Here is a 57,671-nt window from a genome sequence, read left to right as displayed (position 1 = left end):
TTCATAATCTTCCAGGCGAAATTATCGCTTCACAGCTTGAATCAGTATTAACAGACGTTCGCATTGATAGTGTGAAAATTGGTATGTTATCAAATACTACAAATATATGCATAGTAGCGGCCGCATTACAAAAATATTCATTATCTTTTACTGTACTTGATACCGTTATGCTAGCAAAAAGTGGGGCACCATTATTAAATCCTGATGCGATCGATAGTCTTATAAATGTTTTGTTACCTAAAGTGTCTCTTATCACGCCGAATTTGCCGGAGGCTGCTGTACTTCTTAACTGCACTGTGGCTAAAAGTGAACAAGAGATGATATCTCAGGGAAGAAAACTATTATCATTTGGTTGCCCGGCTGTGCTTATGAAAGGTGGACATCTTAATAATAAAGAAAGCCCAGATTGGCTTATTACGCATAGTGGTGAATGGCGATATTCATTACCTAAAGTAAAAACACAACATACTCATGGTACCGGTTGTACATTATCTGCCGCATTAGCTGCACAGCGGCCTTATTTTAATAATTGGCATGATACTATTGTTGCAGCTAAAAATTATGTGCAAAATACTTTGAAACATGCCAATAGATTAAATGTTGGGAAAGGTACTGGGCCTGTGCACCATTTTTACACCTGGTGGTAATTTATCTTATAGTAAAAAGATAGTTAGTAATACTATAACTGTGAAAATAGGATGTTTATTTATTTAATAATATCCATTATTAATTATCTAATGTTTCTAAAATGAAAATTATTAATTGAAGTAATAATTGTTTAATTTTCAAACTAATTTTTATTTTCTATAGTATTTAATAATATAAGTCATTTATTCAGTAAAATTGATTAGAAGTTTAAAGTCCTAAATAGATTTCTAATAGGACTTTTGAATAGAGATTATAAGTTTAAAATATTATTTATTGAAAATGCGTTTATCTGTTTGATGCATAAATTGGCTAGTAATTGTTCCCGCAACCATTGAGCCATTAACATTTAATGCTGTTCTTCCCATATCGATCAATGGTTCAATTGAGATAAGTAACGCGACTAAAGTAATGGGTAATCCCATTGCTGGTAAAACCATTAATGCAGCGAAAGTTGCACCTCCACCTACGCCGGCAACTCCTGCAGAACTAATAGTTACAATACCAACCAGAGAAGCGATCCATATAGGATCCAGCGGATTGATCCCAACCGTTGGGGCGACCATTACAGCCAGCATGGCAGGGTAAATGCCTGCACAGCCATTTTGACCAATTGTTGTACCGAAGGATGCTGAAAAATTAGCGATTGATTCAGGAATACCTAATTGTTGAGTTTGTGTTTCAACGTTTAATGCAATACTGCCAGCACTAGAACGACTGGTAAATGCGAAAATTAATACTGGAATAACTTTTTTAAAAAATTTTATTGGATTAATGCCAGTGAAAGAAAGAAGTATACCATGGATAATAAACATTAAAGATAATGCTAAATAGGAAGCAATAACAAAACTACCCAGTTTAATAATATCTTGCAGGTTTGAATTAGCTACGACTTTAATCATTAACGCCATTACTCCATATGGTGTAAGCCGTATAACTAACCGAACTAGCTTCATGATCCAGGATTGAAAAATATCAATCGCGGATAAAATTTTTTCACCTTTTTCTGGATTACTTTTGGCTAATTGAAGCGCTGCTATACCTAAAAAGGTAGAAAATATAACGACGCTAATAATAGATGTTGGATTAGCACCTGTCAGATCAGCAAAAGGGTTTTTAGGAATAAATGATAATATTAACTCAGGTATTGTTAAATCAGAAACCTTTTTAATATAGTTATTTTCTATAATCTCAAGTTGAAGCGTTTCATGACTTGTTTGTACTAGGCCTTCTGCAGTTAAGCCAAACCAGGATGTAACAGCAATCCCAATCAGAGCGGCAATAGCTGTAGTAAAAAGAAGGATCCCAATCGTAAAAAAACTGATTTTCCCTAATGAAGATGTTTGATTTAAGCGTGCTATAGCATTAAGTATCGAAGCAAATACCAACGGCATGATAACCATTTGAAGTAATTTGATATAACCATTGCCTATAATGTTGAACCATGATAATGAATCATGCACTATTTGATTATTTGTACCATATACTAAATGTAAAATAACACCAAAAATGGTACCGATAATAAGACCAACAAAGACTTTTTTTGATAGACTCCATCCATTTGCACTTACTTTGGCCAAAAAAAGCAATAATATAGTAAAGATAAGTAGATTTAGAATTACGGGGAAATTCATACCTTCTCTCCAGCTCCGATTTATTGTTATAGGTATAAGATTTTTTGTCATTGGTGAAGTAAGATGATAAAAAACTCCCAATGAAAATCATTTTCCCTTATATACTATCAGTAATAAAAATTATTTTGTTATAACTAAATGCAATTTCTTATTCATAATGTTTCAAGGCGAATGTAATGAAATTAAATCGTTTAGTTCATTAACTACATATGTAATAACGTTTTTTTTCGTTTCTTGCAATATAGGTTGTAGTGGTAATTGATAATTTGATGGAATTAATATCGCACAAATAGCTAATAAGATGGCGATAGAATGCTCCGCTCTTTGATTAGAATTATTACCTAAGATGGGAAAACAGAAAGGAATTTTTAATGGCCATAAGAAAGGTATCCCTTTTACTGTTAACATATCTCCAACTAAGTGACTAAAATAACCTAATAAAAACGCTTGAACTAGCGCATCAGAAAGCCAGTAACTATTGGGAAGTTGAGTGGACAATAACATAATGAGCAACCATGCGAGTAAACTATGGGTAAAACCACGGTGGCCACATAAACGACAAATTGGAACAGAAATAAAACGAAATAAACGCCCAAGATGAGATGATGGATGATCTATATCGGGTAGCAGAGCGCCAAGTAATGCACCGGCTAATAAATGAAGCCAATCACCATATGCAAACTCGGGTGTAATTGCTAGTTTATGCACAAGTATTAATGATGATACTGAAAAAAGCAGATGCCCGGTGGCAGTCATAGCATATAATATCCAACTGTTTATTTATACAGTTTGCAAAGTATAATAGTTTTGGCTTGGTTTGAGTAGTGTAATCGAAAAAAATATCTTATTTATTAAATAATAAGAGTAATTTTTTGTAAGAAAAATGATAATGCATAGGTTTGGCAGTATACTGATGCATCAAATTACTGCCAATCATTAAAATTTAAACGATATGCTTAATTGCTAATTCAGTCAGGTTGGTGAGCTTGAAGTCTGCTAATGTCCACCGTGGATCAGTAAAGTAATCTTTTGGTGGTACAACGATACTACGCATACGTGCAGCTTTAACAGCAATCATGCCATGGAAAGAGTCTTCAAACGCAACACAATAAGTTGGTTCAATATCTAGCAGTTTCGCTGCTTGTAAGTAAACTTCTGGGTGGGGTTTACTGTAGGGTAATGGCGTTGCTGATACTACGGCTGAAAAGTAATCGCGAATATTAAACATAGTGAGTACTTTTTCTAGCATGTGCTTTGGTGAAGCTGACGCTAAACCAATTTTTAAATTATGATCTTGGCATAGTTGAAGTGCATGTTTAACACCTGGTAATAAAGGTCGTTGTTCTTCTATAAGTTCAATAACACGTTTAACAATTTTTTGTTCGACCTCTTCTAATGAGGTTCCTTGCCAAGGAGCAGCTGAGTACCATAGTTGTACAACTTGATCGATACGTAATCCTAGTGTATCTGGAAGTTGATTGGCAATTGAGGTATTAACGCCAAGTTTACTAAGAATTTCTTTTTCTGCTTGGCTCCAAAGGGGTTCAGAATTAATCAATAACCCATCCATATCAAAAATAGCAGCTTTGATAGACAGCTTATGAGACATTAAAAGCACTCCTATATTCATGATTTGTTGATTAATTCTATCAACTTAAAATAAAGAAATCTTTTAATATAGATAGGTGAAAGCTAATTTTGATTAATGATAAAATAACTTTTAAATATTTTTGATAACATTTTGTCATTTAGTATAAACGTAATATAAAAAATATGAGGAGTTTGAATGAGTTATCAAACAGCATTTTATATCGCTATTGGAAAGCGTGTTTTAGGGTGGATAATTTTTTCATTAGCACTGGTGTCTACAGTAGTTTCTTTAGTCTTACTAGCAGAAAAGCAAGGTTTGCAGGGAGATGGCTTAAATGCTGTAGCCAATGATTTTATTAAAATTATGTCTCATATCATACGACAAAATACAGCCTTTTTAGATTTTTTTTGGCATAACTCACCAATTCCCAGTACTCATATGGGGTTTTCGACAGCTAATTTTGCTTTTATTTTGTTATTTTTCTTAATGTTTGTTGGACAAGCTTTGAGTGCTTCAGGTAACAGAATGAATCGTCAATTGAAATTTATTAAAGAAAGTATTGAAGATCACCTAATTTTCGAAAGAGCAAAAGGTGTGGAAGTATCAAAAGAAGATATAGAAGCCAAAATTACTATTCCTCGTCATACTATTTTCCAGCAGTTTTTTATTCTGTATATGTTACCGCTTATAATAGGAGGAATACTTTACTTTATGATGAATATCTTAGGTTGGTAGTTTTCTTATATTATAATCAATTGGAAAATAATTTTATTGAACAGTAGCAAGAAGATTATCAATAATGGCTTAACTAGTAATAAAACTATTATTACGGATATTTATTATAGCAAATTTAACAAATGATAGCGTTGATATATCAATTGGCGCTTATCACAGCCTACAGGGAAAGGTAAACTACTTTACTAACCAGGTTTGAGATAATGCCATTTAATTAATTTTTTAATATCAATTAATTACAATATTTAGTTCGTTATGATTAATGGATATATAGCTTTTTTAATTTAGCTTTAGTAAAGAATTTTTTGATGGAAAATATTAATTTGAATAATGAATTATTACCTATTTTTGTTCTAGTTATTCACGATTAATTTAAATTTTTAAACTCCTTCTATGATGGTTTGTAGTAAATAAATAATCTTTGTAAGAAAATTCAGGGTTATCATCTGTAATAGATAAATAATCCTAACTTTACTAATTATTTTTTACTTAAGAGCGAATTGAAATTTTATTGCAAGCAGAACGTTTTTTTATTTTACTAATATAGTTGTAGATTAATGCAGCTATAAAATAAATTGCTTGAGTTAATACAATACAAGGCCCAGTTGCTGCATCAATATGAAAACTCAAAATAGTGCCTATTAAAGAGGATGTAGTCGAAGCAATAACCGCAATAATTAGCATTCGATTGAAATTTTGGCATAGTGTAAAAGCAATAATACCAGGAGAAATAAGCATGGCAATGACTAAAATAATTCCTACCGCTTGTAAAGATGCAACAATAGTGAGGGCCAATAAAGAGAGTAATCCATAATGTAAAAGTTTAACGGGTAAACCAATAACTTTTGCCTGGTTGGGATCAAAACAATAGAGCATAAAGTCTTTGCGCTTTAATAGGATAATCGCGATAGTAAAACCTGAAATCCAAAGTGTTTGTTTAAATTCTGCCGCAGTAATGCCAAGAATATTACCAAAAAGAATATGAGTAAGATGTTGGTCTGTGTCGATACGTGCAAATAGTACTAATCCAAAGGCAAACATACCGGAAAAAACAATTCCCATAACAGTATCTTCTTTTACACGGCTATTTTCTTTTAGATATCCAGTTGCAAATGCACAAAAAATTCCTGACGCAAAAGCACCAATTGATAAAGGAATACCAACAACAAAGGCGATAACAATACCGGGTAATACTGCATGAGAAATAGCATCACCCATTAAAGACCAACCTTTAAGTATTAAAAAACAGGACAAAATAGCGCACACAGTTCCGGTTACAAGGGCAGTAATGATGGCCTTTTGCATAAATGGAAAAATAAAAGGTGTTATTAATAATTCTATGAAATCATTCATTGTTGCTCACCTCTTGTTCTACCTGTTTGAGGTGTAGAATTTCTTGACGTGCTTTTTGGCGGGAAGCAAATAGACCATATTTAGGTGCAAAAAAGAAGGCAAAAAGAAAAATTAGCGTTTGTAAGGTAACAATTATTCCACCTGTCGCACCATTAATAAAATAACTGATATAAGCACCAAGCGCACTGGAGGTAAATCCGATTAGTACGGCAATAATAAGTAACCGTTTGAATTGATCCGTAAGTAAATAAGCCGTTGCGCCAGGTGTAATAACCATTGCGATGACAAGTATAGCTCCCACTGTCTGTAAAGCAGCCACCGTACATGCACTTAATAGGGTAAAAAAGATAATTTTTAGTTTTAGCGGATTTAGTCCAATAGAGCGGGCATGATTTTCATCGAAGAATACGACAAGTAAATCTTTCCATATAAACATAAGTATAATAAAAGAAATAGCAATAATAATTTCAACTTGCAGTACATCTTCATCTGCAATACCTAAAATATTGCCAAAGATAATGGTTTGTACATTAACTGAAGTCGGATTTAGAGAAAGGATTAACAACCCGCTGGCGAAGAATGTGGAAAAAATAAAACCAATTATTGCGTCTTCTTTCAGGCTTGAAATATGGCGTACTAAGGTCATAGAGAGTGCGGCCAGAATACCGGTAAAAAAAGCCCCTACAGAGTAGGGAAATCCAAGTGCATATGCGCCTGCCACACCAGGAACAACTGAATGGGAAAGAGCATCGCCCATTAACGACCATCCCTTTAACATTAGATAAGCAGAGAGAAAAGCGCAGACTGCTCCAACGATAGCACTGACCCAGATTGCTTTGAACATATAGTTATATTCAAAGGGTTGAAGTAATAGATCAAACATGATTTATTTCTCCGGTTGCTTTTTAATGACGGATGTTTGTTCATGGTGGCCATAAAAAACAGCGGCTCTTTCATCATCAGTAATAACAGTTAATGAACGAGGATCATCATCATCGTGAAGTTCTGCACCAGAGAGATTAATATGCCGTAGTACACCGCCAAAGGCGAGTTGAAGATTCTTTTGGGTAAACGTTGTTTCAATTGGTCCACTAGCAAGTATAGTTCGGTTTACTAAAATAACTTGATCACAAAATTCAGGTACGCTTCCCAAGTTATGAGTAGAAACCAAAATTAAATAGCCATTGCTACGTAATGAGCGTAACAGCTCAATAATCGCATTTTCTGTTTTTACATCGACGCCGGTAAAAGGTTCATCAAGAAGTAATACTTTTCCTTCTTGAGCTAGTGCTCGAGCAAGAAAAACTCTTTTCTTTTGTCCACCAGAAAGCTCACCTATTTGTCGTTGTTCTAAACCTGTAAGATCAACACGCGCTAATGCATCAGCAACAATTTGTTTATCTTTTTGGCTTGGAATACGTAAAAACCCCATTTTACTGTAGCGACCCATCATCACAACATCGGAAACGAGAACCGGAAAATTCCAGTCAACTTCTTCAGTTTGTGGTACATATGCAATAATATTTTGTTTAAGTGCTGTTTTGATAGCAGCATTGTTTAATGTTACACGTCCTTTTGTTGGTGTCACTAAACCCATTATTGTTTTAAATAGCGTTGATTTGCCACTGCCATTGATGCCTACTAGCGCGCAAATTGATCCACCAGTTATATTGAAGCTGGCATCATAAATCGCTGTATGCCCGTTACTATATGTAACGGTCGCATTATCAACAATTAAGTTAGGTTTTTCGTAAAAAATATTATTACTCATTATTATTGACCAAAACCTTTTGCAATAGTATCAACGGTAGTTTTTAATAATTCTATATATGTTGGGACTGGGCCATCAGAAGTAGAAAGAGAGTCAACATAGAGTACACCACCATATTGCGCCCCGGTTTCTCGACTTACTTGTTTCGCTGGTTTATCAGAAACGGTACTTTCGCTAAACACGACTGGAATATGGTATTTTTTTACAATATCAATAACTTTACGAACTTGTTGCGGCGAACCTTGTTCTTCTGCATTAATTGGCCACAAATAAGCTTCTTTAAAACCATAATCTTTAGCGAGATAACTAAAAGCACCTTCGCTAGTAACTAACCAGCGTTTTTGCTGTGGGATTTGTGCCAATCTTTGCCGTAGCGGTGCATCAATTTTGCTAATTTCACTAGCATATATTTTCGCATTTTGGTTATAAATATCTGCATTTTTAGGGTCATATTTTACCAGTGCTGCTCGAATATTTTCAATATAGATCAATGCATTTTGGGCAGACATCCAGGCATGAGGATTAGGATTACCTTGATATTCACCTTCTCGAATAGGCATCGGTTTTATTCCTTTAGTCACAGTAACGGCAGGAATATGTTTGAAGTTTTCAAAAAAACGATTAAACCATGTTTCAAGTCCTAAACCATTCCATAAAATTAAATCAGCATTATGCGCTTTTAAAATGTCTTTAGGAGTTGGTTGATATTCATGAATTTCTGCCCCCGGTTTGGTAATTGATTGAACAGTGGCCGCATTACCGGCGACATTTTGCGCTATATCTTGAATAATAGTAAAAGTAGTGACAACGGTAAATTTTTTTGCGTATGCGATTGGATTAAAAAGAACAAGAATAGCGATTATTATTAAACCAGTAAAAGTATGCTTAGATGAAAGGTTGGATCTTTTATACATAAATATTTCCCGGTAATAAAGTAGTAAATTGCACTTTAATGAGAATGATTATCAACTATATATGAAAGATGTCAATATGATCAATTATTGTAATTGTAATGTAGATAACAGATATGAGAGCCTCTTCACAACTAAACGCTAAAGGGGGTAATTTTTATTTTTATCTTATTAGGCTATGCTAAATAGGATCAAGCCAATTAGAAGGTTGGTATAAGGTGAAATTTAAATGTTGTGGCATCATATTTATTTTTTTATTAATCGGCTGCTCAAACAAACAATCTAATAGCCCAAAAACAGTTTATCAGAATGAGTATCTACGTTATTTCATGGAGGAACAAACTGAAAGTGTCCCGTTAAAGACGCCTTATGATGTTGCAATTAGACAAGCGGCGCAACGCTATACTATTGATGAAAACTTAATTAGAGCCATTATTAAAGTGGAGTCTAACTTTCGTGTTAATGCAGTGAGTAAATCCAATGCGATAGGTTTAATGCAAGTTAAGGCTTCTACTGCTGGTCGTGATGCATATCGGTTACAAGGCAAAGCGGGGCAACCTACCACGAGTCAGCTTAAAGATCCGGTTATTAATATTGATGTGGGAACAGCCTATATACGTTTTATTCAAGATAATCATTTATTCGGTATTCATGACCCTAAAGTACTTTATTATGCAACTGTGGCTGCTTATGTTAATGGTGCTGGCGCGTTATTACGCATTTTTGATAATAATCGTCATGTTGCGATCGATAAAATTAATAAGCTGTCAGCAGAAGAGTTTTATCAACATATTCAAACAAAACACCCAAATGCACAAGCACCGCGTTATCTTTGGAAAATTAAAAATGCATACAATTCCATAGCTATGATAGATTATTTATTGATTTATATTGAGAAAAAATGACAATGGTTTTCATTATAATCTATTTTTACTAAAAATCACGGCGTTACTGATACGAAAAATTTTAGTAATGGACTAATCTAGTTTTTTATTGCTATTTAGCTGTATAATAAAGAATAAATTTAAATTAGCTTAATTTATCGAAATTTAACTAGCTGACAATTAATTTGTCACTGGTTTTTTAGTATTTTATTCTTATTATCCAAGATTTAATCTATTAATTAGACCTTCATGGTGGTAATATGCGCCGCTAAGTTAATGCAAGTACGTATTCCTTTTGCCCAATTTTGGCTGTTTTATCGCGTACATCACTTACAAGGTGAAGTAAGAAATTGCTTTAACTCACATTTAATAAAAATATATTTCTATACATGTGATCTTGCGTATGGGTCACCACTGTAAATTAAGGATTTTAAATGCCAGTTATTACTCTTCCTGACGGAAGTCAACGTCAATATGAGCATGCTGTTTCAGTAATGGATATTGCAAATGATATTGGCTCAGGCCTTGCAAAAGCCTGTATAGCCGGTCGTGTTAATGGTGAACTTGTTGATGCGAATGATCAGATTAATAAGGATGCTCAATTAGCCATTATTACGAGTAAAGATCTTGAGGGCTTAGAGATTATCCGTCACTCATGCGCACATTTACTCGGTCATGCGATTAAACAATTATGGCCAACGACTAAAATGGCAATTGGGCCTATCATTGAAAATGGTTTTTATTATGACGTTGATCTGGAACACGCTTTAACTCAGGAAGATTTAGAAAAACTTGAGCAACGGATGCACGAACTTGCTGAAAAGAACTATGATGTTATCAAAAAGCGGGTTAGTTGGCAGGAAGCAAGGGATACGTTTGTTGCTCGAGGTGAGGATTATAAAGTTAAAATTTTGGATGAAAATATTAATAAAGATGATCATCCTAGACTTTATTATCATGAAGAATATATTGATATGTGTCGTGGGCCGCATGTTCCTAATATGCGTTTTTGTCATTACTTCAAATTACAAAAAGTGGCTGGTGCCTATTGGCGCGGTAATAGCGACAATAAAATGCTACAACGGATCTATGGAACAGCTTGGGCCAATAAAAAACAGTTAGCTGCTTATTTATTACGTTTAGAAGAAGCAGCCAAGCGAGATCATCGTAAGATAGGAAAACAACTTGATCTTTATCATATGCAGGAAGAAGCTCCAGGTATGGCGTTTTGGCATAATGATGGTTGGGTAATATTTCGTGAATTGGAAACTTTTATCCGTACTAAATTGAATGAATATCGATACCAGGAAGTAAAAGGTCCATTGATGATGGATCGCATTCTTTGGGAAAAAACAGGTCACTGGGAAAACTATAAAGAAAACATGTTTACCACATCATCGGAAAATCGAGAATATTGTATAAAACCGATGAATTGCCCAGGCCATGTTCAGATATTTAATCAAGGTTTGAAATCTTATCGTGATTTGCCATTACGTATGGCAGAGTTTGGCAGTTGTCACCGTAATGAGCCATCAGGCGCTTTACATGGCTTGATGCGTGTACGTGGTTTTACCCAAGATGATGCGCATATTTTTTGTACTGAGGATCAGATTTTAACTGAAGTAAAAAGTTGCATTAAAATGATTTATCATGTTTATGCAACCTTTGGTTTTGAAAAAATTGCGGTTAAGTTGTCAACCCGGCCAGAAAAACGGATAGGTACTGATGCGCAATGGGATCGTGCAGAAAGCGATCTTGCTAAGGCATTAGGCGATATTGAATTTGATTATCAACCCGGTGAAGGTGCATTTTATGGGCCTAAAATAGAGTTTACTCTGTATGATTGTTTGGATCGGGCTTGGCAATGTGGTACTGTACAGCTCGATTTCTCATTACCGAGTCGTTTAGGTGCTTCCTATGTAGATGAAAATAATGAACGTCAGGTGCCGGTGATGATTCATCGCGCTGTTTTAGGATCACTTGAACGTTTTATTGGGATTTTAACCGAGCAGTATGCGGGTTTCTTCCCAACCTGGTTAGCACCCTTACAAATTGTTATAATAAATATCACGGATGCACAAGCTGATTTTGTACAAAAAGTAGTAAAAAAATTGAGTAATTTTGGTATTCGTGTAAAAGCAGACTTGAGAAACGAGAAGATAGGCTTTAAAATCCGTGAGCATACTTTGCGTCGTGTTCCTTATATGTTAGTTTGTGGTGATAAAGAAGTTGAATCGAATCAGGTATCTGTTCGAACCCGTGATGGGAAGGATTTAGGAACATTTGACGTCACAGAATTTGCAGAAAGAGTGCTTGATGAAATTCGCACTCGTCGTATTTATCAACTGGAGGAATAAGGTATTAAAGGCGGAAAAAGAATTCAAATGGCGCGCCCGAATCGTATTAATACGGAGATTCGTGCTTCTGAAGTTCGTTTAACTGGTTTAGATGGTGAGCAGATTGGTATTATCAGTCTAAAAGAAGCTCTTGAAAAAGCCGAGGAAGCTGGTGTTGATTTAGTCGAAATCAGTCCAAATGCCGAGCCGCCGGTTTGCCGTATCATGGATTACGGCAAGTTCCTCTATGAGAAGAGTAAATCGCTCAAAGAGCAGAAAAAGAAGCAAAGAGTTATTCAGGTAAAGGAAATTAAATTCCGACCTGGTACAGATGAAGGTGATTATCAGGTCAAACTACGCAACCTGATTCGCTTTCTGGAAGATGGTGATAAAGCCAAAATCACGTTACGGTTTCGTGGTCGTGAAATGGCGCACCAACAAATCGGTATTGATATGCTTAATCGTATCAAAAACGATTTGGATGATATGTCAGTCGTCGAATCTTTTCCAAGCAAGATCGAAGGCCGTCAGATGATCATGGTGCTTGCACCGAAAAAGAAATAGTTAGGCAACCAAGTAATAGTGTTCTATTTAGATGGAAAACTATTCGCCTAGCTAGTTAGTTATAATTAACAATGCGAAGTGGATATTTAAAATGCCAAAGATTAAAACAGTACGTGGTGCGGCAAAACGTTTTAAAAAAACTGCCAGTGGTGGTTTTAAGCGTAAGCATGCTAACCTTCGTCATATTCTGACTAAAAAGTCAACTAAGCGTAAGCGTCATTTACGACCAAAGACCATGGTTTCTAAAGGTGATCTGGGTTTGGTAGTGGCTTGTTTGCCATACGCATAAGTTTGAGTTTTTAGTTTAAGATTATCGAATTTGATTCGAAGTGATAGGAGAAATGTATGGCTCGCGTAAAACGTGGTGTAATAGCCCGCGCACGTCACAAAAAAATATTAAAGCAAGCGAAAGGTTACTATGGTGCCCGTTCGCGTGTTTATCGTGTTGCTTTCCAGGCAGTAATTAAAGCTGGTCAGTATGCTTATCGTGACCGTCGTCAGCGTAAGCGTCAGTTCCGTCAATTATGGATCGCACGTATTAACGCCGCTGCTCGTCAGAATGGTTTGTCTTATAGTCGTTTCATTAATGGCCTGAAAAAAGCCTCAATTGAGATTGACCGTAAGATCTTATCTGACATTGCTGTTTTTGATAAAGTTGCATTTGCAGCATTAGTCGAGAAAGCAAAAAGCGCGTTAGCTTAAATCTGTTAAATTAAGAGGGGCTTAGCTCCCTCTTTTTTATTATCGATGAACCGATATATTATAAATAAGAGTTATTTTATGAATAGCTGCTTGAAGATGAAAATTGTTTTTTTTCGTTTCTTTTTTTATTTTAGCACCTAAAATTTGGGGCTTTCGCGTATTTAAGAAAAGAAACGAAAAACTGCGATAAGCCTCCAAATGGAGGCTTTTTTGTTAGTAATTGCTAAAAAAATTTATTTTCAACAATGATTAGGCCAAAGGGTCGTAAGAAGAGGGAACAATGCCACATCTCGTCGAGTTGGTTGCGCAAGCAAAAGCAGCCATAGAAAAAGCTCAGGATGTTGCTGCGTTGGATTCAATGCGTGTTGAGTTTTTAGGTAAAAAAGGCCATTTAACACTACAGATGTCAACGTTGCGTGATCTACCTGCAGAAGAACGCCCTGCAGCAGGAGCCGTTATTAATCAAGCAAAACAAGAAGTTCAGCATTCATTGAATATGCGTAAAGAGCAGTTAGAAAATGTGTTATTGAATGCTCGATTAGCGGCAGAGAAAATCGATATTTCATTACCAGGTCGCCAAACTGAAAATGGTAGTCTTCATCCAGTAACCCGTACCATTGATCGTATTGAAGAATTCTTTGGCGAACTTGGTTTTACTGTTGTTTCCGGTCCTGAAATAGAAGATGATTATCACAATTTTGATGCTTTAAATATCCCTGCCCACCATCCTGCTCGAGCTTCACATGATACTTTTTGGTTTGATACTACGCGTCTATTACGCACCCAAACTTCAGGTGTTCAAATTCGCACAATGAAAGGTAAACAACCACCGATTCGTATTATTGCCCCTGGTCGTGTGTACCGAAATGATTATGATCAAACTCATACGCCAATGTTCCACCAAACAGAAGGCTTGATTGTTGATAAAAATATTAGTTTTACCAATTTAAAAGGTACACTACATGACTTTTTAAATCATTTTTTTGAAGAAAAAACCCGGGTTCGTTTTCGACCATCCTATTTTCCATTCACTGAACCTTCAGCTGAAGTCGATGTAATGGGTAAAAATGGTAAATGGTTAGAAGTGTTAGGTTGTGGCATGGTACATCCAAATGTATTACGCAATGTTGGTATTGATCCTGACTTATATTCTGGTTTTGCCTTTGGGATGGGAATGGAGCGCTTAACGATGTTACGGTATGGTGTGACCGATTTACGTGCTTTTTTTGAAAATGATCTTCGTTTTCTTAAACAATTTAGATAAGGCAGGATTATCACATGAAATTGAGTGAATTTTGGTTACGTGAATGGGTAAATCCAGCAATAAGCAGTGAAGCCTTATCAGAGCAAATGACGATGGCGGGTTTGGAGATTGATGATGTTAAACCTGTCGCCGGTCAATTCCAAGGTGTGTTAGTCGGTGAGATTGTTGAATGTGTACAACATCCTAATGCAGATAAATTGCGGTTAACAAAGGTTAATATTGGGGCTGAACAGTTACTCAATATTGTCTGTGGAGCACCCAATTGCCGTCAAGGATTAAAAGTTGCTGTGGCAACCATTGGCGCAGTGTTACCCGATAATTTTAAAATAAAAGCAACAAAACTACGCGGTGAGCTTTCTGAGGGTATGCTTTGTTCTTATTCAGAACTTGCTATTGTTAATGATCATGCAGGCATTATTGAGCTACCACACGATGCGCCTATTGGTATCGATATTCGTAATTACTTGCAACTTGATGACCATATTTTCGAAGTAAGTTTGACGCCAAATCGTGCTGATTGTTTAAGTATTTTAGGTATCGCACGCGATATTGCCGCTATCAATAACCTTGCGTTAAATACGAAAAAGATTGAACCAGTTAAAGGCACTGATGCTAGCGTTTTTCCTATTCGGGTGGAAGCGCCTATGGCGTGCCCCCGTTTTTTAGGCCGAGTAATAAAAGGCATTGATATTACAGCGTCAACCCCTATTTGGATGAAAGAAAAATTACGCCGTGGAGGGATCCGTGCTATTGATCCTGTGGTTGATATTACTAATTTTGTGTTGTTAGAGTTAGGTCAGCCCTTACATGCTTATGATCTTGATCGTTTAAATGGCGCGATAATTGTTCGCATGGCGAAACAGGATGAAACATTAGTTTTGCTTGATGACAGTGAAGTGACTATGAAGCAAGATACTTTAGTCATCGCCGATGAGAAAGGTGCCTTAGGAATTGCCGGAATTTTTGGCGGCAAGCACTCTAGTGTCAATCAAAATACCACCAATATTTTGTTAGAGAGTGCTTTTTTCGATCCGTTAACAATTGCTGGTCGAGCGCGTAATTATGGTCTTCATACTGAGGCTTCACACCGTTTTGAACGGGGTGTCGATCCACAGCTGCAATATAAAGCCATGGAACGCGCAACCCAGTTAATCCTTGAAATTTGTGGTGGTGATGCTGGAAATATTATTGATGTTAGCCATCAAACTAGCTTACCAAAAGGGGCAAAAATAACCCTGACTCGACTAAAACTAGATCGTTTAATTGGTCATAGTATCCCGGATATTAATGTTACTCAGATCCTTGAACGCTTAGGTTGCCAAGTGATTGGTAAGCAAGATAGTTGGCAAGTGGTTGCTCCATCTTGGCGTTTTGATATGCAAATTGAAGAAGATTTGATTGAAGAAGTCGCTCGTGTTTATGGTTATAATAATATACCCAATGTACCGTTACGTGCTGATTTAGTCATGACCCCTCGTTGTGAATCCGTTCTGCCATTAAAACGAGTGAAAACGTTATTAATTGATCGTGGTTACAATGAAGCGATTACCTACAGTTTTGTTGATCCTAAAATTCAGCAACTGCTGCATCCAGATTCCGATGCGATGATTTTACCTGATCCTATTTCAACGGATATGTCGGCAATGCGGCTTTCATTATTGCCAGGCTTATTAATGACAGTAATTTACAATCAAAATCGCCAACAAAATCGTATTCGACTGTTTGAAACTGGATTACGATTTCTGCCGGATCCATCAGCAGAACATGGTATTCGGCAAGAATTGATGTTAGCAGGCGTGATTACTGGCAATCGTTATGAAGAGCACTGGTTACAAGAAAAACGTGCTGTTGATTTTTTTGATATAAAAGGTGACGTTGAAGCAATACTGGAATTAACCGGAAAGTTAGACAATATTATTTATAAGGCTCACTCGAATCCTGCACTTCATCCCGGTCAAAGCGCTGGGATTTATCTGAATAATAATTATATTGGATATGTAGGTGTTATTCATCCAGAACTGGAAAATAAGCTAGATTTGAATGGTAGAACACTTGTTTTTGAATTGCTGTGGGATACTGTTGCCGAGCGCGTTATCCCTAAAGCAAATATGATTTCACGTTTCCCTGCCAATCGACGAGATATTGCTGTTGTAGTACCAGAAGAGGTAGCAACGGCGGATGTATTGGCTGAATGCAAGAAAATTGGCATAAATCATATAGTTGGCATAAACTTGTTTGACGTGTACTGTGGTAAAGGTGTAGCGGAAGGTTATAAGAGCCTTGCTATTAGCTTAATCTTGCAGGATACAAATCGTACTCTGGAAGAAGAAGAGATTGCCGCAACTGTTGATAAATGTGTTGCTGCGTTAAAACGGCGATTCCAAGCATCCTTGAGGGACTAAACCTATGGCGCTTACAAAAGCTGAAATGTCAGAAAGTCTGTTCGAAAAACTAGGTATAAGCAAACGTGATGCGAAAGACCTAGTTGAACTTTTCTTTGAAGAAGTTCGTCGTTCATTGGAAAATGGGGAGCAGGTGAAACTGTCAGGGTTTGGTAATTTTGATCTGCGTGATAAAAGTCAACGTCCAGGTCGAAATCCAAAGACTGGAGAAGATATTCCCATCACTGCTCGTCGAGTGGTGACTTTTCGACCAGGGCAAAAGTTGAAAGGCCGAGTTGAAAAGATAAAGCCTCATAAATAATGAATTATTATATGCAAAAAAGCCGCTAAAGCGGCTTTTTTATTATTTATTTATGTCAAAGTAATCTTAAAAAATAAAGATATCGTTGATAGATGAGTTATACGAGTTTTTAGCAAGTCAAACAATTTTATTGGTAAAAGTTACGTTAATAATAATTTTAAATGCACTTATTTTTGTTATTGGGTTACTTTTTTATTAATAAGAATTTTTAGGGAATCAATTAGTTTTCTATTCTACTTGAGTAACTTAAGGCAGAGTTTAAGCTTTATGCATTTATTAAGTAAATGCGTTCTAACTAGTTATATTAGAAAGTTATTGTCATGTTGATGTGTAGTTAAGCTATTTTATGATATTATAAACAACTAACTCTAAAAAAATATTAGATGAATTGCTAGTAGGTTAATCTCATGAATGATTTTCTTCCTTTTTCTCGCCCAGCAATAGGTGACGAAGAGATCCGGGCGGTAGAAAAGGTCTTACGTTCTGGTTGGATCACCACTGGGCCGCAAAATCATCAACTCGAAGAAGACTTTCGCCACAAGTTTGGTTGTCAGCATGCAATTGCTTTTTGTTCAGCAACAGCGGGTATGCATATAACGCTTATGGCCTTAGGAATTGGTCCTGGAGATGAAGTTATTACCCCCTCATTAACATGGGTTTCAACTATTAATATGATCACCTTGTTAGGGGCTCATCCAATCATGATTGATGTTGATCGTGATACTTTAATGGTTCAGCCTGATGTTGTTGAGCAGGCAATTACCCCTAAGACAAAAGCGATTATTCCGGTACATTATGCTGGTGCGCCATGCGATCTTAACGCGTTACGTGAAATTGCACAAAGAAATAACATCGCATTGATCGAGGATGCTGCTCATGCGGTAGGTACTCAATATCAAAATGAATGGATTGGGCAACAAGGCACGGCTATTTTTTCATTTCATGCAATTAAAAATATTACTTGTGCCGAGGGTGGTTTAGTTGCTACCGATGATGATGCCTTAGCGACACGCTTGCGATGTTTAAAGTTTCATGGTTTAGGTGTAGATGCCTTCGATCGACAAATACAAGGTCGTAAGCCACAAGCTGAAGTTGTTGAACCTGGATTTAAATATAATCTTTCTGATATCCATGCTGCAATCGCAGTTGTTCAGTTAAAAAAATTAGCACAGATAAATAAACGTCGTGCTGAGCTTGTTGCCTATTATCGACAAGCGCTTAGCAAGCTGCCGTTAAAAATGCTGAATGTGCCTGATTATCCCCATTTGCATGCCAATCATCTGTTTATGGTGCGAGTTGATGAAACAATCTGTGGTATTAACCGAGATAGTTTTATGGAACGCTTAAAAGAGAGGAATATTGGTACAGGTTTGCATTTCCGAGCGGCTCATACGCAGAAATATTATAGAAAACATTATCCATCACTTTCTCTACCTAATTCTGAATGGAACTCGGCTACCTTATGTTCATTACCACTATTCCCTGATATGCGCGCTCAAGATGTTGATCGCGTTGTTGCTGCTATTAATGAAATTTTTTCGGAGCTGAAATAGTGCCTTTTCAAAATGATTTTGAAGAAATAAAGAAAGTTTCTATCGTTATCCCTATTTATAACGAAGAGCAAAGTTTACCCCAATTATTGGAAAGAACATTGGCTGCTTGTCAGAGATTGAAACAGCCATATGAATTAATTTTAGTTGATGATGGTAGTGCTGATAATTCCGCTAACTTGCTAATAGCTGCGGCTGAAAATTGGGCAAATCATGTTATTGCCGTAATTTTAAATCGTAATTATGGACAACATTCTGCCATTATGGCGGGTTTTAAACAGGCAACCGGCGATCTTGTGATCACGTTAGATGCTGATTTACAAAATCCACCTGAAGAGATTCCAAATTTGGTACAGGTTGCAGAACAGGGCTATGACGTAGTCGGTACCAGACGGATGAATCGGCAAGATTCTTGGTTTCGTAAAACAGCGTCGAAAATCATTAATGTCATGATTACCAAAGCAACAGGGCGCACCATGGGCGATTATGGCTGCATGTTACGTGCGTATCGGCGTAATATTATTAACGCGATGCTACAGTGTCATGAACGTAGTACATTTATTCCCATCTTAGCAAATACGTTTGCTAGAAGAACGATCGAAATTGATGTTGCCCATGCAGAACGTGAGTTTGGTGATTCCAAATATAGCTTTATGAAGCTCATAAATTTAATGTTTGATTTACTCACTTGCTTAACAACGACTCCGTTACGTTTATTGAGTGTTGTTGGTAGTTTTATTGCGGCAAGTGGATTTTTATTGGCGGTTCTGCTAATTATCTTACGTCTTATTTTTGGTGCAATGTGGGCTGCAGAGGGTGTTTTTACGCTGTTTGCTATTCTATTCATATTTATTGGTGCGCAGTTTATCGCCATGGGATTACTCGGTGAATATATTGGCAGAATGTACAATGATGTTCGTGCCCGACCCCGTTACTTCATTCAAAAGATAGTTGGTATTCATCAAGATACTGACGAAAATCAGGAAAAAAAATAATGAAAGCTATTGTTTTTGCTTACCATGATATTGGTTGTGTGGGATTAAAGGCGCTAAAGAAGGCGGGCTTTGAAATTCAGGCTGTTTTTACACATACAGATGATCCTAAAGAGAATCATTTCTTTTCCTCAGTTGCACGCTTGGGGGCTGAGCTGGGCTTGCCTGTATTTGCGCCGGAAAATGTCAATCATTCACTTTGGATTGAACGTATTGAGAAAATGCAACCTGATGTCATTTTCTCTTTTTACTATCGCCATATGCTTAGTCAAGAATTATTGGCGTTAGCCCCTAAAGGTGCCTTCAACCTACATGGTTCTTTACTACCAAAATATCGTGGTCGCGTGCCAATTAATTGGGCTATTTTAAATGGCGAAACAGAAACTGGTGTCACGCTCCATAAGATGATAGCTAAGGCAGATGCTGGTGATATTATTGCACAGAAAAAAGTCGCCATTGATGCAACAGATACCGCATTAGTGTTACATGAGAAAATTCGTCAGGCTTCCGAACAGCTCTTGGCTGATACATTACCATTAATTAAAATGGGTGATTATTCAGCAACACCACAAGATGAGAGTCAGGCTACTTATTTTGGCCGTCGTCGCGCTGAGGATGGTTTAATCGATTGGTCTAAATCTGCTACTGAAGTGAATAACTTAATACGAGCAGTAACCGAACCATATCCGGGTGCATTTACCTATTTAGCTGAAAGTAAGATGATTGTCTGGCGTGCCCGTGTGTTAGAAAAATCACATGATAAATTACCGGGTACCATCATTTCTACTGAGCCATTGCAAATAGCCTGTGGTCAAGGCGTGCTTGAGATCCTAACTGGCCAGTGTGGATCGGGTTTATACGTTGAAGGATCGCGTTTAGCGGCTGAAATGGGCATTGTGACAGGTGTGCGTGTTGGAGCAAAACCGACGGCACAAGTAAAACGCCGTAAGCGCGTTTTAATTTTGGGGGTGAATGGTTTTATTGGTAATCACTTAACCGAACGTTTATTAGCCGATGGACACTATGATATCTATGGCTTGGATATTAGTTCTTCAGCTGTTTCACGTTTTATTAATGATCCTCGTTTTGGTGATGATCAGCGTTTTCATTTTGTTGAAGGTGATATCAGTATTCATACTGAGTGGATTGAATATCATATTAAAAAATGCGACATCATTTTGCCCCTGGTTGCTATTGCAACACCGATTGAATACACCCGTAATCCATTAAGAGTTTTTGAATTAGACTTTGAAGAAAACTTAAAGATAGTGCGTTATTGTGTAAAATATAATAAACGTATTATTTTCCCATCGACTTCTGAAGTTTACGGGATGTGTGATGATAAAGAATTTGATGAAGATAACTCTCGTTTAATTGTGGGGCCAATTAACAAACAGCGTTGGATTTATTCTGTTTCTAAACAGTTATTGGATCGCGTTATTTGGGCATATGGTGCTAAAGAAGGGTTGAAATTCACCTTATTTAGACCGTTTAATTGGATGGGCCCACGACTCGATAGTTTACATTCTGCCCGTATTGGTAGCTCAAGGGCGATTACCCAATTAATTTTAAATTTGGTTGAGGGTTCACCGATAAAATTAGTTGATGGTGGCGCTCAAAAGCGTTGTTTCACCGATATTAAAGATGGTATTGAAGCATTATTTCGTATTATTGAAAATAAAGATGAAAAATGCGATGGCCAAATTATCAATATTGGTAATCCAACCAATGAAGCAAGTATTGCTCAATTAGCTGATATGTTACTTGTCAGTTTTGAAAAACATCCGTTACGTAAACTCTTTCCTCCATTTGCTGGTCTCAAAAAGATTGAAAGTAGTAGTTATTATGGTAAAGGATATCAAGATGTTGAGCATCGTAGACCGCGCATTGAAAATGCGCGTCGCTTGCTCGATTGGGAACCAACTATTGATATGAAGCAGACTATTGATGAAACTTTAGATTTCTTCTTACAAGCTGCAGCGGAAGAATTAGGTAAAAAATAATGAAGAAAATTGGCTTAAGAATTGATGTAGATACCTATCAAGGTACCAAAGAAGGTGTGCCACAGTTATTTAAAGTGCTCGCTAAATATCAACTTCGAGCCAGTTTTTTTTTCAGTGTCGGTCCAGATAATATGGGGCGCCATTTATGGCGCCTGTTTCGACCTAAATTTTTATGGAAAATGTTAAGATCGAATGCCGCGTCACTGTATGGTTGGGATATTTTATTAGCCGGAACAGCCTGGTCAGGTAAAAAAATTGCCAATGATCTAGGTTACTTAATGAAACAAACATTGGATGAAGGTCATGAAGTTGGGCTACATGCATGGGATCATCACGGCTGGCAAGCTAATGTTGGTAAATGGCCGAGAACTAAATTGGTCGAACAAATTAAATTAGGTGTGGATGCGCTTGAAGCCGTAACGGGCGCTAGTGTGAAATGTACAGCTGTAGCAGGTTGGCGTGCCGATGAACGTGTATTAACGGCGAAAGAAAATTTTAAATTTGACTATAATAGTGATTGTCGAGGTACCCATCCTTTTCGTCCTATTTTGGCTGATGGTTCAATTGGTACCCTACAAATTCCAGTGACACTACCAACTTATGATGAAGTTGTTGGCACGTTGGTTAAAGATGAAAATTTTAATGATTTTATTATTAACGCGATGCAGGAAGATGTAGGAACGTCTGTTTATACTATTCATACTGAAGTGGAAGGTATGTCTAAATCGATGCAATTTGAGAATTTATTAGAGAGAATGATTGCAGAACAAATGGTATTTTGTCCATTGCGTGAATTAATACCAAATGATATAGATTCTTTACCACTAGGAAAAATTATTCGTTCATCTTTTCCAGGTCGTGAAGGCTGGCTAGGGTGTCAACACGAGGTATAGTGCTTGATGTTAACTAAACAGTTACAGAAAACAGGTGCTTTTTTATTAGCACTTTTTTTCATTTTTACTTATTTAGTGCCGTTAAATAGTCGATTGCTCTGGCAGCCTGATGAAACGCGTTACGCAGAAATTAGTCGAGAAATGTTGCTTCGATGCGATTGGATTGTGCCTTATTTGCTTAATATTCGCTATTTTGAAAAGCCAGTGGCCGGATATTGGATAAATAATATCAGTCAAATGATCTTTGGTGATACTAATTTTGCTGTCCGTTTTGGTGCTGTGTTTTCAACTATGATCAGCGCCGGCTTAGTTTACTGGTTAGCAATGATAATGTGGCGTAATCGAAGTGTCGCGTTTGTTGCTACTTTAATGTATGTTTCGATGTTTTTGGTATTTGCGGTTGGCACTTACAGCGTACTCGATCCAATGCTCACCATGTGGCTGACTGCTTGTATGCTATGTTGTTTTTGGTTATTAAAAGCATCAACGGTGGCTGCAAAGTTACTTGCCTGGGCCGTTATGGGGCTTACCTGTGGTATGGCCTTCATGACTAAGGGTTTTTTAGCGTTAGCTATTCCGGTGATCGTCATGCTGCCAGTTATGCTTTATCAAAAACGTTTTACTGAGATACTCAAATTTGGTGGCATAGCAATAATCAGTGCGGCATTGATAAGCCTTCCCTGGGCATTAGCTATTAATAAATATGAACCCGATTATTGGCATTACTTTTTCTGGGTAGAACATATTCAACGCTTTTCATCAGAAGATGCTCAACATAAAGCCCCTTTTTGGTTTTATATTCCAATCATTTTACTTGGTGTAATACCCTGGTTAGGGCTTTTACCTGGGGCATTATTTAAGAGTTGGCAGGAACGAAAAATCAAACCGGAAATGTTTTTTCTGCTGTGCTGGTTTATTGTCCCTTTCCTATTTTTTAGTATTGCTAAAGGTAAATTACTCACTTATATGTTGCCAGTGATGGCACCGCTTGCATTAATGATGGCCAAATATGCGGTTGATTGTGTTAAAAATCGCAATCTAGTCCCACTTAAATTTAACGGATTTACCAATATCACATTTGGCATATTGGCAATTATTACTTTGATTATTGTGGGGTTATTTGTTGATCATCCTCTATATAGCCCAGCGGAATGGCCCAAACTGGCATTAGGCATCACTGTTTTTTGTATTTGGCTGATTATTGGCTATTTTAGCCTAATATCCAATGCTAGGTATTGGTTGTGGGGGGCGGCATGTTCTCTAGCTTTGAGCTTAACGATAGGTTATGCATTACCGCAAGATACTATCGATTCTAAATTGCCACAACAATTAATTAGGCAAAATATTTCTTTGTTGGAACAAAGTAAATTTGTGCTAGCGGATAATGTTGGAGTAAGTGGAGGCCTGGCATGGGAATTACATCGAGGTAATATTTATTTATATGAAAGATCAGGTGAATTAAGATACGGTTTGAATTATCCTGATAGTGAATATCGCTTAATCAAACAAGCTAATTTTGCTAAATGGCTTAGCCAGTCACGGAAAGAAGGACAAATTTCAGTGGTGCTTTTATTACGTAGAAATGAAGGTCTGCCTGATGATATTCCTAAGCCTGATCATGTGGTTCGCAATTCAAGAATGGCAATAATGACTTATTATCAGCAGCCATGACACATTTTTTATTATTGATAATTGTTAGCCTGTTAACTTGCTTTGGGCAAGTTTGTCAAAAACAAGCGGTTATATATTGGCAAAGTGGTTTGCCGACAAAAAATAGTTTAGTCTTTAAATGGCTAGTAATAGCTATTATTTTGCTCGCGTTAGCCATGCTATTTTGGCTTAAATTATTACAAATTTTACCGCTTAGTATTGCTTATCCGATGCTAAGTTTTAACTTTGTTATCGTTACCTTGATAGGGCAATTTATCTATCAAGAAAAGATCAGTATAAAACATTGGATAGGTGTATTTATTATCATGCTGGGTATTGTTTTATTAAATATATGAAAGGTTATTTTTGGGGTATCATCAGCGTAATATTGATCACTTTCTCTCAGCTTTGTCTAAAAGCTGGCGTAACTTTATTACCTGAGTTTAAATTAAATCATCAATGGATGAATGTTAATTGGTTATTTGAAAATCTCCCTGCGTTTGGGCTGATTTTTGTCGGTTTAATTGGCTATGCTATTTCTATGGTTTGTTGGCTATTAGCCTTGAGATTTTTAGCTTTAAGTAAAGCTTATCCACTAATTAGTTTAAGCTATGTATTTGTTTATTTATTAGCGGTCACATTGCCTTGGTTTAATGAATCGGCAACATTAGTTAAATTTGTGGGTGTGCTATTAATTTTGTTCGGTATTTGGATTATTTCTCGGCCTGAAGTAAAACGGTAATAAAACAAAAAAGTGTGTAGGATATTTATTTTAATCGACAGCGTTTGCTAAAAATAAAGATCACCCATTAATAAAAACTTGTTTTTTTATTAAACGCTGATTAAAGTCATTTAGTTATCTTAAAGCGATAAAGGTGCTTTATGCTAATCAGAATTAAACACCTACTTTTTTTATTTTATCTAGCCTTAATTGGCTGTTCCTCTTCAGTGAATAGAACCGCTCCGCCATTAAAAACCCAACTTTCTGATCCTATTATGACCATCGCTCAACTAAAGGAGCAACTATTACAATGGTATGGTACGCCATATCGGTATGGTGGTTTAGCATCAAGTGGAATTGATTGTTCAGGATTTGTTTATCGAACTTTTAGTGACCGTTTTGCTATTCAATTACCGCGTACGACAGTAGCCCAAACAACATATGGTACTCGTATTGATATTGAGGAACTCATGCCGGGCGATCTGGTTTTTTTTAAAACGGGTTCTGGTGAAAATGGCTTACATGTAGGTATTTATGATACAGATAATACTTTTATTCATGCATCAACCAGTAAAGGCGTTATTCGCTCTTCATTGAATAATACCTACTGGCGCAAGGTTTTCTGGCAAGCACGTCGTATTTAAATGTCATTTTTAATTATAATAACTTTTTCGTCTTTAGCTGTAGAAAAATGAATATAGGCTGGCAAAATTTATATGGCTTCAATACGTCTTCTTATTTCTGAATCATTTGATCCCTGGTTTAATTTGGCAGTCGAAGAGGCTATTTTTCGTCAAATGTCAGTCAAGCAACGGGTTATGTTTCTTTGGCGCAATAATGATACAGTCGTTATTGGACGAGCACAAAATCCATGGAAAGAGTGTAATACCCGAAAAATGGTACAAGATGGGGTTAAATTAGCTCGCCGCCGAAGTGGTGGTGGTGCGGTTTTTCATGATTTAGGAAATAGCTGTTTTACCTTTATGGCAGGTAAACCCGCTTATAATAAAACAGTTTCAACCCAAATTATTATTGCAGGGTTAGCTGAGCTTGGGGTTATTGCTCAAGTAGCTGGTCGAAATGATTTAGTTATTCGTTCCGCACATGGCGAGCGTAAAATTTCAGGATCAGCTTATTTTGAAACTCATGATCGCGGTTTTCATCATGGTACTTTACTCATTAATACGGATTTAAATCGATTAGCCAGTTATTTAAATCCAGATCCAAAAAAGTTGATTAGCAAAGGTATTACTTCTGTGCGTTCTAGGGTAATGAACTTAGCTGAAATTGATGCCGGCATTACTCATCAAAAAGTTTGTAACGCTTTCGCAAACAATTTTTTCAACTATTATGGTGAAGTAGTGAAGGCAGAAATAATTTCGCCAACTAACATGCCTGATTTACCCGGTTTTATTGACGTTTATGCTAAGCAATCTAGTTGGGAATGGAATTTTGGCCAAGCGCCGACTTTTAGTCATATACTTGACACACGATTTGTTTGGGGTGGCGTTGAACTTTATTTTGATATTGATAAAGGCAAAATTTCAGCTAGTAAAATTTATACTGATAGTTTAGATCCATCGCCATTGGAGCTTTTTAGTCAAAAGTTGATTGGGAAAAAATACCAACCAGCAACAATTAAGGAGATAATCGCGGAGATACAGGTTCAATATCCAGATCTTAATCAGCAACTTATACAATTAGAAAATTGGTTGGTTAATGAAATAACATGAATAAAGTTAGTCATTATTAATTATTAGCACTCATTGCTAGCTAAACAAATATTCATGCGAATTTTATTGTAGACAGGACATAAAGCCAGTATTTAGACTGGCATATAGCAATGAATAATTAAAAATTTTAGCTTAGTCCATAAATTGATTAAAATCGGGTAACTGCCCATTTTGACGAAATTTAGCCGGTGTAGTATTAAAATGTTTTTTAAAAATGCGAGTAAATGTTGCTTGGGAGCTAAAACCGTATTGTAGAGCTATATCCAAAATAGAAAATTTATCTTCTCGTAATAGCCTGGCTGCTTCAAGTAAACGACGTTTACGAACATATTCACCTAAGGTGCAACCTTTTAATTGCTTAAAGATCCGTTGTAAATGCCATTTAGAATAACCACTTTTATTAGCAATGGTATCAATCTTAATGCCTTCATTTCGTTGTAATTGGCTCTCTAACCAATTAACAATATCATTGATTACATTTTCCGACATGTTCACCTTCCACAATCAGTGGGTAAATAGCCTAGCTGTAAAGAATCATTCATTTATTTATAAATTCTATTTTATGATTTTTGATATTTATAGATAGGCAAAAAATGCCATTTCTAATTGCTAATAATAATTATTATTAATCTATAATATATTCCGTTTTATTTTAAAAAAATGAAATTAAACTATTAAATAGTTTATCATTTTTTAATAAATATTATACATTAAAGAGTATTTCAATTAATAATTTTTGTTAGAAATAGTAAAAATTCTTATTGTTTAGTGTCTCTTATTTATTATTTTTCTAACATAATAAAAGCATTAAAAAAACATTGGAGCGAATTATTTAATAAATTAAATATGTTGATAAATTATACTAAATCCAATCATAATTAGCGTAACACCACCCATCATTTCGGCTGTTTTTCCTAATAATGGACCAATATAACGACCTAATAATATCCCAAGTGTTGCCATAATCATGGTCATTAGTCCGATTGTCATCGCTGTATGGATGATATTAATTTGCAAAAAAGCCAGACTAACGCCAATGGCCATTGCATCCAGGCTAGTTGCGATGGCGGTAGTAATAAGGGTAAAAGAATTGTGATAGTGGATAAGAGGAGATTTGTTATTGTTTTTAGCGCGATGGTAGCTTTGATATATCATTTGGCTACCCAATATAAATAATAAACCAAACGCTATCCAATGATTCCACTTTATAACATATTGACTGGCTAATAGTCCTAAACACCAGCCAATAATGGGTGTTATGGCCTCAATTACGCCAAAGATAAGGCCCGTTCTTATTGCTTCACGTAAAGAGGGATTAAATAAGGTAGCACCTTTGCAAACTGATACAGCAAATGCATCCATGGATAATGCGAGTGATAAAGCTAAGGTGGTGTATAAGTTCATTATACTGTCTCAGTTGGATAGTTATCCATACACATATTTTTACTTCCAACCTTGAGTAAAAATATGCCTATGGTCTTGCCAACCTTGTCAGGTATTCATGCCACGTTACTATAACATAACGAGTATGTTGACATGAAATTTCTAAACGACAATTTTATTTAGAACAGGCTACTCCCCAATGACACATAGCAAAAGATATCATAAAAATAATAAAAGGCAATTATTTAAATTTTTATTATTTTATCAATTAATGCCATTTAATAAAAATAATAATTATCGTTAATTAACTATATAATAAAGATTAAGAATGTTATTTATTATTAAGCAAAAAGTTGTAGATTTTATCTAAATCATCAAACTGTTTAACAGCAATATAAATTTTTCTTTTTGCCAAACCGACTATTAATATTCCATCTTTAGATAAATTAATTGTTTTAATATGATCGTATAATATATAAACATTATTATAATAAAAACCTTTATCTTTAAAATAAAGCTTAGGGTAACGAATGAATGTTAAGTAAATAGCAATAAGAACTGTGATCATTAATAAATAGGTTGTAAACTGACTACCATGTTGAATAATATTATGATAAATAACAATTGCGATAAGTATAATAAAAATAACGGCATCAATTCTATTTCTGCGCCTTAACTTTATTTTTAATTTTGTTTTTCCATTTAACAAATTAACAATCAATTCTTCATAGATAGCATAAGTTAGCATTAGTAGAATCAAGATAGTCAAGACAATATTGTTCATATTCATGAGCAAACACTCCCATCGATTATTACTCTGCTGTAAAGATAAAATTAAAAACGGGAGGCTGCAACCTCCCGTAATCGGCAATTAAAATATCGAGTATCTTAGCCTAAAAATCCTGCCCAGTAGCCAACAATACCAAGGATAAAGAAACCAACAATGATCCATAATGGATTAACTTTACGCCGTAATAACCACATACAGCCAAATGTTAATAGTAAAGGTACTAGACCAGGCATTAATTGATTTAATATTGTCTGTACGGTAGTGATTGTGACCTCGCCCGTCTCTAGATTTTTTATCTCGGATACAACTAACGGGATATTAACATTGGTCCATTTATTAACTAATGCACCCATCACAAATAGTCCCAAAATAGAGGCGCCTTCGGTCATTTTTTGTAGAAAGCCACCTCCCATGTCATGAACAATATCAAGCCCTTTTTTGTAACCATAGCTGACACCGTAATAACGTGTGAGTAAACGAACTAAATTGAACAAAATAAAAAATAGCAATGGTCCTAGTAGACTACCTGACATCGCAGTTCCTGCACCTAATGCTGCAAAAACTGGACGTACTGTGCCCCAAAAAATAGGGTCTCCAACACCTGCCAAGGGGCCCATTAAGCCAACTTTAATACCATTAATTGCACCATCATCGATATCTGCACCATTAGCTCTTTGTTCTTCCATCGCCATGGTGACGCCTAAAACCGGTGCTGCAACATACGGATGGGTATTAAAAAACTCTAGATGGCGCTTAATTGCTTGTTTACGTTCTTCGCTATTTTCAGGATATAAACGACGGATCACGGGAATCATTGAAAAGCAAAAACCAAGTGCTTGCATGCGCTCAAAGTTCCAAGATCCTTGAAAAAGATTGGAACGTAAGAAAACTCCGCGAATATCACCAGCAGTAAGCTTTTTTTGGTTTGCTGAAGTTGTATCTGCCATTATTCCATTCCTTAATTAATCTAATTCATTATCTAAGTCGCTATTGCCATTATTTTGCGAATTAGCAACTTGTGATTGGTTGTATTTTGGACTGAGTTGAATATAGAGGATCGCCATTACAATACCAATAACGCCTAAAGCAACTAGGTTGAAATTGGTAAATGCCGCAGTTACAAAGCCCAAGTAGAAAAATGGCATCAGATAACCTGCGCGCATCATGTTAATCACCATTGCGTAACCGACAACAACGATCATACCACCAGCAATGTTCAATCCTTTAGTCACAACCTCAGGAATGGAATCTAGTAGATGTTGGACTTCTGAGGTACCAACAGAGATAGCAACAATTAGAGCAGGAATAGCAATACGCATCGCCTGTAGTAACAGGGCTGAGATGTGAATTGTTGTTAATGCACGTAAATTGGCAGATTGCGCGGCACGATCAGCGGCATGTTGAAATGCAACAGTGAGTGTCCGAACAATAATGGTCAATACTTGACCTGCAGCAGCTAATGGGATCGCCAAAGCAATACCGGTACCAATATCTTGTCCGCCGGCAATAACTAGAATGGTAGAAATAATTGAGGCGAGTGCAGCATCAGGTGCTACGGCTGCCCCGATATTCATCCACCCGAGGGCGATCATTTCCAGTGTACCACCGATAATTATCCCTGTTTTTAGATCACCGAGAACAAGGCCAATTAGGGTACAAGCAATTAAAGGGCGATGGAATTGGAATTCATCTAGAATAGAATCCATACCTGCAATACAGGCAACAAGGAAAACGAGTATGATTTGAACAACGGTAAGTTCCATTGTTTATCTCCTGTAACCAACAACGTTGGTGAATCTATTTTTAAGTCGTGAATGTATAACCAAAAAAGAAAACTCAGCTTTTTGCTTTTTTGATGAGAGTTAACATATCCAGTTTGTTGTCACTTGAAACTTTACGTGCTTCAAGTTCAATGCCCCGTTTAGATAATTGATTAAAAGCCTCAATATCCTCATTATCGATCGAGATCGCATTGTTAACCTGGGTTTTACCATCACGGTAGGCCATGCCACCAATATTGACAGACTTTATTTCGACGCCGCCTTCTACAATGCGTAAAACGTCTGTGGGATTGGTAAATAACAGCATAACGCGTTCACCGGCATACTTAGGATTATTATAGACACGAATACATTTTGCTATATCGATTACATGTGCAGTTACACCCGGTGGCGCCACCTGCTTTAATAAAGTTGAACGAACATGATCTTTAGCAACTTCATCACTTACTACGATAATACGCTTAACTTTTGTCTCTTTAGTCCAGCGAGTAGCTACTTGACCATGAATTAAACGGTCATCAATTCGAGCAAGGGCAATGAACATATGACCTTGTGCAGCTGAATTGGCTACCTGTGATGGGGGAGTTGGCGTCGGTGAATTTTGCGGTTTATTGCTAGTCTGTAGACTATTTAGTGCTTTAATTTCACTGCGACCCGTTTCAATAGCAGTGCTAACTAATTCACTAAAGGTAGGATCGTCATCACGGGATAGTAACGTCGCAACTAGCATGGGGACGTTAACACCGGTAACTATATCATATTTGTCTTTATCTTTACTTTCGATAATGCGACTAGCGGCGTTAAATGGACTGCCTCCCCACATATCTACCAAAAATAACACACCTTGAGAAACATCGAGCTCATTAAGCTTTTGATTATATTTTTCAATTAATATATCAGCGTTTTCACCTGGAACAAAATCGATATAAGCGACATTTTGTTGTTCGCCAATCAACATTTCAGCGGTCATGAGCAACTGTTTTGCAGCAACACCATGAGTGCTAATTATAATAGCTACACTCACTACTTTTCCCCTTAGAAGTAGATTAAATAATAAAAATAATTATTAGAGTGTACTCTCCGTTAACGGATGAATACAATCAAATAATCACTGGTATGAATAGTTTTTCATGTTATAAGTATTAACCATAATTGAAACTAATTAATAATTTTATAGACTATCATTTAAATATAAGAAAAAATATGCCAGTGATCAGAAAATTTAAAATACGTATCAATATATTTAGAGAAAGATAAATTTTATCAATCAATTTAATTTTGTTATAGTTGTTATTATCCTGTGTGAAATAATAATAAATTTTAATTAGTAATTCTATGAATATAAACTGTACTTTAATCTAGGGGAGATTTTTTAACTAATTGAATAGGAAGAAGTGTGATAAATAAAAATAACCCTTTCTATATTAAGGGTTATTAAATGAAAAAAAATATATTTTAAGGTGTATGCTACATTAATCACATTGGACTTTAATAGCTAAACCGCCACGAGAAGTTTCACGGTATTTAGCATTCATATCTTTACCTGTTTCATACATGGTTTCGATGACTTTATCTAAAGAAATGCGTGGTTCACTTGTTCTGCGTAGTGCCATTCTTGCCGCATTAATCGCTTTAACTGACGCAATTGCGTTAAGTTCAATGCAAGGGACTTGAACTTGTCCCGCAACCGGGTCACAGGTTAGCCCTAAATTATGCTCCATACCAATTTCAGCTGCTATACAGACTTGTTCAGGATTGCCACCTAGTAATTCAGCTAGCCCAGCAGCGGCCATTGAACAGGCAACGCCGACTTCTCCTTGGCAGCCAACTTCGGCACCTGATATAGAGGCATTCATCTTGTAAAGAATACCAATCGCCCCTGAAGCTAAAAAGTAACGGCTATAAAGTGCTGGTGTAACAGGTTCAATACAGTGATCATAGTAAGATAAGACAGCTGGAATTATGCCACAGGCACCATTAGTTGGTGCGGTTACCACGCGACCACCGGCGGCATTTTCTTCGTTAACCGCTAATGCAAACATATTAATCAAATCAACGATATCCATTGGATCATTAGACAGTTTTTGAGATGCAGTCAACATGCGATGTAATGCCGGTGCGCGGCGAGGGACGCGAAGAGGACCGGGTAAAATACCTTCAGTATTCAGTCCTGGAGCAATGCAGGCCTGCATGGTATGCCAAATATTAGCAAAATAGTGATCAATTTCTTCTTTCGTATGCAGCGCTAATTCGTTTTTCATCACAAGATTAGAAACCGATAAACCGGTTGTTTTACAATGAAGTAGCAGTTCAGCTGCTGAGTTATAAGAATTAGGTACTGCTTTATTAGTAGAAGTTTGTTGGTCAAAATTTTCTTCATCAACAATAAACCCACCACCTATCGAATAATAAGTTTTAGTAAAAATTTTGTTATTATTATTGAAAGCGGTAATGGTCATGCCATTTTCGTGTAATGGTAAATTATTATAATGAAAATTTATTCCACCTTGACGTGGAAAATCAACATAATGGCTTGTATTTGCTAAAGATAGACGCTCAGTTTGCTCAACATTAGCAATAAAATCTGTTATTGATTCAATATCAACGGTTGCTGGTAAATTACCCGCTAAACCCATAATAATAGCGATGTCAGTATGATGCCCCTTTCCAGTTAATGAAAGGGAGCCATAAATATCAACAGCGATACGAGTAACAGAGGAAAGTAGATTTTTTTCGATCAATTGATCGACAAATTCTTTACCTGCTTTCATTGGTCCAACGGTATGAGAACTAGATGGGCCAATACCGACTTTAAACATATCGAAAACACTGATCACTAAGAACCCCCTGAAAAATAAAAACCGATAAAATAATCACTTAATACCAAATGTTATAGTTGTAATATTAACGTGTTGTAATTGATTGCCAGTTTATCGTTTTTTTTGAAATTTACTAGTGCTAGTGAACAAAATGTAAAATAAAAAGACTTTTTATATTTTGCCTATTTTAAACCAGTTGTAATGCCAACTTATTAATAATGGCTGCAGTTAATCCCCAAATTAGGTATTGATTATAGCGATAAAAGAATAGACGTTTTTTATTGCCGGCATCATTAATTATAATGGCATGATGATGAGTTAAAGAGAGGGCATGTTTCAATGGTACTTCAAAGATAACGGCGACTTCCGCCGGATTTTTGTAATAAGAAGCCTTTGCTGATAGTAATCCGACAATAGGCGTTACTAAATAGTCACTATGGCTTTTTATTGGCTGCATTTTTCCCAGGATCTGCACTTGATTTGGTAAAATATTAATTTCTTCATAAGATTCGCGTAAGGCCGTTTCAATTAAGCTATGATCATTGGGTTCACGAGCTCCACCGGGAAAAGAAATTTGACTGGCATGTAGGCGTAAGTTATCCGTTCTTTTGGTAAATAGCAGAGTAGGTTCAGGTTTACAAATAATGGGTAATAGCACGGCAGCACTTTTTTTGCTGTGATCGTCATTGACAGATTGGATGGCGTCAGTGGGAACAGGTAATATTAATTGAAATCGGTTAATAAAATTATCTAATATATTCATTAACGTTGATTATTTTCTAGTACGGGTAATATTCGACTTAGTTTATCGAAAGTCTCTTGATACTCTTTTTCAGCTGTACTATCAGCCACAATTCCTCCGCCTGCCCAACAATAAAGGGATTGTTTTTCAGTTAATAAGGTACGTATGCTGATGTTTGTATCCATTGTACCGCAGAAACTAATATAACCAATCGCTCCACAGTAGCTATGGCGCCGATGAGGTTCAAGTTCGTCAATAATTTCCATCGAGCGTATTTTCGGCGCACCGGTAATTGAGCCGCCTGGAAAGCAGGCTCTTAATAGATCAGTGGCATGATAATAAGCGGGCAATTGTGCAACGATAGTGCTGACTAGATGATGAATAGCAGGAAAAGATTCAACCACAAAAAGTTCTGGTACACTAACTGTCCCTGGTATCGCGACTTTACCAATATCATTACGCAATAAATCAACTATCATGACGTTTTCAGCGCGATCTTTGATTGATGATTGTAAACGTTTTATTTGTTCTTGATCTTCTTTTGTATCCGTCAGTCTAGGTAATGTGCCTTTAATCGGACGGGTTTGAATTGAATTGTCGTGCAGCCACAGAAAACGTTCAGGGGATACACTCAGTACGCAATGTTGTTCTAAACGAATAAAGGCAGAGAAAGGGGCCTGATTATTTTGATTAAGTTTAAGAAAAGCCTCCCATTCACTACCCTGATATTTGGCTTTAAAACGTTGTGCTAAATTAATTTGGTAACAATCACCATTGCGTAAATATTGATGAATTTGGCTAATTTTATGGTGATATTGCTGTTCGGACATATTACTTTGCCATGGTTCACACATTTGAAACTGTTTAGCGGGTATTTTCGTTTTGTTTTCTAACCAGGATAAGCGTTGTTCAACATTTTGATAACTAAGCAAAGTAACTATTTTTTTATGGTGATCAACGATTAATGCCCAAAGATAAACGCCGATCGCCATATCGGGAAAGCTTAATTCTTTTTTTGCCTGTTCGGGAAGAATTTCGATTCGCCGACCTAAATCATAACCCCATATACCTAGAGCTCCGCCTTGGAAAGGAAGATCGTTATTCGCTACGAAAGTGACATTCAAATGTTGCATTTCACTTTTTAATAGCTCAAAAGGATCAAGTTCCGAGCTGATTATTTCATTTTCACGGTTAATTAGCGTGATATTGTCTCTTGTTTCTAGGGTGGTTATTGGATCAGCGACCACAATATCAAAACGGTTATGTGGGTGGTTCGCATTACCTGAATGTAATAACATCGCCCATGGTTGGTCAGCTAAAGCATGAAAATAATTTAAAGCGGCATCTAAGGAATAAGGTAATTGAATTTTTTGCAGGCGCATATTTAATTAGGCAAGATAAGGGTTATTAACGAATATACTAACATAAAATAACGTTTTTCATAGGCCAAACTATGCTAATGTTATATTAATGATGATGTTTAAATTAAAAATGAGTAAAAATAAATGTTTTCAAAAATGCCAACGTTAAATCATCAAGAGCAGCAAGAAGCAGCTGAGCGCATTCATCAATTGATGGCTAAAGGAATGAGTAGTGGAGAAGCAATTGCTTTGGTCGCTAAGGAGATACGTGCAAAGCATGCCACCAAAGGGCAAGTTTATAATGAACCTAAGTAACAAAAATAGCTTTTTTACGTGATCGCAGATTGTTGATGTAAAGGATACGCCTTTACACTGCTACTTATACTTACTGATCTTAAGAAAATATTTAGGAGTAAATGTGAAAGTGATGAATAGGCTTTTTATATTGCTTGCTATGATATTATTCACGTTAGTATCTTTTTCAATAATGGCTCAGCCTATTGAAATTAATGAAGTAAGAACAGCTAAATTTATCAGTTGTGATAATTTAAGCCAGCAGCAAATTAGCGCAAAAGTGAAGAATGATTTTATTCAAACCCGCTTACCATACTGGGATGAAGATAGAAAGCTACTTGGCCCGAAGGTAGTGGTGTGGATTAATAACAATAGCATTACACCAATTAAAAATGGTTATAAAATTCTTTTGACGGTTCGAGGTGCGAGAAAAGATCTTAACTACCAGGTGATTGTTAATTGCCAGAATGAGACCGTTAGTTATCAAATTGATATCCATTAAAGATTAATAAACCAACAGCAAAAAGTTGTCGGTATGTTAATGTTGATATTATCCTTTTCGCGGAATGTAAGGTAATTGATCCAACGTATGAGAAATTTTACGAAATAGAGTAAGTCGTTTACGGAAATGTTCTCGTAAATGCGGAGCTTGCTCTGCTTCAATTTTATCGGCAATAACAGGCATATTATACCTTTCTTTAAAAGCCACACTTGCAGCGGCTAGATCGAGGTTTAGTTTTTCTCTTTCTTCTTTTGTTAATTCGGCAAGATTATAACTCATACTCGTATTTCCGATCTGACAAAGATGACTACTAAATAAATTTTAGTAAACGAAACACGCTTTGTCTTGAATAAATATGTAACTGTTTATTATCTCTATAGTATTTTAATAGTGTTTGTAATCAAAATGATCGGTTTTAACCCGGTTTTTGATCAAATAACGGTTAATTTTAATTTTATTTTTATTACAACACCTTTATTATTCCCATAACTGGAGATAATAAAATTGAATTTTTATTTAATAACATAGGAATTATGGACAATGTTGCAGCAAGAGATGGTTAAAAAATTAAATAAACAGCTTAACTTAGAGTTTTTTTCAGCAAATTTCTATCTTCAAATGAGTGCATGGTGTAACTATAAAGGTTTTGAGGGTGCTGCGGTGTTTTTAAAAACGCATTCTCAGGAAGAGATGGAGCATATGCAACGTTTATTCAATTATCTTAGTGATACTGGCGAAATGCCGATATTAGGTCAAATTGATGCGCCAACTGGGAAATTTAATTTAGTAAAAGAGGTTTTTGAAAAAACTTATCTACATGAACAAAATATTACACATGAAATTAATGCACTTGTTGATCTTGCATTGGAGATGAAAGACTACTCGACATTTAATTTTTTGCAGTGGTATGTTGCTGAACAGCATGAAGAAGAGAAGTTATTCAAATCAATTTTGGATAAATTTGAGCTAGTTGGAGAAGATGGTAAATCACTATTTTTATTAGATAAAGAGTTGAAAGGCATGTCTAACGCTGTGCATGCTTAATTGATAACTTCCCATTTTGCGTACAAGTGGGAAGTTTATTTTCTCTATTATTATTTAGCATTTTATTTTTTCTTCTTGCTCAATAAAAAATAAAAATGATTGTAATAATTATTTCTAATAATATGAAAGATATTGTAAGTAATAGTGTTTCATCATTATAAATGATAAGGAAATATTGATATGGTAAAGTTTAGTAGATTAGTATTACTATTAACAATAATAGTCTCATTTCCTGTCATTTCAGCACCACCAATTGTAACGGTGAGTAAAAAACAGTTTGGTGACAAATGGATTTTTAAGCGTGAGGAAGTTATGCTTGAGTGCCGACCCAATGGCGCATTATTTGTTATAAATCCTAGTACATTAATGCAATATCCTCTTAATAATATAGCGGTGGAGCAGGTAAAAAAGCGCCAAATTATCGGATCACCACTTTCAGCTATTTTACTCGAACCTGCGAATTTAGCACAACAGAAAATAGATATTACACCGATACTCAAAACCGCGCAAAATCTTTGTAAAAACTAATTAAAAATTATTGATTGATTTATAGTATCTATCAAAAATAGTTTGGGTGGAGATGTTATTTAAATAAAGACGATCCTGCAAAAATTGGTTAATTTTTGCAGCCACAAACTTTAACATAACATATCGAGTATATTTGATATTTGATAGAAAATATGGGCAATTCAAATTTAATTTACACTAGTCAAATATTTTGTTCTATAAAAACAATCAATGTTAATTTAATGTAATGAATATGTTTATGTCGCTAGCTAATTTTGTGACTGACAGCTAGTATTAAATAGCATTTTGTTACGTCTCTATGACACATTTTAGCGCACGGCTCTCTAGAGCCATTTCCCAAGACCGAGTATTGGAATTAGCTCGGTCTCTTTTTTGATGCTATTGTGATTAAACTATTCTCATAACCCAATGATGCTTTTTTTTATCATAGTACTGGCGATAGAGAAGAACCGGTTTATTATCTAGCGTGGCTGGGATACTCGTATTTTCATCCCAGCCATCAAGTTGCATACAAAATTCAGTATCTGATTCACATGGAATACTGATAGTATTTTCAGCTGCGTCAGACAAGAGTGCATCATCAATAACATAGGTGGAAATTTTTAGTTTTGCTCTTTTCATATAAGTGATCCCCACTAATTATTCAAATGTTAATAAATCACTATAAATACTTTAAGTTCTTAGAATAGTATAAATGGAACTCTTTTCCAAAATAATTGCCACAGCGGTAAATTGCCGGCTTTTTACTATTATTTATTGAAAATTAACCGTTTTAAATAATTTTTGTATTGATGGAAAATGTACTTTAGGCGAAATAACAAGCTACTAACTTACAAATAAGTTGCTTTGAGTCAATATTGCTAATTTAAATAGAAATAGCTTTTAGGTTGAGAAAATAAAAGTGGTAGGTAGCCAAAACAATTATCGCTGGTTTTTTTGTTATATGTTATTACTAAAAATGTTTATAATTTTTTTATTGAATCTTATTTCATAATTAATAATTAGCTAAAATTTGAATTAGTTTTCATTTATTGTGTGATTTGACCGGCCAATTAAATTACAATAAGTTAAAAAATATCACGATTAATAGTGCGAATTGTTAGCCTTGAGAGATAAAAATTGCCATATTGGTGATTTCTTATCTGCCAGATGAGTATATGTAAAATTTGACAAACGGAATGTTATGGGAAAAAAAGCCTTTTATCATGATCTTTCATGTGATTTAACTAGCTTATTTGCTGGTGAATATGATTTTATTGCCACACTCGCCAATACCAGTGCACTACTTTTTGAAAAATTAGATAATATTAATTGGCTAGGGTTTTATCTGAAAAGTCGTGATACGCTTGTGCTTGGGCCTTTTCAGGGTAAAGTTGCATGTGTGCGTATTGCGCAAGGAAAAGGTGTTTGTGGGACCGCTTTTTATAGAAAATAGAGTACAGCGTATTGCCGATGTCCATTCTTTTGCCGGGCATATTACTTGTGATAGTCTCAGTCGTTCAGAGAGAGTTTTGCCGCTGTAAGTCGATGGACAGTTAATAGGTGTATTAGACATTGATAGTCCTATTTTTGATCGTTTTGATGAAGAGGATGAAAATGGTCTGAAAGCCTTAGTTGTAATACTTTGTAACCACTTGAAAGCGTGTGTTATAGCAAAATATCCACAAATTAATGTAATTTAACAGTTGGTTTGCGTGGCAATTGTCTGCAACGCTATTATAATATCGCCTGTTCATGCCTACGTTGGTTGGCAAAACCGTTGTAATCAGGAAATTTCATGGAAAATCAACCTAAGTTGAATAGTAGTAAAGAAATAATTGCTTTTTTGGCTAAGCGTTTTCCTCACTGCTTTATTGCTGAAGGTGAGGCTCGTCCACTGAAGATTGGAATCTTTCAGGATATTGTGGCGAGACTGACTGAAGAGGATGGCATCAGTAAAACTCAATTGCGATCTGCTTTGCGGATGTATACTTCTAGTTGGCGTTATCTTTATGGTGTCAAAGAAGGTGCTAAACGTGTTGATCTGGATGGTAATGATTGTGGTGATTTGGAAACAGAACATGTGGCGTATGCACGTCAACAGTTGATTGAAGCAAAGGCTCGTATCCATGCTCAACGTACCGAGCAAAAATTAAAAAAACGGGAATTTCAACAGAAAGCACCTAAGACAGATAACGAAAAAGCTTTACCGGCAACTTCTAGCAAGAGAAATGGGGCCTTGCGCTCAACGACCAAGGAAATAAATAAAAAAAATAAACATTATTCTTACTCTAAAAATCAAGCTAAAAAAGCCCATAATAGTAAAACGGCTAATCTAACCAAATTACAATCAGTAACGGATATTTCTACATTAAAAGTTGGTCAAGTATTAAAGGTTATGGTTGGCCAAAGTATTGTAGATGCGTCAGTGCTTGAGATAGCTAAGGATGGTGTTCGAGTACAATTGACGACAGGATTGGCAATGATTGTACGCGCTGAGCATTTAAAGTTCTGATATGGAGGCCAATCACGGCATGAATAATTATATTAAACTGGCTTTTGTGTTTGGTATAACTACAATGGCTACTTCATACGCAGATACTGTCGCGCCTCCAACACTATTAACAGCTCAAAAGCTTCCTCAGCTTCAACAGGAACGCCAGCATGCCATTATTAGCGAAAGAGTTGTCTCACGCTTTATCCGTTCTCACTATCGTCAATTTGATTTAGATGAAAATTTTTCTAGTAAGATTTTTGATCGCTATTTAAATCTGTTGGATTATAGCCACAATGTTTTTTTACAATCGGATATTGATAAATTTGCTAGTGAAAAAAGCAAAGTAGGACAACAACTTGAAACTGGTCATCTCAATGAGCTATATGCAATATTTAATCTAGCACAACAGCGGCGCTATGAGCGTTTTCAATACGCTTTATCACGGCTTAATATGCCGCTAGATTTTGCTAATAACGATGTTATTGAAGTTGATAGAAGTAAAGCGCCTTGGCCTAAAAACGTTGAGGAACTAAATAAGCTGTGGGACGCAAAAGTTAAGTTTGATTGGTTAAATCTGAAGCTGTCAGGCAAAAATGACAAAGAAATTAAGCCAATATTGACCAAACGCTATAATTTTGCACTAAAACGTCTAGCACAAACGCAAAGTGAAGATGTTTTTCAGTTGATTATGAATGCTTTTGCACGAGAAATAGATCCGCATACTAACTATCTTTCTCCCCGCAATACGGAACAGTTCAACTCAGAAATGAGCTTATCATTGGAAGGGATAGGTGCAGTACTTCGGCAAGATGAAGATTATATTATTATTAACTCAATGGTGGCCGGTGGTCCGGCAGCAAAAAGTAAATTATTAAAGGTTGGCGATAAGATTATTGGTGTAGGCCAAGTGGGTAAGTCGATGACAGATGTTGTTGGCTGGCGACTAGATGATGTTGTTGCGCTAATCAAAGGACCTAAAGGCAGTAAGGTACGTCTTGAAGTTATTTCAGATTCAAAAGGCGCCAAGCCTCATACCGTGACATTAATCCGTGAGCATATTCGACTGGAAGATAGGGCGGTAAAACTGACGATTAAAAATGTTGGCAAGCAAAAAGTTGGTGTACTTGATATTCCTGGTTTTTACGTTGGGTTAACCAATGATGTTAAAACGCAGTTACAAAAAATGGCTAAAAGTCATGTCGTTGCGCTTGTCATTGATTTACGAGGCAATGGTGGAGGAGCTTTAACCGAAGCAGTATCATTATCGGGTTTATTTATTCCAAGTGGTCCAATTGTTCAGGTGCGTGATAAAAACGGTAAAATTCGTCAGGATGTGGATGATGATGATGTTGTTTATTACAAAGGCCCATTGACGGTATTAATTGATCGCTTTAGTGCTTCAGCGTCAGAAATTTTTGCTGCGGCGATGCAAGATTATGGTCGAGCATTAATTGTTGGAGAACCATCCTTTGGTAAGGGAACCGTTCAGCAATACCATCCCTTGAGTCGTGTTTATGATCATATGTTACGCCCAGATTGGCCTGCTTTAGGCTCTGTACAATATACTATTCAGAAGTTTTATCGTATCAATGGCGGAAGTACCCAGCGCAAAGGCGTGACACCGGATATTATTATGCCAACGGGTATAGATCCGGCTGAGACAGGTGAGAGTTTTGAAGATAATGCTTTACCTTGGGATAGTATTGCGCCAGCTAGCTATAGTGTTATTGGTAATATTAGCCAATATGTTGCTAATTTAATTGCTCATTATAAGGAACGTATAGCGAAAAATCCTGAGTTTAAATATATTGAGGAAGATATTGCCCGCTATCGCGCTATGAAAGCCAATAAAAATATTATTTCGCTTAATTATGTTAAGCGTGAGAAGGAAAATAAAGAAGTTGATACGATTAAATTACATCGTATTAATGAACGCTTTGCTCGACAAGGTAAAGCACCATTAAAAACGATAGATGATTTACCTAAAAATTATGAATTGCCAGATCCATACCTTGATGAAACGGTGAGAATTGCAGTTGATCTTGCAGATTTGGAAGTGCATCATCAGGCTAAGCAATAATTAAAATTCACGTTATAAAAAAACCGGCTTTTGCTGGTTTTTTTGTATATAGCGTTTATTAATGTTTATTGAAAATTTTCACATCCATTTTAGGTTATTTATTTTATAATTTAACTTATTAAGATAGATGCTTTTATTTAAGTGATAACTATATTATCTCCGATAAAGTTTAAATAACGGCTATTGTATAATATGTTATAGCTTATATAATTTATCGCTATTTGAACTATCTATTTGTATTCACATATTAAATCTAATCTATTTGTATAACAATATTTAATATTTTTTAGCATGTTATTAATTAATTATTAATAATTTTACAACTCCTTTATAAAATAGAATATTATATTATTTTGCTGAGCAGTAACTTATTTTGGGCATAACCAAACAAATAATTTTAACTCATTAAGCAAAAAATGAAGTCATAATTGACCCGCTTACGGTTATTTTGTATAGTTTTTAACTATAATGGTTTTATTAAAAACAATAAGTTATATCGATAAATCGTCATTAAGATAAATAAAAATGCAAGCTTATGCTGGTTTTTTTGTAAAAATGTAAAGTTGCGTGGTTTTTTCATATCTGCACAACAAAGGGCTTGAAAAATAGTTAAAAAACATTATTTATATTACTAATTTAATGTTAATCGTCATTAATTAATAAAGGAAAGCAATTTTTATGATGCGAATCGCCTTGTTTTTACTTACAAACTTGGCAGTCATGTTTGTATTTGGGATTATTTTAAGTTTGACTGGTATTCAGGGACAAAGTGTTCCCGGGCTAATGATTATGGCCGGTCTTTTTGGTTTTGGTGGCTCATTTATCTCATTATTAATGTCAAAATGGATGGCATTACGTTCTGTGGGAGGGCAGGTGATTGAAAGTCCGACCACAGAAACAGAACATTGGTTGTTAAATACCGTTAAGCGTCAGGCTGATCAAGCTGGTATTAAAATGCCAGAAGTTGCTATTTATCAGGCACCTGATATTAACGCTTTTGCTACCGGGGCTCGTCGTGATGCATCATTGGTTGCTGTTAGTACTGGTTTGCTAGAAAATATGGATCGTCATGAAGCCGAAGCGGTTATCGCTCATGAGATCAGTCATATTGCTAATGGTGATATGGTAACAATGACTCTATTACAAGGGGTCGTAAATACTTTTGTCATTTTTATTTCACGTATCATTGCTCAGTTGGCGTCTGGATTTTTGTCAAATAACAATAATGACAGTGAAAGTAGCCAGGGTAACCCAATGATTTACTTTGCTGTATCAATGGTGTTAGAAATTGTATTTGGTATTTTGGCCAGTATTATTACTATGTGGTTCTCACGCTATCGTGAATTCCGTGCAGATGCTGGTTCGGCTCATTTAGTAGGTAAAGAAAAAATGATCGCTGCGCTACAGCGTCTAAAAACAAGTTATGAACCACAGGAAGCTGGTAGTATGATGGCTTTTTGCATTAATGGCCGTTCTAAAACATTTAGTGAGTTGTTCTTATCTCACCCTCCTCTTGATAAACGCATTGAAGCTTTACGTATGGGCACTTATCTTAATCAATAAAATAATAACCAATCCCACCTAAACAGGTGGGATTTTTTTATTAACTTCGATAGGCAGTTTTGATTTGTTCGATTATTCGTTTAAAAACTTCTGCTTGTTTAGGATCTTGCATGGTGAGCATTTCTTTTTCTATATTGAGTATAGCTCTTCCGGCATCAGCTTGATTTAGTGCTTTTAATATATGGGTTATAAAAGTTTTCAAGCAACCAATTTCAGTAGCAATGGTTTCTGTATTAGGAGTACTCGAACAATCATTTGTCATTTTTATGCCTCAATGAATTAAAAAATAAAGCAACAATTACTTATTGCGTATTTTACACAGTTGTGGGATTTAGTATAAGACTTTATACAAGTTTTTAATTTAAATAATCTATTTAATATAATATTAATTATTTGATTTTAGTCATTATAATATCTCTTTATTGCTATTGTATTACAAAACTAAATGGCGAAGAATGGTAATAAAAATAGGCTTGCTGATAAGTGCAGCAGTTATTACTGTTTAGGTAAAATATTTAATTTAGCCACGTAAAGATATTCACAATTATTTTATCACTTTTATCTTATACTTTAGAAGTTGGAATAAAAACTTTTAGATGGAGGTGTGTATGTATAAAGTTATTTTAGTGGCTGTTGATATTGCTCAAGAAGAATTAACCAGTAAAGCTATACGACAGGCAGTACAGTTTGCTAAAGTTTCAGGAGCTAAACTAAATTTCATCCATGTATTACCTATTTCATCGGCGATTATAAATGCTTATGCATTGGGATATATGGAAATAAAAGATCGTGCCACACTAAAAGCAGAAGATGATATGCAAAATCTACTTGAACCGATCGATTTACCTGCGGATCGCCTGGGTTATACCATTGCTTTTGGATCGCCGCGTGATGAAATTGTTAGTCGAGCAGAAGAAATTAACGCTGATATCATTATTCTTGGTTCAAGAAGTCCCAATATAACAACTCATCTGTTAGGTTCAACAGCGGCGGGTGTTGTCCGTTATGCAAAAACGTCTGTGTTAGTGGTGAGATAAGGATTAATAATCAAAATTAAAAGTTTAATTATTTATTATTTTAACGGCTAGTTTAATCAATTTTATTGCTTTAGTACGGTATTTTAAATTAATGATTATGGAAATTAAGATTTAGTGCTTACCGTTTCAAGGAGTAAATATGTATAAAACAATTCTCGTTCCAATTGATATCTCAGAAAAAGAACTAATAAAAAAAGCACTTAAACATGCGCTTTATATTGCTAAATTATCTGATGCTAAATTGCATTTCTTCCATGTTGCCCCTGATATGTCTCGTTATTCAATGAGTTATAGTTATCATTATGATTTATTAGCTAATTTTGCAAAAAAAACAATCGAAAGTTCGGAAAAACAATTAGAAATAATAGTTAAGCATATTGATTATCCTAAAGATAAAATTTCTTATTCTGTGGAGATGGGGTCACCTAGAGATAAAGTTCTATCAGAAGCAGAAAAAATAGGTGCTGATTTGATCGTAGTCGGCTCTCGCCGTCCCAATATTGCCACGCATTTGCTAGGTTCGAATGCTTCGGCTATTGTTTCTAATGCTCCGATTTCTATATTGATAGTCCGGTAGTTAATATTATTATAATGCTAAAATTTAGTTAATTTGTTTGTTTTTTGGGTTAAATTAATGGCTTACTTTTTTATTTTAATCAAATTGAATGAAAGGTATTGCAGCAATTATTAGTCGTTTTAAATTAGATTATTTACAAAAAAGTAATGCTAATTTTGATCTAAATAGCGCGTTCTTAATTATGTTGTCTGATATGGTCAACAACTTGATCCGCTATGATTACTATCAATAAAATTCTGTAGGTATAGGCCACAAAATGGAATATGTTGAATCTAATTATCATACTGAAACTGAAAGGCAGAGAAAAATTACGCGCCTATGTATTCAATGTGCTCAGCTCCTTTTTCAACATGGTGCAGAAAGTATGCTAGTGGAGCAATTATCAACCCGATTAGGTATTGCTTTAGGCGCGGATCAAGTTGATAGCGCAATTTCTTCTAATGCAATTGTATTAACAACGGTAATTAACGGTCGTTGTATGACGTCTACTCGTAAAAATGTTGATCATGGCATAAATATGCACGTGGTGACTAAGGTTCAGCACACGGTGATATTGGCTGAATATAAATTGTTAGATAGTGATAAGGTTCAACAGCGTCTGGCTGAGATAAAACCACTACGTTATCCTCGTTGGTTACTGGTTCTTATGATTGGATTATCTTGTGGCTGCTTTTGTAAGCTCAACGGGGGAGGCTGGGATGGATGCTTGGTCACTTTTATTGCCAGTGGCTGTGCAATGTACATTCGACAAATTCTTACTGCCCAATATATGAATCCATTGATTAATTTTTGTATTACCGCCTTTGTGGCCACCACAGTATCTGGTTTTGTATTAAAGATTCCTTATTTTTCCAGTGCATCGACGGTTTCTATGGCAGCTAGCGTTTTACTGTTAGTTCCTGGATTTCCATTAATTAATTCTGTAGCAGATATGTTTAAAGGTCATATTAATACTGGATTAGCGCGTTGGGCAATGGCAAGTTTGCTCACATTAGCCACCTGTATTGGTATAACCATGGCGATGGCTGTTTGGGGATTAAGAAATTGGGCATAATATTTTTACTGACTTTAATTGAAAAAATGTTATTAGCGGCAATACCAGCAGCTGGTTTTGCCATGGTTTTTAATGTACCCGTACGGGCATTAAAATATTGTGCTTTGCTTGGCGCCATAGGTTATGGCTTTCGTATGATACTAATGGAAATGGGCTTTAGTATTGAATGGGCAAGTTTTTGCGCTGCAATTTTAATTGGCATCATCGGTATTCAATGGTCACGTTGGTGGCTTGCACATCCAAAAGTATTTACTGTTGCGGCAATTATTCCGATGTTCCCAGGGATAAGTGCATATATAGCGATGATATCGTTAGTAAAAATTGCTCATTTGGGTTATAACGCTGAGTTACTTGAGACATTAGTAACACATTTTATTAAAACCTTATTTATTGTCGGCGCGTTATCAGTTGGTTTATCTATTCCTGGATTATGGTTATATCGTAAACGTCCACGAGTTTAGTTTTGTATTGAGTTTAAGGTAATATCAAATTGTTGCTCACCCGATATTATAAATTTGAATATTAAATTCATCTGCTGAAAATTGAGTAATAATGACTTTAACATCATTTTCTTGAGCATGTTTTCGTCATATCAATTAATTTTTCTTTTAAGAGTTTTATTAATGTATTCATTTTATTTCCTAAATAAAAAATTAAATTTTTATTTAATGGTATTTTAAAGCGTTAATTATATTTTTATACAAAAATGATATGTTTTTTATAGAAATTCATCATATAAAATAAGAAAATAAAATTAAATTTTTTCATGTGGTTGCGACAATAATGAAAAAATTATATGACTAAAGTGATCGATTTATATATTAATTTTAACCAGGATGTTAATTTTGAAATTAAGCCATTTTTTAACGGTAATAATTACCGTGATAGTCGTTTTTTGTACGCCATTTAGTTTATCAGCGACTCCCACTAGTTTTGACGAAGCAAAAAAAATTGCCCGTAATGAAATTTACTTTGATCAAGCTGCCGGAAATCAAGGAACGCTTTATTGCGGATGCCAATGGCAATGGATGGGAAAGAGTGGTGGTAGGGTAGATTTAACTAGCTGTGGTTACCAAGTCAGGAAACAGATAAATCGAGCTCAGCGAATTGAATGGGAACATATTGTGCCGGCATGGGTATTTGGTCATCAGCGCCAATGTTGGCAAAATGGGGGGCGAAAGAATTGTGTAATAACAGATCCGGTCTTTCGCGCTATGGAAGCCGATCTCTATAACATTGCACCTTCTATTGGTGAAGTGAATGGTGATAGGAGTAACTTCAATTATGGTCAATTGCCAACCACATTTTTGACTTCTTATGGTCAATGTCAAAGCCGGGTGGACTTTAAAAATCGTATTTTTGAGCCCAGAAATGAAGTAAAAGGCCAGGTTGCCCGGGTTATGTTTTATATGTATGACCGGTATAATCTTAATATGTCAAAGCAACAACAACAGCTATTAATCGCCTGGGATCGACAATTTCCGGTTAGTGAGTGGGAAAAGTTGCAAAATGAGCGCATTAGTAAAATTACCGGGCACTATAATCCGTTTGTGACCGGTGAATTAACCTGGCAATTAGGACATAAAAATCAGGCAGCGGGTTTATCTGCAATCACCGCTGAAATAGACAACAAAGTAAGCAAAACAAAGCGTAATATTTCTGATATGGCAAACAATTATCTGACAACAATGATTAAAGGCAACCAAATTAGCCAAATATACCATTTTTCTCATTGTCAGGGATATAAGGTTTTATCAGCAAAAAACAGTATTGTTTTTGAAAATGAGCAAGCAGCGATTGCTGCGGGTTATCGATTAGCAAAAAATTGCCAGCGACAATAAAAAAACATTTACTGTCAAATAAATAGCATATTATCACGCTAGTCTTATCAGCGCGGCTACTAATAAATTATCAAGTGACTGAAGGTAATTGTTTGCGTAATAAAGTTGACAGGCAAGCAATAATCGACAATATTTTTTGTATCAGAGATGTTAAAATATTTTTATAGTCAATTAATGGATATAAGATAATATTAAGTTGTAGAAGATGTTTTATAGTCGTAGTTCTGTGTTTGATGCTGTTCAACATAGGGGATATAGATGATAAGATGTTTAAAATATACGCTTCAGACGTTAACCGGTTATAAGTTTTCCATAACATGCAAGATGGAGAAATTTGTAACCGGTTTTTTCATGCAAATCATAAAATTGGAGTCAATCCTCTGTTTTAGATAGCTTTTTTGTATAGATATTCAAATATTATTACCATCGAAATATAGACTATCGAAAGGTAACACTATGAGTAGACAGAAAGCTGCAACAAGAGCACGCCGAGAATTAAGAAGATCTTTAAGAAAAGAAAGCCGTTCGTCTCGATTAAAAGAGATCAACAATGTGGCATCTTTTGCTGATTTTACAGGTATTGAAACCATTGGTATGGCATGTGAAACACGTGATCGTTCTCCCATTATTCCTCGTAGTGAAGCACAAAGACAATATATTGAAGCTATTAAGTGGCAAAAATTGATTTTGGCAAATGGTGAAGCAGGATGTGGTAAAACGTTTATTAGTTCTGCCATGGCTGCTGATGCCCTTATCAATAAAGAAATCAATAAAATTATCGTAACTCGTCCGGTTCTGCAAGCAGAAGAGGATTTGGGGTTCTTACCGGGTGATATGGCAGAGAAATTCGCGCCTTTTTTTCGGCCGGTATATGATATTTTAGCTAAAAGATTGGGTCACTCTTTTCTCCAGTACTGCCTACGGCCTGAAATAGGCAAAGTAGAAATCGCGCCTTTTGCTTACATGCGTGGCCGAACCTTTGAAAATGCCTTTGTGATCCTGGATGAAGCGCAAAATGTGACAGCCAATCAGATGAAAATGTTTTTAACTCGCCTAGGAGAAAATGTAACTGTAGTTGTTAATGGTGATGTTTCCCAATGTGATTTACCGTTAGGGATCATTTCTGGTCTGGAAGATGCGTTACGACGTTTTAATTGTGACGATTTGGTCTCTGTCGTGAGATTTACTATTGGCGACTGTGTCCGCTCTGAGCTCTGTCATAAGGCCTTATTAGCCTATGAGCTTTAAATAGGTTGTTTATTGGCATAGCGCCCAGACAATCTGGGCGCTATTTATTTTTGCCTAGTACATAGTAAACAGCAACGCTTTAATTTATTTTATCTAGACTATGCTATAGCTGCTCAGTGAATAGTAAAGCAGTTTTTTTGTTTTAGGGGGGGGGGGGGAATAGCAGTAAACATCAGCGTATTGCTCAAGCTTTTATCATCGTGAGTCGTTAACTGAATTTAATTACCATCCATAATTCTATTAAAGCGAGCGATGATATAATCACTGGCTTTTATTTATTAAACAAAAAATTATAAAAATTGTATTTAATTTTAGGAATAAAAACAAAATCGCATTACTAAAATTTAACATCTTGAATTATAAATAAAAAATTGATAATTATTATAATAACTAATTAAATTATTGATTATTATATATTGCCTATTAAATTTTTCCTTTCTATTTTTGAGACGATAGCTTTCATCCTCATATTTATTCAAAAATAGAATATAGGTAATGCTATGAAAAATAAAAATATTTGTTATAGCAGCAAAATAGTTTATCTCATTGCCAGTTATCCTCTGTTGCCGGTTTTCAGTTCCACTATCCAACCGGCGAATGACAAAACTCAACTAACGGTTAAAAATCAAATTCCTATTATCAATATAGCAGCGCCTAATCAGGCAGGTATTTCCCATAATCATTATCAGCAATTCAATATACCGCCACAAGGTGCGGTCTTAAACAACGCAATCCAATCCGCTAATAGTGAATTGGCTGGCCAACTGGCTAAAAATGAACAGTTGACTGAGCGAGCGGCAAGCTTGATCATTCATGAAGTCACTGGTTCATCTTCTTCACAACTTAATGGCAAATTGGAAATCGCAGGCAAGCAAGCGGATGTGATTATCGCCAATCCAAATGGCATCAGCTGTGATGGCTGTCATTTCAGCAATATTGGTGGATTAACCTTAACGACTGGCCAGCCGACACTGAATCAACAAGGTGAATTTAGCCATATAAGGGTGAAAAAAGGGGATATTACGTTCCGTAATAAAGGGCTCAATAGTGGAAGTCAAAATTATACTGAGATGATCAGCCAGACTGCTACCATCAATGCCAGTATTCACAGCAAAAATATTAGTTTACTGCAAGGTACTAATGCAATTGATTATCAGACTGGAACGGTTTCACAAATAACTAACCCGAGCCTAAAACCGCAATTTGCCGTTAACATTACCGCACTGGGTGGCATTTATGCCAATCGAGTTAAAATAATTGCTACCGAGCCAGGCAGTGATGTGAAGCTGGACAATATTAAAACCAGTGAAAGAGATTTATTTGTTTCTGCTAAAGGCAAACTGACGCTAGGTCATATTACCACTAAAGGCCATTTAACCGCCAAAGCGCCAGCCGTTATAATCCCAGCAACCAGTGAAATTGTATCACAGCAAGATCTATTAGTTGAAAGCGATAGCCTAATTAATCAAGGTAAAGTAACCGCTCAACAAAATATGCATCTATTTAGTAATATCATCCATAATCAAGGTGAAAGCGCTAAAATTGAAGCCTATAACCATCTCTGGCTGCAAAAAAATGCCCGAGGTGAGCTTAGTGAAAGAATTGAAAATAGCGCGGCCACTATCTCAACCCAAACCGGTGATTTGTTCCTGAGAGCCAAGCATGTAATTAACCAAACTAATAACCCTGACATCACGCAACAATTGATAACACCGGACAGTAATAAAGTTAAAGAGTATGTTGTCAGAGCGTATGGCCACGGTGTTGTTCTCAGCATAAAACTAAAACCCAATTATCAGATCAATGGCAAACAGCGCTGGTTTGGTGAAATTGATCCATTGTTTACGCAATTTGTGCAATTGGAGAAAACGACTTACACATTAGCTTCCCCGCTAGTCATTGGGCGCATTTCTGCCGGTAACAATCTCTATATTAAAAGTGATCAATTAGTTAATGATAAATCGATTATTAAGTCCCGTAATGATAGTTATCTGCACAGTAAGAATATCACTGCCATTAGCCAGAAACTGGGTGAAAAATCCGCCTGGGTAGCGATGCACAATGCGTTAGATAAACGGGCTAACTATGTTTTACTGCAAGGATCTTTACATCAAATATTCGGTTATATACCAGAGCATCATGCATATAAAAAAAGTGATCATGAAGATGCTCGCATTCGTTATTTTGTCGATTATGGTCAATATCTGTCATTTATACCGGCAGACATAGCAGAAAAAGCACCTTATGAATCATTTATTTATGACAGCGCGACTCACTTAATACCCGTTAACCAGCCAGAAATAGGCCTTTGGCGGGATCACGATTTTTTAGCGGCCAGATTTTCAGCGACCAACAACCTGGTTATCAGTGCTGATAACCTGCAATACAATAAAAACTATCCACACGCCCTTAATTCAGTGGCTGAATTACATGAAAAGTTCGATGATAAACAACTTTTAGTCGGCAAAAATATTACCCTAAATAGCAAACAGCTCACTGGCTCATTATCAGCCCAGGCACAAAATAATCTGTTGATTAGCAGTGAAAATATTGTACTCAATAATAGCGAGCTTAGCGCTAACAACGAACTTAACCTGATCGCCAGGAATGACATTGCACTAACGGATACCGGCTTAGCAGGCCATAATGTGCTGCTACTGAGTAAAAATGGGGCTATCCGCTATCAAGCAGCTGAATATCAACGCTACGATGACGATGATTTTTGGCAGTATGATTTGTTGCCAGATGAAGACTTACTTCCTTACTTTGATATAGCGCCAAAATATAAATTGCTTGCGGCGAAAAACCGGTTGGATATGATTGCCGGCCAGGATATACAAATTGATAACAAAGTGGCGTTAAATGTGCCAATAATCAATATTACCACTAAAGGCAGTATTTATTTCAATCGCCCGGAAAAAGCGTTGTTTAACAAACCGCTGCATTATGATCGATTAGAACTGAACTTAAAATCAATCTATGATTTCCATGATAAAGAATATAATTATCAACGCGACTTAGAAACGAGTGAGCAATATCAACCTAAATGGCAAAAAGCGCGCCATATTTTACTTAATGCCGGTAAAGATATTGTTTTTAATGGCTTGGATTTAGAGGCTGAGCAAGGAATAGAAGTCTTCGCTGGTAACGATATTCAGTTAGCACCCGCGCCATTTAAGCTACAAGACAATTTTTATCTGCTATTAAAACGTCGTTTTACCAATTTTAATACCTTAACGGCATCGTTTTATTCTCCGCAGCTTAAATTGCCTTTTGATTTGAGCAGTAATATAAAATCACCTAGAACCCAAGCATTTAAATCTTATTTGACCTCTGAGGGGACTTTACTGCTCAATGCGGGTCGCGATCTTAACTTGCAGGCCGCCGAATTATCATCTAAGCAAGCCACCCATCTCTTTGCTGGACGTAACATTGACCTCTCTGTCAAGCTCCTGACAACCGATTTAATCGCCCAAAAAGAGCTTGAACATACTTATCAACCACAAAGTTTCACGCCAGTAATACAGTCTGGTGGCGCATTACATATGGTGGCCGGTGAAAATCTTTTTTTACAAGCCGCCAATATTAAAAGTGGTGGGGCAATGGCACTGACTGCTGGCAATGAGTTTGTCATTGATGACGTACCTTATCGAGCAGAAATCGAATCTGATGGCTATTATGAAAAACTTCGTCACCTAACTACGCAACTACACAGTGGTGGTCGTTTAGATTTATTCAGTAAACAACACTTGCTTATCAACGGTGCTCAATTGCATGCAACCGGCGATCTTACGCTGGTATCGGCCGGCAATACAGAATTAAAAGCGCTAAAAAATCGCGATCACGGTTGGCAGCATGGCAAATTAATTGATAAAACCTATCAACAAGGGGTTGAAATTCAAAGTGGGGGTGCGCTTAACATCCTCGCTGGTGGCCATCTGCTTTTTCAGGCCGCTAATCTTAAGGCACAGCAAACAATGGATATTGCTGCGCAAGGAGGCTATCTCTACGCTCAGGCGATGGAAGAGACTGAACACTATGAAGAAAAACGTAAAAGTTGTAATCGTTGGACATTGTGTTTAACTAAAAATAGTGAGCATCGTACCTATCATGCAGTAAAAAACCGAGTGACTGAATTTCATGCCGGTAATGATATCAGTTTGTTGAGTTATAATGACAGTATCTATGAAGCGACAAAAATTAATACCCAACGCAACGCAACGCAACGTTAACCAGCACCCAGGGCCGTGTTCTGTTCAAGGCGGTGCAGAACCAAACCTTGAATCAAACCATTAGTAACTCAAAAGATATCTTTATTACTCGGCGCGATAAAGGTTCGTATTCAGCAGTGTGGCAGTTACCGACGATCCAATATGGTGGTGAGCTAACAGTAAATGCCGCACAAGGAATCGAAGCAGATGTTAACGGTCAAAAAGGACAAACGCTAAAACAGGTTATTGCCAGTTTAGGTGATTCGCCTGAGTCTCAATGGTTGAAAGTACTGCAAGACAATCCGGACGTTAATTGGCATAAAGTGGAAAATGAGTATAAAAGCTGGGATATCACGCAACAACAACTACATCCGGTCAGCGCAGCGGTGATAGCGATTGCGACCGGTGCAGCCGCCTCGGCCTTGGCGATACCGGCAGGAATAAGCGCGGCCTCGGCGGCTGGCTTGAGTGGCACGAGTGCGATTGTCATGCAGGGGGCAGTCTCAGCCGGTGTAAGAGCGATTGCCGCAAAAGCGGCGGTTTCACTGGCGAGTAATCAGGGGGATATTTCAGCGACCCTCAAAGAGCTTGGCAGCAGCCAATCAGTCAAATCGATTATTGCCTCGATGGCTATCGAAGGGTCACTAGCGGGTTTAGATACGACAGTATTCAGTAACGGTGATAGCGTTGCGCACAGCGCCCAACCCTATAACCCAACTTTTCCAAGATTCAGTGATGGTGAATGGCAACATACTGTTCAACGGGTGGCGGCGCAATCACTGATTACGTCAGGTGTAGACACGGCGCTTAATGGTGGCAGTTTTAAAGATAAACTGGCCGCCGCATTAGTCAGCCAGACCAGTCGTCAATTACATGCCGAAGGGGCGCATTTAATCGCTAAAAATGGTCAGGTACTTGGCAACCCGGGCAAACTGCTCAGTCATGGTGCCATGGCGGCTTTAAGTGCAGAGATAGCCGATAGCGATAAAGTAGGAGCGGCGGCCGGCGCCTTTGCTGCTGAATTGGCGGCAATTGGCTTGGGCGATAATTACTATGTTGATAGTTCAAATCGCCAGCAAAAAATCCTCGACACCAGCCGAGTGATAGGCGGCCTGGCCGGCGCCTTGGCCTCGGGCACCGCCGAAGGCGCCTATAGTGGCGCGGATGCCGGTGTTATCGCGGTGCAGAATAACTTTTTAAGCGCTAAAAATGTTATTGACATGAAAAAAGAGCTTGAAGAGGCTGAGAGAACGGGCGCAGATAAAAAAGGGATTTACGCTAAATACGGCAAAATTAGCCAAGAAAACAAAGAAAAGGCCATCGCTGAAATTAAGGATGGCACGCCATTTGATGCAATAGGGGTATGGGAAGAATTAAATGGCGGTGTTGATTTAGCGGATTCATTGAAATGGGCTACTATTTTTGCTGATCTCAGTGCTGAAGACCAAACTCAGTTGACTAATTTTGTGAAGGCCGAAAATGGCCAAAGTGCGCAAGCGATTTATCAGTCTTTACCGACGACAGTCAAAATTGCGCTGCAAGGTAAAGAAATTGCCGAAAACGCAGGGGTTAGAGGCGCGGTTGCAGGCTCAGGGATTTCGGCGATTGGGATTAGGGGACCAAGTCACCATATCAACCAAATCAAGACGCAGTTGGTAATATGAGTGAGTTTTTTAGACAGCCTGGTTTTGGTAGCGAAATGAAGGGAAGTTCGCAAAAAACTAGTCAAGTTTATCAGGGGCAGAGTGTGTATCAGGCATCAAATAATATTGGTACTAATATCAAAAAAGGAGACCAATATTATTTAGATGGTCAGCATAAAAATCACTTAGAATTGTTTGATAAAAGAGGGGATTTCAAGGCTGTTTTAAATTTAGATGGAACTATAAATCAAGTTAAAACTGAAGCAGGAAAAGGTAGGAAATTATAAATGTCAATGCGGAGATTGGCTTTAAGTAATAAAAAACTGAGAGGAATACCTCGTAGATTGCGAACATTGCAAAAATGGTCAGAATCATATAGAGCTAAATTTCCAGAACTCTCCGATGATAATTATTTATGTGGCTATTGGAATGTAAAAATCCCTGTTCATATGGCTTTGGTGCAGGGGAAGCAAACTAATCAAAATATACAATCATTATGTGCTCAGGCTTTAATAGATGCGGCTTATAATATTTATCAGGCCAAACCGCATAATGAAAATAATATAAGGGTTACATGCAACATTGTATTACCAGATATGTTTGCAAGTGAATTATGCATATTTACATCGGAAGAATATTTTAAGCTTCATACGGAATCCGGAGAAAGTTATCTAGGGAAAACTGGCCTTCTTAGTAATAGAAGTTTAAGTAAGGAGTGGAATTTAAAATTACCTAACGGTTTTTCAGAATTAGGAATTCTGAGAGTTGATGAAGATGATGAGGGAGATCTTTATTATTCTGAACAATGGTATATTGGTGAAGTAAATAAGTTTTAATTAAAATTTCTATTTCATAGGAGCTTAATGTCGATAATATGCAGAATGATTATCTGAGTTCAGCTGAGATTCGTCAACCAGATAATGAAATGCAAAATTGCAAAGTCTCAGTGGTAGCCGCTTTAGTGAATTACCTTAATGGAACAGATTTGAAATTCTTGCAAGAAAATATCACGCAAGGGGATAGAACGCTGGTAGTGATAATGGATCCGAGCTCTTGGCCTGTCGCCGTGATGGGAGCAAAAGCGATAGTTACCAATAGTGTCACAAAAGGTAAAGAGCAATTAATCGCAGTAGGAATATCTAGTGCGGCTAATGCAGGGATCCAATATGGTATAACCGGAGAAGTTAAACTGTCTGATGTTATTGGCGCCGGCGTTATTGGCTCGATTACAACAGGAAAAGGATACAATCCAACAGTAACCTGGAATGCGGCAGGAGGTTATTACACTGCTGAAATTAAAGGTGATGACCCGTTTATTTCTGCATTATTAAGTAAAGCTGGTGCATCTGGTGGATATGCAACTAGTAATATTATTAAGGTACCGATGAATAAGAAATTAAATCCTGTATCGAAACAGTATGAATGGGTACCAACAGGCATTTGGACTATAACTAAGCCAGTCCCACAGCACTCTCTTCCTTCTAACATGGGAAATATGGGGGGATCAGTTGTATCAGAGCTGGTACCAAAATTTTTAGAAAAAGATAAAGAGGCTCAGAAATGATAAAAAGCCTCTTTGTATTGATAAAAATTTTCTTACTAATTGCTCTATGTTTAAATTTTATAGTGTTAGTTACTTTCCTGTTTTTTGAAGGACTCTCATACTTATCTGAGGGAGTTTTTAAATTAGATATATTGTGGTTAGGGCTAAAAGGAGGGGTATATGGTGCTATTGCAGCTAGCCTAATAATTTGGTTCTTTTACCATATTGTCACCGATCATGCAAAACTGATCCACTAACGATCATCTAAAACTGATCCACTTGGTATTATTCGCACATTTTTGTACGGATAATTTATGTTAACCAAGGAGATATTTGTGGATATTCATGTTCGCTTTGCACAAGGACAAAGCCTTCGAAAAATTGCCAGTGAGTTGGGTATATCCCGTAACACCGTAAAACATCATTTACAACAACAGACAATGCCAACTTATGCTAAAAGAAGTCAACAACCGACTAAATTATCCCCCTTTAAACCTTATTTGCTTCAGCGAATTGAAC

The 57,671-nt window shown here is 36.4% G+C and carries 59 protein-coding genes, 1 pseudogene, 1 riboswitch and 1 other annotated feature (1 of these 62 running past the window's edge); of the genes and pseudogenes, 41 read left to right on the top strand and 19 right to left on the bottom strand.

Translation table 11 applies throughout. The features are described 5' to 3' along the window. On the top strand, positions 1–647 hold the 3' portion of the coding sequence (thiD, locus tag G468_RS0101920; RefSeq protein WP_026821665.1) for a bifunctional hydroxymethylpyrimidine kinase/phosphomethylpyrimidine kinase. It extends 151 nt beyond the left edge of the window; the window shows 647 of its 798 coding nt (coding positions 152–798); the start codon falls outside the window, past its left edge; it ends in the stop codon at positions 645–647. Between the two features lie 267 nt (positions 648–914). On the opposite strand, the gene G468_RS0101915 is transcribed toward thiD, so the two are convergent. The 3 genes from G468_RS0101915 to hxpB all read right to left on the bottom strand — a co-directional run bounded on the left by G468_RS0101915 (position 915) and on the right by hxpB (position 3,888). Then, on the bottom strand, positions 915–2,279 hold the full coding sequence (locus G468_RS0101915; RefSeq protein WP_026821664.1) for an L-cystine transporter: 1,365 nt from the start codon (positions 2,277–2,279) through the stop codon (positions 915–917). Positions 2,280–2,441: 162 nt separating this feature from the next. Further along, complete coding sequence (locus G468_RS0101910; protein ID WP_026821663.1) at positions 2,442–3,035, bottom strand: metal-dependent hydrolase; 594 nt, start codon at positions 3,033–3,035, stop codon at positions 2,442–2,444. A gap of 187 nt (positions 3,036–3,222) precedes the next feature. After that, a complete protein-coding gene (hxpB, locus tag G468_RS0101905; RefSeq protein WP_026821662.1) occupies positions 3,223–3,888 on the bottom strand; it encodes a hexitol phosphatase HxpB in 666 nt (221 codons plus the stop codon). A 177-nt stretch (positions 3,889–4,065) separates the two neighbouring features. Between hxpB and G468_RS0101900 the strand changes: the two genes are divergently transcribed. Next, on the top strand, positions 4,066–4,605 hold the full coding sequence (locus tag G468_RS0101900; protein WP_026821661.1) for a YniB family protein: 540 nt from the start codon (positions 4,066–4,068) through the stop codon (positions 4,603–4,605). 489 nt (positions 4,606–5,094) lie between these two features. Here G468_RS0101900 and G468_RS0101895 read toward each other — a convergent pair whose 3' ends face one another. Genes G468_RS0101895 through G468_RS0101880 form a run of 4 tightly spaced genes read right to left on the bottom strand, consistent with a single transcriptional unit; the run spans position 5,095 to position 8,643 of the window. Then, on the bottom strand, positions 5,095–5,958 hold the full coding sequence (locus G468_RS0101895) for a metal ABC transporter permease (protein ID WP_026821660.1): 864 nt from the start codon (positions 5,956–5,958) through the stop codon (positions 5,095–5,097). Continuing rightward, positions 5,951–6,841, bottom strand: a complete 891-nt coding sequence (locus G468_RS0101890; RefSeq protein WP_026821659.1) for a metal ABC transporter permease — start codon at positions 6,839–6,841, stop codon at positions 5,951–5,953. Before G468_RS0101890 ends, G468_RS0101895 begins: the two co-directional genes overlap by 8 nt. A 3-nt stretch (positions 6,842–6,844) precedes the next feature. Beyond that, complete coding sequence (locus tag G468_RS0101885) at positions 6,845–7,729, bottom strand: manganese/iron ABC transporter ATP-binding protein (protein ID WP_026821658.1); 885 nt, start codon at positions 7,727–7,729, stop codon at positions 6,845–6,847. A 2-nt stretch (positions 7,730–7,731) separates the two neighbouring features. Further along, positions 7,732–8,643, bottom strand: coding sequence for a metal ABC transporter substrate-binding protein (locus G468_RS0101880; RefSeq protein WP_026821657.1), 912 nt, complete (start codon positions 8,641–8,643; stop codon positions 7,732–7,734). 215 nt (positions 8,644–8,858) lie between these two features. Between G468_RS0101880 and G468_RS0101875 the strand changes: the two genes are divergently transcribed. From G468_RS0101875 to G468_RS0101795, 18 genes are all read left to right on the top strand, one after another. Further along, positions 8,859–9,545, top strand: a complete 687-nt coding sequence (locus tag G468_RS0101875; protein WP_026821656.1) for a transglycosylase SLT domain-containing protein — start codon at positions 8,859–8,861, stop codon at positions 9,543–9,545. 413 nt (positions 9,546–9,958) lie between these two features. Further along, on the top strand, positions 9,959–11,881 hold the full coding sequence (gene thrS, locus G468_RS0101870; RefSeq protein WP_026821655.1) for a threonine--tRNA ligase: 1,923 nt from the start codon (positions 9,959–9,961) through the stop codon (positions 11,879–11,881). Between the two features lie 3 nt (positions 11,882–11,884). Further along, positions 11,885–12,424, top strand: coding sequence for a translation initiation factor IF-3 (infC, locus tag G468_RS0101865; protein WP_026821654.1), 540 nt, complete (start codon positions 11,885–11,887; stop codon positions 12,422–12,424). Positions 12,425–12,515: 91 nt separating this feature from the next. Next, complete coding sequence (rpmI, locus tag G468_RS0101860) at positions 12,516–12,713, top strand: 50S ribosomal protein L35 (protein WP_026821653.1); 198 nt, start codon at positions 12,516–12,518, stop codon at positions 12,711–12,713. Between the two features lie 56 nt (positions 12,714–12,769). Further along, a complete protein-coding gene (gene rplT / locus G468_RS0101855; protein WP_026821652.1) occupies positions 12,770–13,126 on the top strand; it encodes a 50S ribosomal protein L20 in 357 nt (118 codons plus the stop codon). A 45-nt stretch (positions 13,127–13,171) separates the two neighbouring features. After that, positions 13,172–13,267 (top strand): pheST operon leader peptide PheM, encoded by a 96-nt coding sequence (gene pheM / locus G468_RS25225; protein ID WP_135677616.1) that lies wholly within the window; start codon positions 13,172–13,174, stop codon positions 13,265–13,267. Further along, positions 13,219–13,341, top strand: a sequence feature (Phe leader region). (Overlaps the previous gene by 49 nt.) Before the next feature lie 65 nt (positions 13,342–13,406). After that, positions 13,407–14,390, top strand: coding sequence for a phenylalanine--tRNA ligase subunit alpha (gene pheS, locus G468_RS0101850; protein ID WP_026821651.1), 984 nt, complete (start codon positions 13,407–13,409; stop codon positions 14,388–14,390). Positions 14,391–14,404: 14 nt separating this feature from the next. Next, on the top strand, positions 14,405–16,792 hold the full coding sequence (gene pheT / locus G468_RS0101845) for a phenylalanine--tRNA ligase subunit beta (protein ID WP_026821650.1): 2,388 nt from the start codon (positions 14,405–14,407) through the stop codon (positions 16,790–16,792). A gap of 4 nt (positions 16,793–16,796) precedes the next feature. After that, positions 16,797–17,093 (top strand): integration host factor subunit alpha, encoded by a 297-nt coding sequence (gene ihfA / locus G468_RS0101840; protein WP_026821649.1) that lies wholly within the window; start codon positions 16,797–16,799, stop codon positions 17,091–17,093. Positions 17,094–17,500: 407 nt separating this feature from the next. Next, positions 17,501–18,646, top strand: a complete 1,146-nt coding sequence (gene arnB, locus G468_RS0101835) for a UDP-4-amino-4-deoxy-L-arabinose aminotransferase (protein ID WP_026821648.1) — start codon at positions 17,501–17,503, stop codon at positions 18,644–18,646. Beyond that, positions 18,646–19,638: an undecaprenyl-phosphate 4-deoxy-4-formamido-L-arabinose transferase gene (gene arnC / locus G468_RS0101830; RefSeq protein WP_026821647.1), complete on the top strand. Its 993-nt coding sequence runs from the start codon at positions 18,646–18,648 to the stop codon at positions 19,636–19,638. Before arnB ends, arnC begins: the two co-directional genes overlap by 1 nt. Further along, positions 19,638–21,638 (top strand): bifunctional UDP-4-amino-4-deoxy-L-arabinose formyltransferase/UDP-glucuronic acid oxidase ArnA, encoded by a 2,001-nt coding sequence (gene arnA, locus G468_RS0101825; protein ID WP_026821646.1) that lies wholly within the window; start codon positions 19,638–19,640, stop codon positions 21,636–21,638. Before arnC ends, arnA begins: the two co-directional genes overlap by 1 nt. Further along, positions 21,638–22,531: a 4-deoxy-4-formamido-L-arabinose-phosphoundecaprenol deformylase gene (gene arnD / locus G468_RS0101820; RefSeq protein ID WP_026821645.1), complete on the top strand. Its 894-nt coding sequence runs from the start codon at positions 21,638–21,640 to the stop codon at positions 22,529–22,531. Before arnA ends, arnD begins: the two co-directional genes overlap by 1 nt. Before the next feature lie 6 nt (positions 22,532–22,537). Then, entirely contained in the window at positions 22,538–24,202 is a 1,665-nt protein-coding gene (gene arnT / locus G468_RS0101815) for a lipid IV(A) 4-amino-4-deoxy-L-arabinosyltransferase (protein WP_026821644.1), read from the top strand. After that, the gene (gene arnE / locus G468_RS0101810) at positions 24,199–24,537 is read left to right on the top strand and encodes a 4-amino-4-deoxy-L-arabinose-phosphoundecaprenol flippase subunit ArnE (protein WP_026821643.1); all 339 of its coding nucleotides are present in this window, start codon (positions 24,199–24,201) and stop codon (positions 24,535–24,537) included. The genes arnT and arnE overlap by 4 nt, the downstream gene beginning before the upstream one ends. Then, positions 24,534–24,923, top strand: coding sequence for a 4-amino-4-deoxy-L-arabinose-phosphoundecaprenol flippase subunit ArnF (gene arnF, locus G468_RS0101805; RefSeq protein WP_026821642.1), 390 nt, complete (start codon positions 24,534–24,536; stop codon positions 24,921–24,923). The genes arnE and arnF overlap by 4 nt, the downstream gene beginning before the upstream one ends. Before the next feature lie 140 nt (positions 24,924–25,063). After that, complete coding sequence (locus G468_RS0101800) at positions 25,064–25,546, top strand: C40 family peptidase (RefSeq protein ID WP_026821641.1); 483 nt, start codon at positions 25,064–25,066, stop codon at positions 25,544–25,546. Positions 25,547–25,618: 72 nt separating this feature from the next. Beyond that, a complete protein-coding gene (locus G468_RS0101795; RefSeq protein WP_026821640.1) occupies positions 25,619–26,635 on the top strand; it encodes a lipoate--protein ligase in 1,017 nt (338 codons plus the stop codon). Positions 26,636–26,767: 132 nt separating this feature from the next. Here G468_RS0101795 and G468_RS0101790 read toward each other — a convergent pair whose 3' ends face one another. The 9 genes from G468_RS0101790 to pabB all read right to left on the bottom strand — a co-directional run bounded on the left by G468_RS0101790 (position 26,768) and on the right by pabB (position 35,532). Then, positions 26,768–27,124: a helix-turn-helix domain-containing protein gene (locus G468_RS0101790; protein ID WP_026821639.1), complete on the bottom strand. Its 357-nt coding sequence runs from the start codon at positions 27,122–27,124 to the stop codon at positions 26,768–26,770. Positions 27,125–27,475: 351 nt separating this feature from the next. Then, the gene (gene mntP, locus G468_RS0101785) at positions 27,476–28,039 is read right to left on the bottom strand and encodes a manganese efflux pump MntP (protein ID WP_026821638.1); all 564 of its coding nucleotides are present in this window, start codon (positions 28,037–28,039) and stop codon (positions 27,476–27,478) included. A gap of 47 nt (positions 28,040–28,086) precedes the next feature. Continuing rightward, positions 28,087–28,228: riboswitch (yybP-ykoY riboswitch) on the bottom strand. A 121-nt stretch (positions 28,229–28,349) separates the two neighbouring features. Next, positions 28,350–28,808, bottom strand: coding sequence for a DUF986 family protein (locus G468_RS0101775; RefSeq protein WP_026821637.1), 459 nt, complete (start codon positions 28,806–28,808; stop codon positions 28,350–28,352). A 98-nt stretch (positions 28,809–28,906) separates the two neighbouring features. Then, positions 28,907–29,755 carry a PTS mannose transporter subunit IID gene (locus tag G468_RS0101770; RefSeq protein ID WP_026821636.1) on the bottom strand — a complete coding sequence of 283 codons (849 nt, stop codon included), beginning with the start codon at positions 29,753–29,755 and terminating at the stop codon, positions 28,907–28,909. 15 nt (positions 29,756–29,770) lie between these two features. After that, positions 29,771–30,571 carry a PTS mannose/fructose/sorbose transporter subunit IIC gene (locus G468_RS0101765; RefSeq protein ID WP_026821635.1) on the bottom strand — a complete coding sequence of 267 codons (801 nt, stop codon included), beginning with the start codon at positions 30,569–30,571 and terminating at the stop codon, positions 29,771–29,773. Between the two features lie 73 nt (positions 30,572–30,644). Beyond that, entirely contained in the window at positions 30,645–31,559 is a 915-nt protein-coding gene (manX, locus tag G468_RS0101760; RefSeq protein WP_406929140.1) for a PTS mannose transporter subunit IIAB, read from the bottom strand. A 502-nt stretch (positions 31,560–32,061) separates the two neighbouring features. Beyond that, positions 32,062–33,426, bottom strand: coding sequence for an L-serine ammonia-lyase (locus G468_RS0101755; RefSeq protein ID WP_026821633.1), 1,365 nt, complete (start codon positions 33,424–33,426; stop codon positions 32,062–32,064). Between the two features lie 169 nt (positions 33,427–33,595). Continuing rightward, positions 33,596–34,171 (bottom strand): CoA pyrophosphatase, encoded by a 576-nt coding sequence (locus tag G468_RS0101750; RefSeq protein ID WP_026821632.1) that lies wholly within the window; start codon positions 34,169–34,171, stop codon positions 33,596–33,598. Beyond that, positions 34,171–35,532 (bottom strand): aminodeoxychorismate synthase component 1, encoded by a 1,362-nt coding sequence (gene pabB / locus G468_RS0101745; protein ID WP_026821631.1) that lies wholly within the window; start codon positions 35,530–35,532, stop codon positions 34,171–34,173. Before pabB ends, G468_RS0101750 begins: the two co-directional genes overlap by 1 nt. 123 nt (positions 35,533–35,655) lie before the next feature. Here pabB and G468_RS22775 point away from each other — a divergent pair, with 123 nt between their 5' ends. Next, positions 35,656–35,826, top strand: coding sequence for a YoaH family protein (locus G468_RS22775; RefSeq protein WP_071846840.1), 171 nt, complete (start codon positions 35,656–35,658; stop codon positions 35,824–35,826). 112 nt (positions 35,827–35,938) lie between these two features. Next, complete coding sequence (yebF, locus tag G468_RS0101735) at positions 35,939–36,307, top strand: protein YebF (RefSeq protein ID WP_034249179.1); 369 nt, start codon at positions 35,939–35,941, stop codon at positions 36,305–36,307. A gap of 48 nt (positions 36,308–36,355) precedes the next feature. Here yebF and G468_RS0101730 read toward each other — a convergent pair whose 3' ends face one another. Beyond that, complete coding sequence (locus G468_RS0101730; protein ID WP_026821629.1) at positions 36,356–36,586, bottom strand: DNA polymerase III subunit theta; 231 nt, start codon at positions 36,584–36,586, stop codon at positions 36,356–36,358. A gap of 261 nt (positions 36,587–36,847) precedes the next feature. Here G468_RS0101730 and ftnA point away from each other — a divergent pair, with 261 nt between their 5' ends. Together ftnA and G468_RS0101720 are read left to right on the top strand one after the other, a co-directional pair. Then, positions 36,848–37,351, top strand: a complete 504-nt coding sequence (gene ftnA / locus G468_RS0101725) for a non-heme ferritin (RefSeq protein ID WP_026821628.1) — start codon at positions 36,848–36,850, stop codon at positions 37,349–37,351. A gap of 180 nt (positions 37,352–37,531) precedes the next feature. After that, entirely contained in the window at positions 37,532–37,879 is a 348-nt protein-coding gene (locus tag G468_RS0101720; RefSeq protein WP_034249169.1) for a YebY family protein, read from the top strand. A 387-nt stretch (positions 37,880–38,266) separates the two neighbouring features. Here the strand turns inward: G468_RS0101720 and G468_RS0101715 are convergent, their stop codons facing one another. Then, positions 38,267–38,500, bottom strand: coding sequence for a DUF1480 family protein (locus G468_RS0101715; protein ID WP_026821626.1), 234 nt, complete (start codon positions 38,498–38,500; stop codon positions 38,267–38,269). Positions 38,501–39,062: 562 nt separating this feature from the next. On the opposite strand from G468_RS0101715, the pseudogene G468_RS19435 reads away from it, so the two are divergent. The 4 genes and pseudogenes from G468_RS19435 (at position 39,063) to htpX (ending at position 43,998) form a co-directional block, all read left to right on the top strand. Beyond that, positions 39,063–39,561 (top strand): annotated as a pseudogene (locus tag G468_RS19435) (GAF domain-containing protein). A 95-nt stretch (positions 39,562–39,656) separates the two neighbouring features. Then, positions 39,657–40,373 (top strand): RNA chaperone ProQ, encoded by a 717-nt coding sequence (gene proQ / locus G468_RS0101705; protein WP_026821625.1) that lies wholly within the window; start codon positions 39,657–39,659, stop codon positions 40,371–40,373. A 19-nt stretch (positions 40,374–40,392) separates the two neighbouring features. Continuing rightward, on the top strand, positions 40,393–42,435 hold the full coding sequence (prc, locus tag G468_RS0101700; RefSeq protein WP_026821624.1) for a carboxy terminal-processing peptidase: 2,043 nt from the start codon (positions 40,393–40,395) through the stop codon (positions 42,433–42,435). Positions 42,436–43,113: 678 nt separating this feature from the next. Then, the gene (htpX, locus tag G468_RS0101695; RefSeq protein ID WP_026821623.1) at positions 43,114–43,998 is read left to right on the top strand and encodes a protease HtpX; all 885 of its coding nucleotides are present in this window, start codon (positions 43,114–43,116) and stop codon (positions 43,996–43,998) included. Positions 43,999–44,038: 40 nt separating this feature from the next. Here the strand turns inward: htpX and G468_RS0101690 are convergent, their stop codons facing one another. Further along, positions 44,039–44,260, bottom strand: coding sequence for a DUF2594 family protein (locus tag G468_RS0101690; protein WP_026821622.1), 222 nt, complete (start codon positions 44,258–44,260; stop codon positions 44,039–44,041). 346 nt (positions 44,261–44,606) lie between these two features. Between G468_RS0101690 and G468_RS0101685 the strand changes: the two genes are divergently transcribed. The 13 genes from G468_RS0101685 to G468_RS25540 all read left to right on the top strand — a co-directional run. Continuing rightward, positions 44,607–45,035 (top strand): universal stress protein, encoded by a 429-nt coding sequence (locus G468_RS0101685; RefSeq protein WP_026821621.1) that lies wholly within the window; start codon positions 44,607–44,609, stop codon positions 45,033–45,035. Positions 45,036–45,174: 139 nt separating this feature from the next. Next, on the top strand, positions 45,175–45,612 hold the full coding sequence (locus G468_RS0101680; RefSeq protein ID WP_026821620.1) for a universal stress protein: 438 nt from the start codon (positions 45,175–45,177) through the stop codon (positions 45,610–45,612). Positions 45,613–45,700: 88 nt separating this feature from the next. Then, a complete protein-coding gene (locus G468_RS23605) occupies positions 45,701–45,844 on the top strand; it encodes a hypothetical protein (RefSeq protein ID WP_155846965.1) in 144 nt (47 codons plus the stop codon). A gap of 24 nt (positions 45,845–45,868) precedes the next feature. Further along, complete coding sequence (locus G468_RS0101670; protein WP_026821619.1) at positions 45,869–46,666, top strand: threonine/serine exporter family protein; 798 nt, start codon at positions 45,869–45,871, stop codon at positions 46,664–46,666. Then, positions 46,657–47,127 (top strand): threonine/serine exporter, encoded by a 471-nt coding sequence (locus G468_RS0101665; RefSeq protein WP_026821618.1) that lies wholly within the window; start codon positions 46,657–46,659, stop codon positions 47,125–47,127. Before G468_RS0101670 ends, G468_RS0101665 begins: the two co-directional genes overlap by 10 nt. Before the next feature lie 375 nt (positions 47,128–47,502). Next, a complete protein-coding gene (locus tag G468_RS0101660; protein ID WP_081700600.1) occupies positions 47,503–48,507 on the top strand; it encodes an endonuclease in 1,005 nt (334 codons plus the stop codon). A 456-nt stretch (positions 48,508–48,963) separates the two neighbouring features. Further along, entirely contained in the window at positions 48,964–49,755 is a 792-nt protein-coding gene (phoH, locus tag G468_RS0101655; protein WP_026821616.1) for a phosphate starvation-inducible protein PhoH, read from the top strand. A 500-nt stretch (positions 49,756–50,255) separates the two neighbouring features. Next, on the top strand, positions 50,256–53,987 hold the full coding sequence (locus G468_RS0101650) for a two-partner secretion domain-containing protein (protein WP_026821615.1): 3,732 nt from the start codon (positions 50,256–50,258) through the stop codon (positions 53,985–53,987). Between the two features lie 32 nt (positions 53,988–54,019). Then, positions 54,020–55,630, top strand: a complete 1,611-nt coding sequence (locus tag G468_RS0101645; RefSeq protein ID WP_026821614.1) for a DUF637 domain-containing protein — start codon at positions 54,020–54,022, stop codon at positions 55,628–55,630. Continuing rightward, positions 55,627–55,896: a hypothetical protein gene (locus G468_RS0101640; protein WP_026821613.1), complete on the top strand. Its 270-nt coding sequence runs from the start codon at positions 55,627–55,629 to the stop codon at positions 55,894–55,896. The genes G468_RS0101645 and G468_RS0101640 overlap by 4 nt, the downstream gene beginning before the upstream one ends. Next, positions 55,897–56,445, top strand: coding sequence for a DUF3916 domain-containing protein (locus G468_RS0101635; RefSeq protein ID WP_051296907.1), 549 nt, complete (start codon positions 55,897–55,899; stop codon positions 56,443–56,445). 38 nt (positions 56,446–56,483) lie between these two features. Then, complete coding sequence (locus tag G468_RS24590; RefSeq protein ID WP_248604870.1) at positions 56,484–57,173, top strand: hypothetical protein; 690 nt, start codon at positions 56,484–56,486, stop codon at positions 57,171–57,173. A gap of 293 nt (positions 57,174–57,466) precedes the next feature. Next, positions 57,467–57,671 (top strand): helix-turn-helix domain-containing protein (locus G468_RS25540; protein WP_211229656.1); only part of this gene is annotated, 205 nt, incomplete at its 3' end.

It is taken from the genome of Arsenophonus nasoniae DSM 15247 (assembly GCF_000429565.1).
In the GTDB taxonomy this organism is placed as follows: Bacteria; Pseudomonadota; Gammaproteobacteria; order Enterobacterales; family Enterobacteriaceae; genus Arsenophonus; species Arsenophonus nasoniae.
The sequence above is the reverse complement of the archived record's forward strand: the minus strand, read 5'-3'. Positions and strand labels throughout refer to the sequence as shown.

Excerpts from the sequence above, each read along its gene's own strand:
- arnE (WP_026821643.1), top strand. The coding sequence starts at position 24,199 with ATGACACATTTTTTATTATTGATAATTGTTAGCCTGTTAACTTGCTTT.
- arnF (WP_026821642.1), top strand. The coding sequence starts at position 24,534 with ATGAAAGGTTATTTTTGGGGTATCATCAGCGTAATATTGATCACTTTC.
- G468_RS0101730 (WP_026821629.1), bottom strand. The coding sequence starts at position 36,586 with ATGAGTTATAATCTTGCCGAATTAACAAAAGAAGAAAGAGAAAAACTA.
- G468_RS0101885 (WP_026821658.1), bottom strand. The coding sequence starts at position 7,729 with ATGAGTAATAATATTTTTTACGAAAAACCTAACTTAATTGTTGATAAT.
- G468_RS24590 (WP_248604870.1), top strand. The coding sequence starts at position 56,484 with ATGCAGAATGATTATCTGAGTTCAGCTGAGATTCGTCAACCAGATAAT.
- proQ (WP_026821625.1), top strand. The coding sequence starts at position 39,657 with ATGGAAAATCAACCTAAGTTGAATAGTAGTAAAGAAATAATTGCTTTT.
- G468_RS0101880 (WP_026821657.1), bottom strand. The coding sequence starts at position 8,643 with ATGTATAAAAGATCCAACCTTTCATCTAAGCATACTTTTACTGGTTTA.
- G468_RS0101900 (WP_026821661.1), top strand. The coding sequence starts at position 4,066 with ATGAGTTATCAAACAGCATTTTATATCGCTATTGGAAAGCGTGTTTTA.
- arnD (WP_026821645.1), top strand. The coding sequence starts at position 21,638 with ATGAAGAAAATTGGCTTAAGAATTGATGTAGATACCTATCAAGGTACC.
- ftnA (WP_026821628.1), top strand. The coding sequence starts at position 36,848 with ATGTTGCAGCAAGAGATGGTTAAAAAATTAAATAAACAGCTTAACTTA.
- G468_RS0101750 (WP_026821632.1), bottom strand. The coding sequence starts at position 34,171 with ATGAATATATTAGATAATTTTATTAACCGATTTCAATTAATATTACCT.
- ihfA (WP_026821649.1), top strand. The coding sequence starts at position 16,797 with ATGGCGCTTACAAAAGCTGAAATGTCAGAAAGTCTGTTCGAAAAACTA.
- phoH (WP_026821616.1), top strand. The coding sequence starts at position 48,964 with ATGAGTAGACAGAAAGCTGCAACAAGAGCACGCCGAGAATTAAGAAGA.
- G468_RS0101635 (WP_051296907.1), top strand. The coding sequence starts at position 55,897 with ATGTCAATGCGGAGATTGGCTTTAAGTAATAAAAAACTGAGAGGAATA.
- G468_RS0101640 (WP_026821613.1), top strand. The coding sequence starts at position 55,627 with ATGAGTGAGTTTTTTAGACAGCCTGGTTTTGGTAGCGAAATGAAGGGA.
- G468_RS0101685 (WP_026821621.1), top strand. The coding sequence starts at position 44,607 with ATGTATAAAGTTATTTTAGTGGCTGTTGATATTGCTCAAGAAGAATTA.
- hxpB (WP_026821662.1), bottom strand. The coding sequence starts at position 3,888 with ATGTCTCATAAGCTGTCTATCAAAGCTGCTATTTTTGATATGGATGGG.
- G468_RS23605 (WP_155846965.1), top strand. The coding sequence starts at position 45,701 with ATGAAAGGTATTGCAGCAATTATTAGTCGTTTTAAATTAGATTATTTA.
- G468_RS0101910 (WP_026821663.1), bottom strand. The coding sequence starts at position 3,035 with ATGACTGCCACCGGGCATCTGCTTTTTTCAGTATCATCATTAATACTT.
- pheM (WP_135677616.1), top strand. The coding sequence starts at position 13,172 with ATGAACCGATATATTATAAATAAGAGTTATTTTATGAATAGCTGCTTG.
- pabB (WP_026821631.1), bottom strand. The coding sequence starts at position 35,532 with ATGCGCCTGCAAAAAATTCAATTACCTTATTCCTTAGATGCCGCTTTA.
- G468_RS0101690 (WP_026821622.1), bottom strand. The coding sequence starts at position 44,260 with ATGACAAATGATTGTTCGAGTACTCCTAATACAGAAACCATTGCTACT.
- G468_RS22775 (WP_071846840.1), top strand. The coding sequence starts at position 35,656 with ATGTTTTCAAAAATGCCAACGTTAAATCATCAAGAGCAGCAAGAAGCA.
- G468_RS0101795 (WP_026821640.1), top strand. The coding sequence starts at position 25,619 with ATGGCTTCAATACGTCTTCTTATTTCTGAATCATTTGATCCCTGGTTT.
- arnB (WP_026821648.1), top strand. The coding sequence starts at position 17,501 with ATGAATGATTTTCTTCCTTTTTCTCGCCCAGCAATAGGTGACGAAGAG.
- G468_RS0101715 (WP_026821626.1), bottom strand. The coding sequence starts at position 38,500 with ATGAAAAGAGCAAAACTAAAAATTTCCACCTATGTTATTGATGATGCA.
- prc (WP_026821624.1), top strand. The coding sequence starts at position 40,393 with ATGAATAATTATATTAAACTGGCTTTTGTGTTTGGTATAACTACAATG.
- arnT (WP_026821644.1), top strand. The coding sequence starts at position 22,538 with ATGTTAACTAAACAGTTACAGAAAACAGGTGCTTTTTTATTAGCACTT.
- G468_RS0101650 (WP_026821615.1), top strand. The coding sequence starts at position 50,256 with ATGAAAAATAAAAATATTTGTTATAGCAGCAAAATAGTTTATCTCATT.
- G468_RS0101670 (WP_026821619.1), top strand. The coding sequence starts at position 45,869 with ATGGAATATGTTGAATCTAATTATCATACTGAAACTGAAAGGCAGAGA.
- thrS (WP_026821655.1), top strand. The coding sequence starts at position 9,959 with ATGCCAGTTATTACTCTTCCTGACGGAAGTCAACGTCAATATGAGCAT.
- G468_RS0101895 (WP_026821660.1), bottom strand. The coding sequence starts at position 5,958 with ATGAATGATTTCATAGAATTATTAATAACACCTTTTATTTTTCCATTT.
- G468_RS0101800 (WP_026821641.1), top strand. The coding sequence starts at position 25,064 with ATGCTAATCAGAATTAAACACCTACTTTTTTTATTTTATCTAGCCTTA.
- arnA (WP_026821646.1), top strand. The coding sequence starts at position 19,638 with ATGAAAGCTATTGTTTTTGCTTACCATGATATTGGTTGTGTGGGATTA.
- mntP (WP_026821638.1), bottom strand. The coding sequence starts at position 28,039 with ATGAACTTATACACCACCTTAGCTTTATCACTCGCATTATCCATGGAT.
- G468_RS0101720 (WP_034249169.1), top strand. The coding sequence starts at position 37,532 with ATGGTAAAGTTTAGTAGATTAGTATTACTATTAACAATAATAGTCTCA.
- pheS (WP_026821651.1), top strand. The coding sequence starts at position 13,407 with ATGCCACATCTCGTCGAGTTGGTTGCGCAAGCAAAAGCAGCCATAGAA.
- G468_RS0101890 (WP_026821659.1), bottom strand. The coding sequence starts at position 6,841 with ATGTTTGATCTATTACTTCAACCCTTTGAATATAACTATATGTTCAAA.
- rpmI (WP_026821653.1), top strand. The coding sequence starts at position 12,516 with ATGCCAAAGATTAAAACAGTACGTGGTGCGGCAAAACGTTTTAAAAAA.
- G468_RS0101770 (WP_026821636.1), bottom strand. The coding sequence starts at position 29,755 with ATGGCAGATACAACTTCAGCAAACCAAAAAAAGCTTACTGCTGGTGAT.
- G468_RS0101790 (WP_026821639.1), bottom strand. The coding sequence starts at position 27,124 with ATGTCGGAAAATGTAATCAATGATATTGTTAATTGGTTAGAGAGCCAA.
- G468_RS0101660 (WP_081700600.1), top strand. The coding sequence starts at position 47,503 with ATGTTAATTTTGAAATTAAGCCATTTTTTAACGGTAATAATTACCGTG.
- manX (WP_406929140.1), bottom strand. The coding sequence starts at position 31,559 with ATGACCGCTGAAATGTTGATTGGCGAACAACAAAATGTCGCTTATATC.
- G468_RS0101775 (WP_026821637.1), bottom strand. The coding sequence starts at position 28,808 with ATGAATATGAACAATATTGTCTTGACTATCTTGATTCTACTAATGCTA.
- yebF (WP_034249179.1), top strand. The coding sequence starts at position 35,939 with ATGAATAGGCTTTTTATATTGCTTGCTATGATATTATTCACGTTAGTA.
- htpX (WP_026821623.1), top strand. The coding sequence starts at position 43,114 with ATGATGCGAATCGCCTTGTTTTTACTTACAAACTTGGCAGTCATGTTT.
- pheT (WP_026821650.1), top strand. The coding sequence starts at position 14,405 with ATGAAATTGAGTGAATTTTGGTTACGTGAATGGGTAAATCCAGCAATA.
- rplT (WP_026821652.1), top strand. The coding sequence starts at position 12,770 with ATGGCTCGCGTAAAACGTGGTGTAATAGCCCGCGCACGTCACAAAAAA.
- G468_RS0101765 (WP_026821635.1), bottom strand. The coding sequence starts at position 30,571 with ATGGAACTTACCGTTGTTCAAATCATACTCGTTTTCCTTGTTGCCTGT.
- G468_RS0101915 (WP_026821664.1), bottom strand. The coding sequence starts at position 2,279 with ATGAATTTCCCCGTAATTCTAAATCTACTTATCTTTACTATATTATTG.
- G468_RS0101680 (WP_026821620.1), top strand. The coding sequence starts at position 45,175 with ATGTATAAAACAATTCTCGTTCCAATTGATATCTCAGAAAAAGAACTA.